This is a genomic window from Brevibacterium sp. LE-L, assembly GCF_050214925.1.
Lineage (GTDB): Bacteria > Actinomycetota > Actinomycetes > Actinomycetales > Brevibacteriaceae > Brevibacterium.
Genome location: NZ_CP189759.1, coordinates 1,951,025 through 2,008,695, shown reverse-complemented (window position 1 = coordinate 2,008,695; position 57,671 = coordinate 1,951,025). Strand labels below are relative to the sequence as shown.

The window sequence follows — 57,671 nt, the reverse complement described above, 5'->3', positions numbered from 1 at the left end:
GCTATGACTGGGTCAACGCCTAATTTTCGCACGTTATTCCCGGCATTGCGAATCGGGGCTGCGCAAGTCCCGGGCACCGTGCCGACGCTCTGTCTGGGCGAACACCGCGCCCGTCGGTTCTGTTCCCTCTTTCCTCCGCGCCGGTCTGTCGTCGGCGCCGGACTTTCCTGTGCGGCGGTCGCTCCTCCGCGCCGGCTTTCCTCCGCGCTGGTCGTTCCTCCGCGCCGGTGCGCCCGTTCACAGGGGTGCGCCCTCGGTGTCCATGAGCCAGCGCGGCAGGAAGCCCCTCTTCACAGCGTTCGCGATGAGCCCGGCCAGCCCGTGCTCGGGTTCGAGGTCGAGGGCGGCCAGAGCGTAGTTCTCTGCCATCGTCGACCCGCCCAGTGCCCATTCGAACCATGCGATGACCGAATATGCCGTGGCTCGCACCTGGGGGTGACCGACCGGCAGGTATTCCTTGAGGAAGGCGATGGACAGCAGCACATCGCGCGGGTGCGGAGCACGTTCGGAGAGCCCGATGAGCTCCCGCGCCGCGTCGGCCCGGCGACTCGAGTCCCAGCAGAGTTCGCGCAGTCGGTCGCCGTCGGCGTCGAGGACGCGAGCGGGCGGGAAGTCCGGGTGGTCGAAGCTGAGGATCATCTCGAGTGCGTCCCTCGACCATTTCTCGGCGAGGAGGGTGTCTAGGGCCATCACTGTCGGCAGCTCCATGAGGGCCTGCAGCCGGGCGATGTCGAGGGGCTCCTCACCGTCGCGCATCGCGTTCAGGCGGGGATAGAGTTCGGCGAAGATCGTGAAGGCCTCCCCCATGCCCATCCATTCCTCTTCGCGTCCGCGCCTGCTGTCGGCGAAGGCTTCGGCCGACAGCGGAGCGATGACGAGCTCTTCGGGGGCGCTGACCGGATTGGATCCGCCGGCCACAAGTTCCGTCGCACACGCCGAGGTGGTCGCTGCGATCAGGGGTGTGCTGTCGTATCCGTCGTGGTCGATGCGCCCGAATCGGTCCCTGCTCACCCACCAGGCGCTGAGTGTGTCGATCCCTCTGGCGTCGAAGGTTAGTGCCAGCTCGTCGATGGCGGCACGGATGAGGCTGCGATGGACCGCGGCGTATTCGTCGTCCCGGCCGGCGGCGCCGAGGTCGCCGGTCGGTCCGCAGCCGCCGGTCGGTTTGCACTCGTCGACCGGTTCGTAGTCGTCATCGTAGAGAACGAAGAAGATGCCGGTCACTGCGCAGGCGCGGGAGACGAGATCCGCATACCAGGTTCCTCCTTCGGAGATGATCCGCGCCGCGGTCTCCCGGTCGAAGTCGGTACGCAGGGTCGTCGAACTCGTCTGGGTCCCACCGGTCTCGGTGCCGACGATGAGCGCCACGAGACTGCGGCGAGGCGTGTAGCCGAGAGTGTGGGGGATGATTCCGATGATGTCTTCTGGTGAGCGGGCTGGTGTTCTCATGATCTGTCCTCGCCTGTTGTGTCCTCGTTGTGGTCTGGCAGTGTGGTCCGAGCTCGATGGTGCGGTCCGAACTCGTTGGTGCGGTCGAGCTTCCACTCCATCCGATCGGCTCTGCCGACGACCAGACCTCTTCCCGTGGCTGTGGACAGCGGGAAGCGATCCACAGGCCCCCGGTGTCCGAGTCGCGGCCTTCGTCCCCACGCGGATTCGGACCGAATTGCCACGCGGGCTCCACTGACATACAAGTGAGGGGTGGCGAAGAGACGGATTTACACAGCACCGGGGTCCCAAGTGGTCGACATCTCGACGGGGACGGCCCGCCTGGAGAAGCTCGACGGGGAGGCCGATTCCTATGTCCTCCACGTCAATGGCGTTCCCTCGTCGTCGATCACCCTCAGTGATCCCACCCGCCTGGACTTCGAGTACCTCGACTGGATGCGCCGCGCGATCGACGTCGTCCTCCCCGCCGGGTCTCTGCGGGCCGCGCATATCGGTGCGGCCGGCTGCGCGCTCGCGCGTGCGCTCGACGCGACGCGGCCGGGATCGAAGCAGACGGCGATCGACATCGACGCGGCGCTGCTCGGCTTCGTACGCGAGTGGTTCGATCTGCCCCGCTCCCCCGCCCTGGCCCTGCGAGCCGGTGACGGGGCCGCGGAGATCGGGACGTTCCGGCCCGACACCCTCGATGTCCTCGTCCGTGACGCCTTCGACCACGATTCGGTGCCCCCGGCCCTGCAGAGCCCAGACTTCTTCGCGTCCTGCGCCGAGGCGGTCAAGGACTCCGGTCTCTATGTCGCCAATGTCCCCGATTCCGGTGACCATGGGGTGCTGAAATCCGAGCTCAATGCTTTGGGGGAGCATTTCGCGCACCTCGCCGCGGCCACGGAACCGGCGATCCTCAAGGGACGTCGGCGCGGCAACGTCGTCGTGCTCGCATCGAACACACCGTTGGATACGGCCGGACTCGACCGCAGTCTGCGGACAGCCGCTTCGGTCGCGACGTTCCTGTCCGGAAAGGGTCTGCGTTCCCGCCTGGGCCTGTGAACTCGTGAGACTCCGACGGCGAACCGGCCCCGTTGCGGTCCTGACCACCCGTCCTGGTGGGGAATGTGAGGTACGCCCCGATCCGAAATGACCCTGCGACTACAGACACCGAGGAAAGTTCGGCATAATTGAATGCCGACCCAAGAAGGTGAGATGACCGAAACTTCAGAAATTCGCGTCGAGCAGGCCAAGCTCGACGAGCTCTATGCCCGACTCGATGAGCTGCGGGAGGAGACGACAGCGCGCCTCGGAACCGTGAGGATCTCCGAGGTCGGAGGCAACCACCAGCACCGCACCGAACGTGATGCCTTCGCCACCCTGTACGAAGATCAGCTCATCCGCCTCGACGGCGCCGAGGAGGGACTGTGCTTCGGTCGCCTCGACCTCGTCGACGAGGACGACCCCACCTACATCGGCCGCATCGGTCTCACCGATGCGCAGCGTCAGCAGATCCTCATCGACTGGAGAGCACCGGCCGCGGAGCGTTTCTACCAGTCGACCGCGGCCACCCCCGAAGGCGTCGCCCGCCGCCGTCACCTCGTGACCGCCAACCGGAAGGTCACCGGGATCGAGGACGATGTGCTCGACATCGAGGCCCTCGACGATGATCAGCGGTCGAACCTGCAGGGCGAAGGAGCCCTGCTGGCGGCTCTGTCCAGTCATCGCACCGGCCGGATGGGCGATATCGTCGCCACCATCCAGGCCGAGCAGGACGCCATCATCCGCCGGCCGCTCTCCGGCCTCCTCGTCGTCCAAGGCGGTCCGGGCACGGGGAAGACCGCGGTCGCCCTCCACCGTGCCGCGTTCCTCCTCTACCGCCACCGAGAGAGGATCGCCAAGTCGGGTGTCCTCCTCGTGGGTCCGTCGACGGTGTTCCTCAAGTACATCGAGAAGGTGCTGCCCAGCCTCGGCGAGACCGGAGCCGTCCTCCTCACCCCCGGTCAGCTCTACCCCGGACTCGACACCGATGCCACCGACGATCCGGCGGTCGCGGAGATCAAGGGCCGCGGCGTCATGGCCACGATCCTGAAGAATCACATCGCGAACTATCAGCGGATGCCCGAGCACGACGAGGAGCTGCGCGTCGGTTCGCACACCATCGTGCTGCGACGCAAGGACGTCCGGTCGGCCCGCGACCGAGCACAGCGCAGCGGAGATGCGCACAACGCGGCTCGCACGGGATTCGTCACCGGTCTGCTGAAGATCCTCGCCGAGGATCTCGCCCGCGAGATGGGCCTCGATGCCGCCGGTGAGCGCCTGCCCGAGCTGTTGGAGGAGCTGAGGTCGAGCGTCGACGTCCGTCGTGCCCTCAATCTCGCCTGGTTCCCCATCGGTCCCGCCGGTGCGCTGCGCGCCCTGCTGGGCAAACCGCACAAGCTGCGTGCCGCCGCCGGCAGGCTCCTCACCCCGGCCGAGCAGTCGACCCTGCTCGAGCACCGTCAGCAGGAATTCACCGTCGAGGATGTCCCGCTGCTCGATGAGCTGGCCGAACTCCTCGGCTCCAGCCCGCAGCAGACCCAGGCCCGCGACGATGCGGCCCGCGACTACGCCGAGGCCGTCGTGGATATGACCGAGACCGGCGGAATGGTCACCGCTGAGATGCTCGCCGAACGGTGGGAGGAGCAGGGTCCGACGATGACCCTGGCCGAACGCGCTCTGGAGGACCGAGAGTGGACGTACGGTCACCTCGTCGTCGATGAGGCCCAGGAGCTCTCCCCCATGCAGTGGCGGGTGCTCTTCCGCAGGGTTCCTTCGAAATCGGCGACCGTCGTCGGTGACCTCGCGCAGTCTTCGCAGGTCGACAACGCCCGCACCTGGTCCTCGATCCTCTCCGAGTTCGTCGGAGACCGCTTCGCTCTCCAGGTGCTCACGGTCTCCTACCGCACCCCGCAGTCGGTGATGGATCTGGCCAACCGATACCTCCACCGTCATTTCCCGCAGCTCGAGCTCGTCGAATCGGTGCGTCAGGGAGGTGTCGACCCCCGCCTGGATACCTTCGCCGACGAAACCGAGGTCCTCGATGCCCTGGTGACCACGACCGCTGAGGAAGTGGCTGCCGCAGAAGGCGGAAAGATCGCCGTCATCGCTCCGTCGGAGCTCATCGACCCCATCGCCGAGGTGCTCGCGGACTTCGACTTCGGACGTTCGGTCACCGGCCTCGACCATCAGATCGCCCTCATCACCCCGCAGCAGGCCAAGGGCCTCGAGTTCGACTCGGTGATCATCGTCGAACCCGGTTCCATCGCTCCTGCCGGCAGCGAAACCGGCATCGGCGGGCTCTATGTGGCACTGACGAGGACCACGGAGCGTCTGCGCGTCCTCGCCTCGGCGACCACGGAACTCGTCGAGCTCTTCGCCGCTGAATCCGTGCGCCGCGCCGGCTGATCAGCACCGAATCGGCTTCGGCCCCGTCCGAGTCGAACAGCCCGGTCTCACACGTGGGCGTTTCGACTCGGACGGGGCCGTTGCTGTACGCGCTCTTCGGCCTCAGACCCGCCGTTTCCGTGAGCGTGAATGTGAAAGGCCGCTTGGGTTCGGCTTCCCCTCCGAACCGCAAGCGGCCGCGCGCCGTAGCGCGCACTGTCAATACTACACAACTATTTATGCACCGCGGTACTCGAGACGAAGATTTCCGCAGGGATTTTTCAACGGTCTCAGGATCCGGTCAGTCCGCGAAATCCTCCGGGGTCGGTTCCCGGGTCTGGCCGGCCTGCAGAAGCGCATCGGCACGCAGCGAATCGATCGCGGCTTCGAAGTCTTCGAGCGAGTCGAACCCCTGATAGACGCTGGCGAAGCGCAGGTAGGCGACCTGGTCGAGCTCGCGCAGCGGATCGAGGATGGACAGTCCCACCTCGTCGGCATCGATCTCGGCGATGCCCTTCGAGCGGATGTTCTCCTCGACCTTCTGCGCCAGCTTCGCAAGATCATCGTCGCTGACCGGTCGGCCCTGGCAGGCCTTGCGCACGCCCGACATGATCTTCTGCCGCGAGAACTCCTCGGTGACCCCGGAGCGTTTGATCACCGACAGACTCGTGGCCTCCATCGTGGTGAAGCGGCGACCGCAGTGGCGGCATTGTCGCCGTCTGCGGATCGCTGCGCCGTCTTCGCTGGTCCTCGAGTCGACGACGCGGGAATCGGACTCACGGCAGAACGGACAACGCATCTCTACTCCTCGAACCTGATATCCACGGCGCGACCATGGGCCGGCAGCTGTTCGCTGGCGGCGAGAACATCGATGTGTTCGGCCACCTCGGACAGCGCCTGGCGATCATAGTCGATGACCTGGCTGACTTTGATGAATGAGTGCACCCCGAGGCCCGAACCATGAGCGGCGGTGCCCATCGTCGGGAGCACGTGGTTCGAACCGGCGCAGTAGTCGCCGAGCGAGACCGGTGCAAAGTCGCCGAGGAACACCGCTCCCCCGCTGGTGATCCGTTCGGCCACCGCGGCGGCATCGGCGGTGTGGACCTCGACGTGTTCACCCGCGTAGCCGTTGACCACGGTGATGCCCGCGTCGAGGTCGTCGACGAGGACGATGGCCGACTGCCGTCCGGACAGGGCCGTGGAGATCCGTTCGGAGTGCATTGCGGCAGGCACCTGCACCTTGAGCTCCGCCACGACCGCTTCGGCGAGGTCCGCAGAATCGGTCACGAGCACCGAGGCGGCCAGTTCGTCGTGTTCGGCCTGGCTGATGAGGTCGGCGGCGACGAATCGCGGATTCGCGCTCGCGTCGGCGAGGATGATGATCTCCGTCGGGCCGGCGACCGCATCGATGCCGACCCGGGACCTCACGAGTGATTTCGCGGCCGCCACATAGGCGTTCCCGGGTCCGGTGATGAGGTCGACGGGTTCGAGTCCCTCCCCGTCGTCGAAGCCGTATGCCAGGGCACCGATCGCCTGGGCGCCGCCCATCGCCCACACCTCATCGACACCGAGGATGTGGGCCGTGGCCAACACCGTCGGGTGCGGCAGTCCGTCGGCCTGCGGCGGGCTGGCGATCGCCAGCGAGTCTGCCCCTGCGGTCTGGGCGGGCACGACGTTCATGATCACCGTCGAGGGGTAGACGGCGAGACCGCCGGGCACATAGAGTCCCACACGCTCGACCGGCAGGTGGCGAGTGGTGACGAAGGCCCCGGAGGCCAACTGGGTGCGGACATCGGCAGGGCGCTGATCGGCCGCGACCTTCCGAGCCCGGTCGATCGACTCGACGAGCGCGGACTTGACCTTCGGGTCGAGTTCGGCCGCGGCGGTGGCCAGGCTCGCTGCGGGCACCCGCAGGGTCTCGGGGCGCACCCCGTCGAAGCGTTCGGTGTAGTCGAGCACGGCGGCCGCTCCGCCTTCGGCCACGGTCTCGAGCAGCTCTGCCACGCGACGTTCGATATCGGCATGCGTATCGGCGGCACGGGGAAGCGCCTGCGCCAGGAATCGCTTGTTCAGGGTCTCGCCACGGTAGTCCAGAATGTTCACCTGCACCATTCTAGTCGCCGTCGCTGCGGGCCAGACGCCCGGTCCGCGGTTCGAGCCGTTCAGCGGGCAGCGGAGACGGCACCTCGCCCACCCGCGGGCCACCGGCCCCGTTTCTGCCGGCCCCCGCGGCTCAACCGCTGAGGCAGCGCGATCCCAGCAGCGCCTTGAGGTCGCCGTAGAGGCTCGGATTCGGATCGACGCGGATCGACCGGTCGAGCCGCATCACGGTCTGACGTCCCGGCTGGGACAAGATCACGTGGACATCGGTCTGGCCCCTGTTCGACTCGAGGATCCGTTTGAGCTTCGTCGCCATCTCCTCGGTGGCCTTCTCCATCGGCATGAGCAGGTTGAGCGGCCGATCCTTGGGGTCGGTGACATCCGGGATCGTCATCGACATCGCCATCAGCGAGGTCGGGCGGTCTTCGGAGGTGCGGATGCGCCCGGTCAGCGAGATCACAAGGTCGGTAGCCAGCAGGCTCGCCACGGGCTCGTAGGTGTCACCGAAGAACATCACTTCGATCTCGGCTTCGAGGTCCTCGAGCGTGACGATCGCGTAGGGGCGTCCGGAGTTCTTCGACACCTTGCGGGTGACCTGCGTGATCATTCCGCAGACCTTGATCTGGGATCCGTCGTGGCGCTGCGATTCGGGGTCGACCACCTCGGCGATGGAGGCCTCGGATTCTGCGGCGAGCACCCCTTCGAGCCCGTTGAGCGGGTGATCGGAGACGTAGAGGCCGATCATGTCGCGTTCGAAGGACAGCTTCTCCTTCTTCTCCCATTCCGGACGGTCCGGGATCGTCACGGAGAAGCCCGGCGAATCGTCTCCCCCGCCGAACCCGGCGAAGAGGTCGAACTGGCCGTTGGCTTCCTGCCGTTTGACGCCGATGACCGAATCCACGGCTTCTTCGTGGATCTCGACGAGGGACCGCCGTGTGTGTTCGAGCGAATCGAAGCCACCGGCCTTGATGAGCGATTCGATGGTGCGCTTGTTGCACACGTGGCTGGGCACTTTGTCGAGGAAGTCCGTGAACGAGGTGTAGGCGCCCTTCTCCCCGCGGGCCTCGACGATGCCTTCGACCACATGGGAGCCGACATTGCGCACAGCGCCCATGCCGAAGCGGATATCGGTGCCGACCGGGGTGAAGTGCAGAGCCGAGTCGTTGACATCGGGGGGCAGCACGGTGATGCCCAGACGACGACACTCGTTGAGGTAGATCGCCAACTTGTCCTTGTTGTCACCGACCGAGGTCAGCAGCGCAGCCATGTACTCGGCGGTGTAGTGGGCCTTGAGGTAGGCGGTCCAATAGGACACGACTCCGTAGGCGGCCGAGTGAGCCTTGTTGAACGCGTAGTCGGAGAACGGCAGCAGGATGTCCCACAGAGCTTGGGCGGCGGCCTCGGAGTAGCCGCGTTCCTTCATGCCGCCGAAGAAGCCGACCTGCTGCTTGTCGAGCTCCGACTTCTTCTTCTTGCCCATCGCACGACGGAGGATGTCGGCCTGACCGAGCGAATATCCGGCGACCTTCTGCGCGATCGCCATCACCTGCTCCTGGTAGATGATGAGGCCGTAGGTCGTGTCGAGGATGTCCTTGAGCGGTTCCTCGAGCTCGGGGTGGATCGGGGTGACGTCCTGCAGTCCGTTCTTGCGCAGGGCGTAGTTCGTATGCGAGTCGGCACCCATCGGGCCGGGGCGATAGAGCGCAAGCGTCGCGGAGATATCCTCGAAGTTGTCGGGCTTCATCATCCGCAGCAGGGCGCGCAGTCCGCCGCCGTCGAGCTGGAAGACGCCGAGGGTGTCGCCGCGGGCCAGCAGCTCGTAGGCGTCGGGGTCGTCGAGGGTCAGGTGCTCGAGGTTGAGGTCGAGGTCCCGGTTGGCCTTGATGTTCTCGACCGCGTCGGAGACGATCGTGAGGTTGCGCAGCCCCAGGAAGTCCATCTTGATGAGCCCGAGACCCTCAGATGTCGGGTAGTCGAACTGGGTGATGACCTGTCCGTCTTGGAACCGCCGCATGATCGGGATGACGTCGATGATCGGATCCGAGGACATGATGACGCCCGCGGCGTGGACGCCCCACTGCCGCTTCAGCCCTTCCAGGCCCTTCGCGGTCTCGAAGGTCTCCCGGGCTTCGGGATCGGTGTCGACGAGTTCGCGGAACTCTCCGGCTTCCTTGTACCGCTTGGAGTCCGGGTCCTCGATGTCCTTGAGCGGGATGTCCTTGGCCATCTCGGCCGGCGGCAGCGCCTTCGTCAGACGTTCACCCATGGAGAAGGGTTTGCCGAGGACACGTGCGGAGTCCTTGAGCGCCATCTTCGTCTTGATCGTGCCGTAGGTCACGATCATCGCGACACGTTCGTCGCCGTACTTCTCCGTCACGTATTCGATGACCTCGCCGCGGCGACGATCATCGAAGTCGACGTCGAAGTCGGGCATGGACACACGGTCCGGGTTGAGGAAGCGCTCGAAGAACAGTCCGTGCTGGAGCGGGTCGAGGTCGGTGATGCGCATGGCATAGGCGACCATGGAGCCGGCACCCGAACCACGGCCGGGCCCCACCCGGATGCCGTGGTCTTTCGACCAGTTGATGAAGTCGGCGACGACGAGGAAGTAGCCGGGGAAGCCCATCGAGATGATGACGTCGAGCTCGTAGTCGGCCTGCCTGCGGACATCGTCGGGCACACCGTCTGGGTACCGGTAGTCGAGTCCCTTCGCGACTTCCTTGATCAGCCACGAGGTCTCGTCCTCGCCGGGCGGGCAGGGGAACTTCGGCATGTAGTTCGCCGAGGTGTCGAAGGAGACTTCGCACTTCTCAGCGATTTCGAGGGTGTTGTCGCACGCCTCGGGGAATTCCTTGAACAGGGAGCGCATCTCGGCCGCGGACTTGAGGTAGTAGCCGGAGCCGGAGAAGGCGAAGCGGGAACCGCCCTGATCGTAGGTCGGTTCGATGAGTTTGGAGCCGGACTGGATGGCCAGCAGCGCTTCGTGCGCCTTCGCATCGGATTCGTGGGTGTAGTGCAGGTCGTTCGTCGCGACCAGCGGAATGTCCATCTCCTTCGACAGACGGATGAGATCCTTCGTCACGCGCTTCTCGATGGACAGCCCATGGTCCATGAGTTCGACGTAGTAGTTCTCCTTGCCGAAGATCTCCCGATACTTGCCGGCGGCGGCCCGGGCCTCTTCGTACTGCCCCAGACGCAGCCGCACCTGGATCTCGCCCGAGGGGCAGCCCGTCGTGGCGATGAGCCCATCGGAGTAGGTCTCGAGCAGTTCCTGGTCCAGCCGGGGCCACTTCGCGGTCACTGAGTCGAGAGAGGCGTACGAGGAGGCTTTGAACAGGTTGCGCATCCCCGTGTTGTTCCGCGACAGCAGGGTCATGTGCGTGTAGAGACCACCGCCGGAGAGGTCGTCGCTCTTCTGCGATTCGTCGGTGCGCCACTTCACTCGCGTCTTGTCCCGCCGGTCGGTTCCCGGGGTGACATAGGCTTCGACGCCGATGATGGGTTTGATGCCGGCCGCCGTGGCTTGGGACCAGAAGTCGAAGGCACCGAAGAGGTAGCCGTGGTCGGTCGTGGCGATCGCGGACATGCCCGAAGCCTTCGTCGCCGCCATGAGGTCGGCGAGGCGGGCCGCACCGTCCAACATGGAGTATTCGGTGTGGACGTGGAGGTGGACGAAGTCCTCGTTCGGCACTGGGCGCCGCCTTCCTGAAGTGGCCGGTATTGCCCATCCAGCTTAGTCCATCAGCTGCGTTTCGACAGAGGCCCACAGGCTGTCATTCGGGCCACGGTCATAGCCCGGCCGACCGTGCTCAGTTCGGTCGGATGCCGTCGAGAGCGACCTGCAGATCCTCGGGGTAGCCGCTTTCGAATTCGACCCACTTCTGCGTGTCGGGATGGTGGAATCCGAGCTTGACCGCGTGCAGCCACTGCCGTTCAAGCCCGAGTTCTTTGGCCAGCACCGGATCGGCACCGTAGGGCACGTCGCCCACGCAGGGATGCTTGGTCGCGGAGAAGTGGACGCGGATCTGGTGCGTGCGCCCGGTTTCGAGGTGGACTTCGACGAGCGCGGCACGGCGGTGGGCCTCGATGACCTCGTAGTGGGTGATCGCGTTCTTGCCTTCCGTGCGCACGGCGTAGAGCCCGTCGTGCTTCGGGTGCCGTGCGATGGGGGCGTCGATGGTTCCGAGCACCGGGTCGGGAAGCCCCTGGACGACCGCATGGTAGGTCTTCTCCACCGTGCGCTCCTTGAACGCACGCTTGAGCATGCTGTAGGCGTATTCGCTCTTCGCCACGACCATGAGACCGGAAGTGCCCACGTCGAGGCGCTGAACGATGCCCTGACGTTCGGGAGCACCGGAGGTCGCGATCCGGAAACCGGCTGCGGCGAGTCCGCCGACGACGGTCCTTCCGGTCCAGCCGATGGCCGGATGGGCCGCGACGCCGACGGGTTTGTCGACGACGACGAACGCATCCTCGTCGTGGACGATCCGCATGCCCGGCACCGGGTCGGCCACGACTTCGAGGGGCCGTTTCGGTTCGGGCATCATGATGTCGAGGCGTTCGCCGGCGATGACCCGGTCGGATTTGATCACGGGACGTCCGGACATCTGCACACCCCCGTCGGCGCAGATGTCTGCGGCGGCGGTGCGGGAGAGTCCGAGAAGCTTCGACATCGCAGCGTCCACGCGCTGGCCTTCGAGCCCCTCAGGGACGAGGATGGAACGTTCGGTCATTGAGAGTCCTCTTTCACACGGGTGGAGTCCGAACCGTCGAGTTCGATGCCTTTGAGGCTGGCGATGATGAGCACCACGGCAGCGGCGGAGATCGCAATATCGGCGACATTGCAGATGAACAGCGACAGATCGATGAAGTCGACGACGGCCCCGTGGAGGAATGCCGGTTCCCGGAACAGCCGATCGACGAGGTTGCCGAAGAGCCCGCCCAGCAGCAGGCCGAGTCCGATCGCCCACGCCCGAGAACCGAGTTTGCGGGAGAGCAGGAGGATCGCGATGAACACGCCGACGGCGATGAGCGGGAACACCCAGGTCACACTCGAACCGAGTCCCAGGGCGGCACCGGGGTTGCGGTAGAAGTTGAACCCGGCCAAGGACCCGATCACGGGCACCGGCGGTTGCCCTTCGAGCAGAGTGACGGCGAGGAATTTTGTGACTTGATCGATGACGAGCACGATCGCCGCGATCGAGAACAGGAGGACCAGCTTGGCGGCACGAGGTCTGTTCACCCGTGGGGCAGGATCGTTCATTCGGTTCATTCTAGTCCACCGTCATCGACGTCGAACGCGCACGACTGAGGTCCGGGACCTCCGCGGAGTTCCCGGACCTCTGCCGTGCGCTGTGGATCAGAGCTTGTGGTTCGACGAACCGCCCAGCGGATTGTTTCCGTCGAGGGTCTCCGGAGCCAGGCTCGTGGAGTTCTCGAGGTCCCGCAGCTGATCGTTGAGGTAGCTCTTCAGACGTGTGCGGTACTGACGTTCGAAGTTCGACAGCTGGTCGATCGACCGCTCCAGCGTGGACTTCTGCGACTCGAGGGTCGACAGGGTCTCATCCCGCTTGGTCTCGGCCTTGCCGACGATATCGGCGGCTTCCTTCTCGGCGCCCTGGATGAGCTCGTCGCGCTTGCGCTCACCTTCGGCAACGTGCTCGTCGTGGACGCGCTGGGCCAGTGCGATGAGGCCGTGGGCATCTCCGTCGCCGCCGACTGCACCGAGGCCCGCGCCCGCTGCTCCACCGGCTGCGCCGGCAGCGACTGCGGGTGCAGCCGAGGACTCCTGCGGAGTCGGTGCGGCTTCCTTGACCACCGGAGCGGAGGTCTGAGCCGGGGCTTCTTCGACCGGTGCCGGAGCGGCAGGTGCTTCCTGGGGTGCCGGCGCCTCGGCCTGCTCCTCGGGAGCCGGAACCGCGGCAGGCATGGCCTGGGTAGCGTCGATGTCCTGCGCCGGAGCGGCGGAGGCGCCGCCGGCTTCGAGTTCCTTCACACGCTGTTCGGCGGTGGAGAGCTTCTGACGCAGTTCGTCGTTCTCCTGGTAGAGACGGCGGATCTCAACGACGACCTCATCAAGGAAATCGTCGACTTCATCCTGGTCGTACCCGTCGCGGAACTTCACATGCTGGAACCGCTTGTTTACTACGTCTTCAGGCGTGAGCGCCATGAGGTCACCTTCGGTCGATCTACAATCATTACGCTGCCGCCCGGAAGGACGGCTTCAACGTCACATTAGCGTAACACCTGCAGTTTTGTCGTGCAGTTAAGGCGTGTCACGCATTCGATGACGAACTTTTACCTATCCGAGGCTAACAAGGTCTCCACACGCTCGGCCAATTTCGGTGAGTATATTCACCATTTATCGCCTATTGGGACAATCGAATCCCGATATTCGCATTGCACTTCGTTGAGGCATTTCACGAGGCACAATCAGCATTTCGGGCTATTCGCCGCAAACACCGGTCTCCGCTCTCCTGTGAGCGTGGGACCCTCCGCGCCAGGGATCAGGCCGTGGTGTGCGAGAGGTTGAAGAACACCGAGGCGATGATCTGGATGCCGATGAGCAGAACGATGAAGCCGAGATCGAGCGAGATCTGCCCCAGCCGCAGTGGTGGGATGACCTTGCGCAGCAGCTTCAGCGGCGGGTCGGTGAGTGTGTAGACGATCTCCGCGAGGACGAGGAAGAAACCGGCCGGCTTCCAGTCACGGGAGAACACCTGGACCAGGTCGAGCACGACTCGGGCCAGGAGCACGTAGACATAGAGGCTCAGCGCAGTGCCGAGGATGTAGAAGATCATGGCCACGGGGGTCCCTCGCGCCTTTCGTTGGTGCTTGAGTGTCGGAGCCCCAGCCTAACGGCTCGAGCTGAAGAGGAGTTGAGAGAAGTTCCCGAACCGCTCAGCTCTGGTTGAAGAAGCTGGCCTGAGTGTCCGAATCGGCTTCGTTCTCGCCTGCGACCTCGATGTTCTCCGGGGTGAGCAGGAAGACCTTGTTCGTCACCCGTTCAATCGAACCGTGCAGACCGAAGATGAGGCCGGCGGAGAAGTCGACGAGCCGCTTGGAGTTGTTCTCGTCCATCTCCGAGAGGTTCATGATCACCGGGGTGCCTTCGCGGAAGGCCGATCCGATGACCATGGCATCGTTGTAGCTGCGCGGGTGGATGGTCCTGATGCGATTCATTGAGGTTCCTGGAGCCGGGGTGTCTACGGGACGAATCGGTGACGGGTGGATCGGCGTCACCGGAGCGGGGCTGCGATCCTCTGCCGTTTCGGGTTCTTCGTGCCGGTCGACGTCGTCGAAGGTTTCGATGACTTCGCGGTCCCGGTATGCGGGTTCGCGACGCTCGGACTCATGGCGCTCGGTGGTCTCGTCCTCTTCTTCGACGAAACCCAGGTATTCCAGCGTCTTCTTGATTGCTGACATGTCTTAAGCTCCTCGGACTTCGGCACTTGCTCACCTGTGGCCCAAACTATCGCACGTGGGCATACGGAAGGGTGAGTCCTACGGGTGTGTCGTGGGGTTTTCTTCCTGCAGCCAGATGATCCCGGCGAACCGGCCCGTCCGCTGGTGCCTGCGATAGGAGAACAGATCTTCGGATTCCTTGGTGCAGGTGCGGGAGAAATGGTCGATGATCACGCCTTCCCGGCGCAGCTGTTCGGCGACTGCTCCGGCGACGTCCAGTGCAGGGGTTCCCGTCACCGACACCGAGGCGGCCGTGGGCTCGATCTCGGCGACTTCGGTGCGCAGTTCGGCTGAGACCTCGTAGCAGCGAGGGCACACCGAGGGCCCGATGACGGCGTGGATCTGACCGGCTCCCGCGTCCCGCATGCGCGCGATCGTGCCGGGCAAGACTCCTGCGGCCATTCCCTGCCGGCCGGCGTGGATACCCGCGATGATCCCGGTGTCGGCATCGGCGAGCATGATCGGGGTGCAGTCGGCGACCATGATCGCCAGTCCGATGCCGCCGAGGTTCGTCATCTGCGCATCGGCTTCGACGGGAGCCTGCCGCAGTTCGGTCTCGGCGGCGATGCTGTGCACCGTGGTGCCATGGACCTGGGAGACGAAGGACAGACGTTCGCCGCTCAGACCCAGAACCTGGGCCAGAGCGGCGCGGTTGGCTGCGACGAGTTCGTCATCATCGCCGACATGGCGGGCGAGGTTGAACGAGGCGAAGTCCCCGCTCGAGTACCCGCCGTGCCGGTCGGTGAAGGCGACGTGGGCGGTGCGCCTGCCGGGGATGACGAACCTCGAGCGCAGCATGTTACTTGAGGAAGTCCGGGATATCGAGGTCGTTGTCGACGTTCGAGCTGCTGCGTTCGTTGGGCAGCGTCGCCGGAATCTGGTGGTCCTCGCTGCGGCGAGCCGGCTGAGTCTCCGTGGCTTCGGCTTCCTCGGCCTCCGGTTCGGAGATCACGGGTGATTCGTTCTCGGTCTCCGCCGGGGCGGCGGCCGGGATGGAGGCCGGGACCGCTTCGGCACCCGCGGTTTCGGCGTTCGGGGAGGTGTTGTCGAAGCCGGCGGCGATGACGGTCACGCGGCATTCGTCGCCGATGTTGTCGTCGATCACGGCGCCGAAGATGATGTTCGCTTCGGGGTGGGCCGCTTCCTGGACCAGTCGCGCTGCCTCGTTGACTTCGAAGAGACCGAGGTCGCCGCCGCCGGTGATGCAGAAGAGCACGCCGTGGGCTCCGTCGATGCTGGCTTCCAGCAGCGGGGAGGCGATGGCGGATTCGGCGGCCTGCACGGCGCGGTCGTCTCCGGTGGCCGCACCGATGCCCATGAGCGCGGTGCCGGCATCCTGCATGACGGACTTCACGTCGGCGAAGTCGAGGTTGATCAGGCCCGGGACCGAGATGAGGTCGGTGATGCCCTGGACACCGGAGCGCAGGACTTCATCGGCCGAGCGGAAGGCTTCGACGACGGAGACGCTGCGATCGGAGATCGACAGCAGTCGGTCGTTGGGAATGACGATGAGGGTGTCGACCTCTTCGCGCAGAGCGGCGATGCCGGCTTCGGCCTGCGCGGAACGACGGCGCCCCTCGAAGGTGAACGGGCGGGTGACGACGCCGATGGTCAGGGCGCCGAGCGAACGGGCCACTCGAGCGACGACGGGGGCCGCACCGGTTCCCGTGCCGCCGCCTTCGCCGGCGGTGACGAAGACCATGTCGGCGCCCTCGAGGGCATCGCGGATGGCCTCTTCGGACGAGTCGGCGGCCTTGCGTCCGATCTCCGGATCGGCTCCGGCGCCGAGGCCGCGGGTCTGGTCACGGCCGATCTCCAGCTTCACATCCGCGTCGGAGAGGACGAGAGCCTGGGCATCGGTGTTGATTGCGATGAACTCCACGCCGCGCAGGCCGACGTCGATCATCCTCTGCACAGCGTTGACACCGCCGCCGCCGGTTCCGGCAACCTTGATATCCGCTCCGGATTGTGGGAATTCAGCCAAGTCGGTTCCTCGTCTCAAGCGCTTCAGTCACGCAGGGTCTGCGTGCGCATTCGGTCTGTGTTCTCTGCCCTGAGGCTATTGGGCGGGGCAACATCACTGCAACCATTCTCCCCGGAGTGTCGGGCTTCGGCCAAACTTCCCACCCGGTGTGTCGGAGCCAAACAGCGGCAATCGTCGGCGATTCGTGCCGCGGCGCAGACGTGGGCGTCTCCCACGCGAGAACTGCCTCAGTTCGTCACGGGCACCGAAGGCACGGAGACGTCGATCTCGGTGCGGCCCTCGGCGGCCAGCTGTGCGGCTGTGCGCACCTTGAGGCTGGCGTTGGAGGAATCGCCGAGGACGACCGTGGCATGGTCGTCGCCGGTGTCGAGTTCGGCTTGGAGACTGTTCGCGTCCTTCGCCTCGATGGTCGTCAGCTGGCCGCGCAGCTCGGGCCGCAGGTGGCCGAGGAAGCGGATGACTGCGGAGACCGTCGACTTGTCGGGTTCGGCTCCGGAGTCTCCGAGCACCGTGAGCTTCTTCGGCGCTTTGTCCACGACGCCGAGGTCGACGGCCGCGGCGTCGTAGAGGCGATAGCCCGAGGAGCCTTCGATCGCAAGCACGGGAGTCCGGTCGGTGATCGTGATCTGCAGCGACCGGGGCCCGGCGTAGCGGACCGCGGCCTCTTGGGCCTTCGGGAACTTCTTGAGCACGGACTTCTCCACCGTCCCGGGACGCACCTGAGGCAGTGGGGTGCCGCCTTCCCCATCGAGGACGAAGGAGCTCACCGAGGCGTGGTCGACGAGTTCGCTGCCTTTCACGTTCACCTTCTGCAGGGCCAGCAGCGGTGAGAACCATGCGATGGCGGCGACGGCGAGCACACCGAGGACGAGGCCGATGGCGATGAGGCGTCTGCGCCACAGCTGCCGGCGGCGGGCCCGGATGACCCCGGTGAGGTCCGCGGTGGAGTTCTCACCGGCGCGGGCTGGGGGAAGCGGCACCATCGGTCTCAGCTCTCCAGTGCGCTCAGCAGCTCGGGCCCGAGGATCGTCACATCCCCGGCGCCGAGAGTGAGCACGAGGTCGCCGGGACGCACGCGCTCGGCGACGAAGGGAACCGCCGCGGCGAAGGACTCTTCGAAGGTGACGTGATCGTGCGGGACCCGATCGGCGATGAGGGCGCCGGTGACACCGGGAACCGGGTCTTCGCGGGCGGGGAAGACGTCGAGCACGACGACTTCGTCGGCCAGGCCCAGAGCTCGACCGAACTCCTCCCGGAACTCCATGGTCCTCGAATACAGGTGGGGTTGGAAGATCGCCCAGACGCGTCCGCCGTCGGTGACGACTCCGCGGGCGGCGTTGAGAACGGCCCGCAGCTCTGTCGGGTGATGGGCGTAGTCGTCGATGACGCGCACTCCGGCGGCGATCCCGCGCTCTTCGAAGCGGCGGCGTGTGCCTCCGTATTCGGCCAGGCCCGTCGCCGCACGTTCGACATCCGCGCCGAGGCAGTGCGCCACGGCGATCGCGGCAGTGGCGTTGAGCGCGTTGTGCAGTCCCGGCTGCCGCAGTTCGACGCTCAGAGGTGTCTCACGTCCGGGCAGGTCGAGGTCGAAGCGTGAGCCGATCCCGGAGTCGAGGTTGTTCAGCAGGACGTCGGCGTCGTCTCCCGTGCCGTAGAACACGACGTCGGCGCCTTGGGCTCGGGCCGCCGTGGCCACGTCGTGGGATCCGGCATCGTCGGCGCAGGCGATGATGGTGCCGCCGCGGGACTGGATGCCGTTGCAGAATTCGATGAACGCCTCGCGGACCTTCTCCGGTGTCCCGTAGTGGTCGAGGTGGTCGGCTTCGACGTTCGTGAGGATGCCGATGGTCGGTTCGTAGAGGAGGAAGGATCCGTCGGATTCGTCCGCCTCGGCGACGAAGACATCACCGGTGCCCAGGTGCGCGTTCGTGCCCGTCGTCGACAGCACTCCCCCGATGACGAACGACGGGTCGATGCCGCAGGCCTGCAGGGCCACGGTCGCCATCGAGGTCGTCGTGGTCTTTCCGTGGGTGCCGGCCACGGCCACGGCGCGTTTGTCGACCATGAGCGAGGCGAGGGCACCGGAGCGGTGGAGGATGCGCAGTCCCCGGCGCTGCGCCTCGACGAGTTCGGGGTTGTCCTTGCGGATGGCGGAGGAGATGACGAGGGTATCGGCGTCGCCGAGGTTGTCCGCCGAATGTCCGATCGTCACGGTGGCGCCGAGGGTTCGCAGAACGTCGACGACGTTGGATTCCTTCGCGTCCGATCCCGAGACGTCGACTCCGTTCATGACCATGATCCGGGCGATTCCGGACATTCCCGATCCGCCGATGCCGATGAAGTGGACGGCACCGAGTTCGGTGACGGGGACGATATTCGCTTGGGACATGTTCAGCCTTCCAACGCGCGGGTGACGATGCCGGCCATTCGGGCTGCGGCGTCGGTGGGATAGTTCAGTGCAGAAGCGGCGCGGCTCATCTCCTCCAGCCGCGGCCGGTCGCCGAGCAGCGGCAGGATGGTCTCGGTGACCGTCGCAGCGGAGAATTCGGCGTTGTCGACCATGAGCGAAGCTCCGGCCTCGACGCTGCCGGCCGCGTTCAGTCGCTGTTCGCCGTTGCCGATGGCCAACGGCACGTAGAGGGCGGGCACGCCGACGACGGTCGTCTCGGAGACGGTGGCGGCTCCGGACCGGGCGACGAGGAGATCGGCCACGGAGTAGGCCCGGTGCATGCCGTCGACATAGTCGACGACATGGTAGTCGGGCAGCTGAGCGGTGGCGGACCGCAGCTCCTCACCTTTTCCGGCTCCGGTGATGTGGAGGACCTGGACGCCTGCCTCCTGGCAGGCATCGGCGGAGGCGAGGAAGGCTGCGTTGATCTTCTGTGCGCCCGAGGACCCGCCGGTGACGACGAGCACGGGAGCGTCGTCACGCAGCCCCAGGTCGGCGCGGTGAGCGGCCCGCTGGTCGGCATCGCTGCGGTCGAGCGCGGTGATCTCCGCGGGCATCGGCATGCCCACGAGCGTCGAGTTGCGCAGCTGCGTGTCCGGGAAGGTGATGCCCACCCGCCCGGCGGTCGTCAGTCGCGCGCCGAGGCGGTTGGCCATTCCGGGTTTCGCATTGGCTTCGTGGACGATGAGCGGAATCTTCGCCTGCTTCGCGGCGAGGAATGCCGGCGGGCAGACGTAGCCGCCGACACCGACGACGGCGGAGACGTTCCGGGAGGTGATGATCTTCCTGACCGCGGAGATGTTTCCGGCGAAGCGCCCGGGGAACCTCAACAGGGACGGACTGATCGATCGGGGCATGGGCACCTTGTCGATGGTGAGCAGTTCGAAGCCGGCGCGGGGCACGAGCTCGGCTTCGAGTCCGTCGGGGGTGCCCAGGGCGATGATGTCCCAGTCCGGGTGCTTCTCACGCAGTTCCCGGCCGATCGCCAGCATCGGCGAGATATGACCGGTGGTGCCTCCACCGGCCAGGAGGATACTCGTCATCTCATTTCCTTCTCTTGCGGGCGAGCACGGCGAACGATGATCGCATGCGATCTCTGTGGACGATGATGGCTTCTTCGGCTCCGGGTTCCGTGCGGGCGAACGACAGGAGCACGCCGATGGCCAGGAGCGAGGCGATGATCGACGAACCTCCGTAGGACACGAAGGGCAGGGGCAGGCCGATGACGGGCAGCAGTCCGGTGACGACACCGATGTTGATCGCGGCCTGTCCGATGATGAGGGCGAAGAAGCCGGCAGTGGCGACCTGGACCATGAGGTTGTCCGAGCGCAGGATCACCCGGACCATCCCGTAGCCGAGGACGGCGAAGACGAAGACGACGACGAGCGAGCCGACGAGGCCGAGCTCCTCGCCGATGATGGCGAAGATGAAGTCGTTGTGGGCTTCGGGCAGCCAGGACCACTTCTCGCGGCTGGCGCCCAGTCCGACGCCGAACCAGCCTCCGGAGGCCAGGGAGAACAGGCCGTGGTTGGACTGCCACGCTTGGCCCATCGTGTCGGCGGCGGTCTGGTCGGCGTGGCCGGTGAGCATCGCCTTGATGCGGTTGAGGCGGTTCTCCGACGTGAGGACGAAGAAGACGACTGCGGCGGCGAGGATGCTGCCGAGCAGAAGGAAGTACTTGATCGGGAAACCGCCGATGAACAGGCACACCACAGCCATGGCAATGAAGACGAGGCCGGTCCCGAGGTCGTTGCCGCCGACGACGAGGCCGACGGCGGCGAGCACACCGGGTACGACGGGGACCATGGCGTGGCCGAAGGTGGTGAGCCTGCCGAACTTCTGGGCGAGCGTGAAACCGAGCCACAGGGCCAAGGCGATCTTGAGGAATTCTGAGGGTTGGATCTGGAATCCGCCGAGGCCGATCCAGTTCGCATTGCCCTTCGCGGACTTGCCGAGGCCGGGCACGTAGACCGCCGCCTGCATGGCGAGGCCGACGAGCATCGCCGGCCAGGCGAGCCTGCGCCATACGCTCAGGGGCATGAAGCTGGCGACGACCATGAGGGCGAGGCCGACGCCGGCGAACAGTGCCTGCTTGTTGAAATAGGCGAAGGAGGAGCCCGCTCCCCCGGCATAGGAGGTGATCGACGAAGCCGAGAGCACCATGACGAGTCCGAGGCCGGTGAGGGCGAGCACGGACACGAGGATGATGTAGTAGGTCGTCAGCGGGTAGGCGGAGAAACGCGAATAGTCCTCACGCAGGGCCGTCCAGACCCTTTTGACCACCGAGGGATTCTTCGCCGATGGCTTCTTCCCAGCGCCTGTCTGTCTGCTCTCAGCGGAGGCGGCGGACTTCTTCGCACCGGTTGCCTTGGCCGAGGGCTGAGCCGAGGTTCTCGCCGAGCCGGCCCGCTTCGTCGATTCCGCGGCCGACTTGGGCGCGGTGGTCTTCCGTCCCGTGGTTGTCCGCCCGGCGGTCTTCCGCCCCGAGGTCTTCGCGGGGGCGGTTCGAGGTGCGGCAGTCTTCGTCGCCGCTGGCGCAGATGCCGACGTGGTCGACCTCGCTGGCGCAGATGCGGACGTGGTCGTCTTCGCGAGCTTCCGGCGACGGCGTTCATCCGCCTTCGCGGTGGTCTGCCGGCCCATCTCAGCGTCCCAGTCGGTTCTGGACGGCTTCGGTGAACAGTTCGCCGCGAGTGTTGTAGTTGAGGAACTGGTCCATGCTCGCAGCAGCTGGAGCCAGCAGCACGGTGTCGCCTTCTTCGGCCAGAGCCGCCGCGGCATTGACGGCGGCTGCCGCGACCGCTTCTCCGCGACGCTTGGGCACGCCGGAGTCGACGGCCAGTGCCGGTTCGATGCGGACGACTTCGAGGTCGGGGACGGTGGCGGCGATGGCTTCGCGGTAGGCGGAGTCATCGGCTCCGATGAGCACGAGCGCCTTGATCCGCTCCTGGTGAGCGGTGAAGAGCTCGGTGAAGTCCGCCCCCTTGGGCAGTCCTCCGGCGATCCACACAATGGAGTCGAAAGCGGCCAGGGAGGCGTTCGCGGCGTGCGTGTTCGTCGCCTTCGAATCATCGACCCAGCGGACTCCGTCGGCGTCGGCGACGGTGACCATTCGGTGGGCGCCGAGCGAATGACTGCGCAGGCCGGCCGAGATCGCCTGTCCCGGCACGTCGATGGCCCGTGCCAGGCAGGCGGCGGCAAGAGCGTTGGAGACCTGATGCGGTGCGGGGTCGCTGCCGTCGACACCGGTGGCGACCGCCACGTCGGCGAGGGAGGCGATCTCCGCGGCCGAGGAATAGCGCTGCGGGATGAATGCGCGGTCGACGAGCAGCTCCTCGACGACGCCGAGCTCACCGGGCCGCGGCACACCGGTGGTGAAGCCGATGGCCTTGGCACCTTCGATGACGTCGGCCTCTTCGACCATGTGCAGGGTCGCCTCGTCGGCGCAGTTGTACACGCACGCGAGCTTCGCATTATGGAAGATCTTCGCCTTGTCGGCGGCATAGGCCTCGGCGCTGCCGTGCCAGTCGAGGTGGTCCGGGGCGATGTTGAGCACGGCCGCGGCGTCAGCGCTCATCGACTCCTGCCAGTGGAGCTGGAAGCTCGAGAGTTCGATCGCGAGGACTTCGAGTCCCGGTTCGAGCACGGCTTCGAGCAGCGGAGTGCCGATGTTTCCGCAGGCCTTGGCCTTGAGTCCGGCGGCGAGGAGCATCGACTCGAGCATCGTCGTGGTCGTCGTCTTGCCGTTGGTGCCGGTGATGGCCAGCCATTTCGCGTCATTGGTCCCACGGATGCGCCACGCGAGCTCGACTTCGCCGATGACGGGGATGCCGGCCGCAGCCGCCGCGGCGAGCACCGGCTGGTCCGGTCGCCAGCCGGGAGAGGTGACGACGAGGTCGATCTGACCCTCGGGCAGGGCCTCCACGTGCTCGGGTCCGCGGCGGATGTCGACGTCGAATACCTCGAGGATCTGCGCCTTCTCACTGACGTCGGCCTGATCATCACCGTCGATGACGATGACATCGGCACCGCGTTCGCCGAGGTGGACCGCCGCGGGGAATCCCGTGACCCCGAGCCCGGTGACGAGGATCCGCAGGCCGGCCAGCGACGAGTTCGGTCCGGTCAGCGCGGCCGGGACCTGCCCGACAGCCACGGTGTCGGAGGCCTGTGCAGCGGACCGGTCGTCTGCGGTCGGGTTCTGCTCATCAGCCAACGCGAGCCACCCAGTCGGCGTAGAAGAGGCAGATTCCGGCGATGACGAAGAGCGCGGCGATGATCCAGAATCTCACCACGATCGTCACTTCTGCCCACCCCTTGAGTTCGAAGTGGTGCTGCAGCGGTGCCATCCGGAACACGCGTTTGCCGGTGGTCTTGAAGGAGGCGACCTGGATGATCACCGAGAGGGTGATGATGACGAAGAGTCCGCCGAGGACGATGAGCAGCAGCTCGGTGCGCGACATGATCGCGAGTCCGGCGAAGGCGCCGCCGATGGCGAGCGAACCGGTGTCTCCCATGAAGATCTTCGCCGGTGAGGTGTTGAACCACAGGAAACCGAAGCAGGCGGCGGCCATGGCTCCGGCGACCATCGCGAGGTCGCGGGGGTCGCGCATGTAGTAGCAGGCGTTCGTGGCCTCGGACATGAGGTTGCAGTTCTGGGTCGACTGCCATGTGCCGATGACGACATAGGCGGCGAACACCACCACCGAGGCGCCGGTGGCCAGGCCGTCGAGCCCGTCGGTGAGGTTGACGGCGTTCGAGACCGCGGTGACGATGAGGTTCGCCCAGATGATGAAGAGGATGAGGCCCAGCACGGCCGAACCGAAGGCGAGGTCGAGGTTCGTGTCCCGAATGAAGGAGATCTTCGTCGACGCGGGGGTCTCTCCGAACGAGTTCGGGAACTGCAGGGCCAGGACGGCGAAGGAGATGCCGACGAAGGCCTGACCGATGAGCTTGGGCACCGGGCGCAGACCCAGTGACCGCTGCTTCTTGATCTTGATGAAGTCGTCGAGGAATCCGACGACGCCGAGTCCCGCGGCCAGCCAGAGCACCAGCAGCCCCGAGGCGGTCGGCACCGAACCGGTGAACAGGTGTCCGAGCAGGTACGCCAGGACCGCGGCGCCGATGATCACGACGCCGCCCATGGTCGGGGTGCCGCGTTTCGTCGCGTGCGAGGTCGGGCCGTCGTCACGGACGAACTGGCCGTAGCCCTGTTTGACGAGCACCCGGATGAACAGCGGAGTGCCGACGAGGGTGAGGATGAGAGCCAGGCAGGCTGCGAGCAGTACGGCAATCATTGGGCCCCCGATACTCCGGCGATTTCGTCCCCGAGGTAGCGCAGACCCGCGTCTCGGGAGGATTTGAACAGGACGATGTCGCCCGGGGCGAGTTCGGAGCTCAGCAGATCCCGCGCCTCCGCGGCGGTGGCCACCCAGATCGCCTCGTTGCCCCAGGAGCCTTCGAGGTTCGCGGCGTTGAAGATCGGCTTCGCGCCTTCACCGACGACGATGGTGCGGGTGATGTTCAGGCGCACGACGAGCTCGCCGATGTCTGAATGCGCGGACACGGACTCCTCGCCGAGTTCGAGCATCTCACCGAGAACGGCGAAGGTGCGGCGGGGCCGGTTCTCCTCATCGCCGCGGCCCATCGAGGCCAGGGTCTTCAAGGAGGCTCGCATGGATTCGGGGTTCGCGTTGTAGGCGTCGTTGAGCACGGTCACGCCCGAGGGCGAGTCGATGAGCTCCATCCGCCAGCGGCTGGCCGCCGAGGAGGTCGACAGTGTGGTCACGATCGACTTCGTGCCGACTCCGCAGGCGTGGGCGATGGCCGCGGCCGCCAGGGCATTGCCGACGTGGTGTTCGCCGATGAGGGCCAGTCGCACCTCAGACGGTTCCTCACCCGGCAGGGTGAGCGTGAACGTCGGGTGCCCGGAGGAGTCGGTGGTCACTGCGGTGCCGCGCACGATCGCATCTTCGGCGCCGACCCATTCGGGCAGGGACTCACGCTGGGAGAACCACAGGGTGGTCACTTCCGGGGTAAGGACTTCGCGCATTCCCGCCACCCGGGAGTCGTCGGCGTTGAGCACCGCGGTCGATCCTGCCGGCAGCGACTCGACGAGCTCGGCCTTGGCACGGGCGGTGTTCTCGATCGATCCGAAGACTCCGGAGTGAGCGGTGCCCACGGCGAGTTCGACGGCGATGTCCGGTCGGATGAGGCTGGTCAGGTAGGCGAGGTTGCCGATCGACCGGGCGCCCATCTCGAGGACGAGGAAGCGGGTGGACTCGCTTGCCCGCAGCGCGGTCAGCGGCACCCCCACCTCGTTGTTGTACGAGTTCGGCGGCCACACCGTCTCGGCAGCACCTGCGAGCAGGTCCGCGGCGAGGTCCTTGACCGTGGTCTTGCCCACGGAGCCGGTGATCGCGATGACGGTGAGCTCACCGTCGGCACGCAGTCCTTCGATGCTGTGCTTGGCCAACAGGCCCAGCGCCTCGGTGGCATCGGCCACGACGACGGTGGGCAGGGGCTGTTCATCGACGGTGGGGACGGATTCGCCGATGATCAGGGCCGCGCCCGCCTCGACGGCGGCTGCGGCGAATTCGATGCCGTCGAAGCTCGCGCCTCGGCGGGCGACGTAGATATCGCCGGGTCCGACTTCTCGCGAGTCGGTCACCACACCGGCGGTCAATGGGGTCTCGGGGTCGATGCCGTACAACTCGCCGTTCAAGGCGGTTGCGATCTCGGCTGCAGTCAGTCGCTTCATATCATCTGTGAACTTTACCTGGTTGTTCGCCGCCCAGTCGCATGGACAGCGCCGAGCGTGTCCGCGCCCGGTCGTCGAATTCAGTCACCGTGGTGCCCACGGTCTGGCCCGTCTCATGCCCCTTGCCCGCAATGAGCACGGTCGTGGACGGGTCTGCGGAGGCGATCGCCTCGTCGATGGCCCGGCCCCGATCGGGGACTTCGATGATCTTTTTCACACGCGCCTGGCCGGCGCTGACGGCGGCATCGACGCCTTCCCTGATGGCGGCGCGGATCGCGGCGGGATCCTCGGTGCGGGGATTGTCGTCGGTGAGAACGATCACATCGGCTTCTCGTGCCGCCGCCTGGCCCATGCCGAAGCGTTTGCCGCGGTCTCGGTCGCCGCCGGCGCCGAAGACGATGACGAGTTCCTCGGAGTCCGCGTGCAGGGTTGCCAGGGCCTTGGCGATCGCGTCGGGGGTGTGCGAGTAGTCGACGATGGCGCGTGGGAGCAGTTCGGGGTGGGATTCCTCGAGCGCCCTGGGCCCGGACACGTCGATGATCTCCATCCGGCCCGGCACCGAGGTCACGAAGCTGCGTCCGATCGCATCGATGTCTTCGGCTGCGACCCCGGATTCGATGAGCATGGCCGCGGCCAGTGCGGTGTTCGTGACGTTGAAATCGCCCGGCAGCGGCGACCGCAGCCGGATCGACCGGAGAGTGTGGGCGCTCTGGCCGTCGGCGCGGTTCGGTCCTGCGGACTCGTCGTCGCCGAGGTGGAGGACGAACTCGGATTCCCCCGGGGTGTGGTCGATGCGCCACTGGCTGCGCTCGTCGCGGCCGAGGGTGCGCACGGGCACCTGTGCGGCGTCGACCATCCGCTCGCCCCATTCGTCTTCGACGACGATGACCGCGCGGTCGGAGAAGGTGCGGGTGAACAGCTGCGCTTTGGCCTCGAAGTACTCCTCCATCGTGTTGTGGAAATCGAGGTGGTCCTGGGAGAGGTTCGTGAATCCGGCCACGGAGAAGTGGGCACCGTCCACGCGGTGCTGGCGCAGGGCGTGGGACGAGACCTCCATCGAGCAGGTGTCGACCTCAGCGGTGCGCATCTTCGCGAACAGGGCGTGCAGCTCCGGGGCTTCCGGGGTCGTGCGCACGCTCGGGACGGTGTCACCGGCGATGAGGATGGCGACGGTGCCGATGACGGCCGTGCGGTGGCCGAGGGCTGCGAGCATTCCGTCGACGAGGTAGGTCGTCGTCGTCTTCCCGTTCGTTCCCGTGACGCCGATGAGTTCGGGCACCGAGGTGGTCCCGTAGACGGCGGCGGAGACGAATCCGAGCACCGCGCGGGGGGCTTCGACGATGAGGGCGGTGACCCCGTCGAGGAGTGCCCGGTCGGACTCGGACCCATCGAGTGCCTCGGTGACCTGCGTCCAGCCGTGCGAGTCGGTGAGGATCGCGTCGACGCCTGAGCGGATGAGCTCGGGGGCGAATTTCGCTCCGTGGACATTGGCTCCCGGCAGCGCGGCGTAGAGCTGGCCGGGTGCGACCGCACGCGAGTCATGGGAGACTCCCGTGACTTCCTTCTCGGGATCGCCGTGGAGGGTGCCGGGGGCGATCGGCAGCAGCTGTGAAAAACGCATCATTTCCATTCTCGGGCAGGCAGCTCGGGTTTCTCGGTCGACGGCGGGATCTTCAGGTGCCGCATCGCGAAGCCTGCGACATCGGAGAAGACTGGGGCAGCGGCCTGACCACCGTAGTAGCCCTTTCGCGGCCGCTGCAATGTCACGGAGATCGCGAGTTCGGGGTCTTCTGCCGGGAGCACACCGACGAAGGACGCGGTGTATCCGTCGTAGCCGCCGCCTTCGGCCGCCGGCGCCTGCGCGGTGCCGGTCTTACCGGCCACCCGGTAGCCCGAGACCTGCGCGGACTGGCCGGTGCCTTCGGCGACGACGCCTTCGAGGATGCGCAGGGTCTCATCCGCGGCCTTCTCGCTCACGACTCGCTGCGTCTTCCCGGGCGGGGTCGACAGGGCCCGGCCCTGCGGGGAGATCATGCCCTCGACGAGGCGGGAGGGCACGTGGACACCGCCGTTGGCGATGGTCGAGATGACGTCGGTGGTCTGCAGCGCGTTCGCGGCCATGCCCTGACCGAACATCACGGTGTACTTCGTGCGGCCGTCCCAGTCCTTGTACGGGTGGAGGATGCCTCCCGTCTCGGCGGGGAAGCCGATCCCCGTGGTCGAGCCGAAGCCGAACCTCTTCATGTATTCGTAGCGCTGCTCCTCGGTGAGCTTCTCGCCGGCGAGGATGGTGCCGGTGTTCGAGGACTGTGCAAGGATTCCGGCGAACGTGAGCTTCTCGTCGGGGTGTTCGTGGGAGTCGCGGAACTCTTCGTTGTTCGGTGCCTTCCATTTGTCTGGAACCGTGAATTCCTGTTCGGGGGTGACCAGTCCTTGGTCGAGCAGGGCGGCGGCCGTGACCATCTTCGCCGTCGAACCGGGTTCGAAGACGTCGGTGAAGATCCGGGAACCGCGGTCCTCGCCGTCGACCTTGCCCGGAGAGTTCGGGTCGACGGTGGGCGCATCGGCGGCGGTGAGGACCCGTCCGGTCTTGACCTCTTTGATGACGATGGACGCGGATTCGGCCTTGTGCTTCTTCCGCTGCTCTTCGATGGCCTGCTGTGCGTAGTACTGCAGGTCCGGATCGATCGTCGTCTGCAGCCCTTCGCCGTCGACGGCGTCCTTGATGTTGTTGTCCCCGAGCGGGATGATCTCTCCGCGCGCACCGCGTTCGTACTGCTGCTGGCCGTCTCTGCCGGACAGCTGATCGTCGTAGGCCATCTCGAGGCCGGCCTGCGCGGTGCCGTCGGAGCTTAAGAATCCGACGAGATTGCCGGCCACCCCGCCGGCGGGATAGGAGCGCACGGCGTACTCCTCGGCGGAGATGCCGAGGACCTCGAGTTTCTGCACGTCCCGCCAGGTCTCCGAGGTCAGTCCTTTGGCCACGGGGTTCCAGCGTTTGTCACCGACGAGTTTCGGGTAGATGAGTCCGGGGTCGGTGTTCAGGGGCTTCGCCAGCGCCTCGGCGGCACCCCACGCGCCGACGAGTTTTCCGTCGACCTTGTATTGGGCGACGTTCTGCTGGTCGACGACGAGCTGGTAGCGGGAGACGCTGTCGGCGAGCACCGTGCCGTCGGAGGCGAGGATCTGTCCCCGATCGGCCGGCAGGGTCTGGGTGACGAGGCGGTTGGACAGGGCCTTCTCCGCAAGCTTCATCGAGTCCATTCCCTGAATGGACACGAGCCGCACGGAGGTGATGAGCAGAGCGAGGATCGACAGCGCGGCGATGAAGCCCATGCGCAGGCGCAGATTGGGTCCTGCGTTCTTGCGCTTCTTCTTCAGTCGGCTCGTGGCTGGGCCCATTGCACTTGTCCTCGGTCCTTGGCATGGTCGGCGAATGGTTCGGTCAGGCCGTTCCCTGGTCCCGGTGAGCTCGGACTACTTCGGTGACTCCTGGCTCGGAGCCGCGATGTCGTTGCTCGGGCTGCCCCCGACGACCGGGAGCTTCTCATCCGATCGTAGATTGGGTCGGAGGTCTTCGCGTGTATCGGCGCGCGGCCCGGGCACGACTGTGGGCTCTTTCTCACCGCTGACGTCGATTCCCGGGGCATCGATGATCTTCCCGGTCTTCGCGTCGAGGAATTCCGGGGAGGAGTCGCGGACGAGGCCGAGCTCTTCGGCGGCGAGGGCGATGTTCTGCGGGGACTCGCGGTAGGAGTTGTCCTCGACGAGGCGGTCCTTCTGCTCGGCCAGCGCTTCCTTCTCCGAGGTCAGCTGGTCGACCTTGTAGGAGGTGTGGGACACGAAGATGTTGAGCAGCAGCACGGCCACGAGTGTGGCCACGAGGATCCCCACGCACAGCAGCGAGAAGGGCAGACGCGATTTCGGCAGCTCGAACTTCAGCAGACGCAGCTTCGCCGCGCTGCCTGCTTCTTCGAGGCGGCGGTGACGTTCGGGGAAGTTGTGCTGGCGGGCTCTTGCCGTGGAGTTGCTCACGATCGTGCCTCCCTGATCTTCTGCACTGCCCGCAGTCGGACGCTGGCCGCCCGCGGGTTGGTCTCTGCTTCTGCTTCGTCCGCCTTCTCTGCGCCCCGAATGATCTCGGTCAGCCAGGGTCGGAGGTCTTCGGGGACCACCGGCAGGTCCGGCGGCGCCGAGGAGGTCGTGGCCTTGCGCAGCGTCTTCTTCACGATGGTGTCTTCGAGCGACTGGTAGGACTCGATGACGGCCACTCCCCCGATGTGCAGGGCTTCCAGTGCCGCTGGCAGCGCAGTGCGCAGCACCCCGAGTTCGTCGTTGACCTCGATGCGCAGGGCCTGGAAGGTGCGTTTGGCGGGGTGGGACTTCTTCTTCGTCTGCGGGATCACCCGGCCGAGCATCGCGGCGAGCTGGTCCGAGGTCTCCCACGGTGTGTGTTCACGGTCGGTGACGATGATCTTCGCGATCCTGCCCGCCAGCTTCTCTTCGCCGTATTCGCGCAGGATCCGTCGCAGCTCGGCTTCGGAGTAGGTGGCGAGCACCTCGGCGGCGGTGAGCTCCTGCGTGCGATCCATGCGCATGTCCAGGGGCGCGGGCCGGGAGTACGAGAATCCGCGATCGTCTTCGTCGAGCTGCAGGGAGGACACTCCGAGGTCGAGCAGGATCGCGCTGATCGCGGCGATGCCGAGGTCGTCGAGGACTTCGGGCAGCTCATCGTCGACGGCGTGGACGATGTCGGTGCGATCGGCGAAGGGGGCCAGGCGTGTGGTGGCGATGTCGATGGCCTGCAGGTCGCGGTCGATGCCGACGAGGTGGACATCGGGAAAAGCCTGGAGGACGGCTTCGGAGTGGCCGCCCATGCCCAGTGTGCCGTCGACGACGACGGGGGTGATTCCGGCTTCGCGAGCGGCCTCGACACCGACGCCGATGAGTTCGACCACGCGTTCGAGGAGCACCGGTACGTGCTGAGCTGTCATGCGTTGGTCCTTCGTCAGTGGGTGGTTCGGGGGTGCGTGCTGCTGGAGCCAGAACCTTGCCCGCCGCGGCCCTGCCACCGGGGAAGTGTGTCAGGACGTCCGAGCTTCGGAAACGGGGAAGTTCCCCGAAACTCGAGCACGGCGGGCAAGGATCAAGCCCGAGCAGAATCAGATCACTCCGGGGATCACCTCCTCTTCGCGTTCGGCGAAGGCCTGCTGAGCGCCGACGAGGTAGTCCTCCCAGGTCGGTGCGTCCCAGATCTCGACTCGGTTGCCCATGCCGATCACTGCGACCTCCCGATCAAGTGATGCGTACTGCCGCAATATGTTCGGGACCGTGATGCGCCCCTGTTTGTCCGGTTGGTCCGCAAAAGCCGCCGACAGGAACACACGCTGGTAATCGCGGGCTTCCTTATTCGTCTTCGGCGCGTTCTGGATTCGCTCGTGCTCGGCTTCGAACTCCGTGGTGGGGAACAGGGTGAGGCAGTTCTCCTGGCCACGAGTGAGGACGAGTCCGGGCGACAGCTCCTCGCGGAACTTTGCGGGCAGGATGAGGCGACCTTTGTCGTCGAGCTTCTGCATATGAGTGCCCAAGAACATGTCGTCTCACCCCTTTCGGAAACCCATTGGCTCCGATAGCAACCACAGTACTCCACTTCCCTCCACGTATTCCAGCCTCCAGTCCGACCAACGTTGAAACTCTTAGTTTTCCCAGGTCAGATAGGTGGAGGAAAGTGGGGAAATTTTCCGTCGGTGCGTCGCCGGCGTGGTCGAAAGCCATGAAACCGTGGTCCCCTGGTGCCGGTTGACCGCTTCGGAGAAAGCCGGTCGAGTGGCCGAGATCCGCGAGTTCTCGCGGATCTCACCGGATCCTCCCGCCGAGGTGGAGCACAGTGGGGAGGAAAGTGGAGGGTCCACGTGGAGGAAAGTGGGGAGAGCAGTGGGGAACGAAGTGGGGAGCGCAGTGGGGAGGCCAATGGGGAGCGCAGTGGGGAGGATGCCGGGGAGTGCGGTGGGGAGGTCGCTGGCGAGTGCGCTGGGGAGGGTTCTGGGGAGCCTGAAAGAAGCTCGTGTGGCTGGGGCCGCGGGCATGAGGAACAATGGAGGGTATGTCGATCAGCCAAGAAGGTACACAGACCAATTCCGTGATCGGTGCCGAACACATCGAATGGGTGCAGCACCTGACCTCGCGGGCGCGCACGGCGATGAACGCGGTGCTCGAAGGCAAGGACGAAGCGGTCGGGCTCTCGCTCATCGCGCTGCTCGCCGGCGGCCATGTCCTCCTCGAAGACGTTCCGGGGGTCGGCAAGACCCTCCTCGCCCGTGCCATGGGCAAGGTTGTCGACGGCTCCGTGCGCCGCATCCAGTTCACTCCGGACCTGCTGCCCACCGACGTCGTCGGCGTCAACCTGTTCAACCAGGAGACCCGGCACTTCGAGTTCCGGCAGGGCCCGGTGTTCGCGAACATCGTCATCGCCGATGAGATCAACCGCGCCTCGCCCAAGACCCAGTCGGCGATGCTCGAGTGCATGGCCGAAGGACAGGCGACGATCGACGGGCAGACCTACCAGATGCCGACGCCGTTCCTCGTCGTCGCCACCCAGAACCCGATCGACATGGAGGGCACCTACGCCCTGCCCGAGGCGCAGCGCGACCGGTTCCTCACCCGGATCTCGCTCGGCTACCCCGCCACGGCCGATGAGGTCGACCTGCTGGACAATCAGATCCAGAACGATCCGCTGGAGTCCGCGACGGCGGTGACGAACCTCGAGCAGATCACGCAGGCACGCACCATCGTCCGGCACGTCTCGGCGAGTCGTCAGCTGCGCGAGTACATCGTGGCGATCCTCCAGGCCACCCGCGATGATCAGGCGATTCTGCTCGGCAGCTCGCCGCGCGGCGGCGTTCATCTGCTGCGTGCTGCCAAGGCCCGGGCGGCACTGTCGGGGCGCACCTTCGCCACCCCCGATGATGTGCAGGCTCTGGCACCGTACATCCTCGCCCACCGCATCATCCCCCGCGATGGCGACGACTCGGATCTGGCCGCGGACCTCATCGGCCGCGTACTGGCCCGCGTGCCCGTCTCGGCGAACCAGTGACGGCATGCGACTGAGCACCTCGGGAATCATCTTCGTCCTTGCCGGGGCGGCCCTCATCATCACGGCCTACCGCTTCGCCCTGCCCGGACTGCTTCCGGCCGGGCTGCTCCTGCTCGGGCTCGTCGTGCTCTCGGCGCTGCTCGTCCTGTGGGGCACCCGACGCGTGTCGATCGCGATGAGCACCAACGTGCATGAGGTCTCCCTGCCGGGCGGCCGGGACCGCTATCCGCTGGCGGCCGAAGGCAAGGAGGTCGAGATCGAGGCGCAGGTGACCAATATCGGTCAGCTCGCGATCCCCTCGGCGACCATCGACTTCGTCGCCGCCGAGGGTTTCGGCGACTCCACCTCCGGTGAGGTGCCGGCCTTGAGCCAGCGGGCTTCGCAGACCGTGCTCACCTCGTTCACACCGCACCGGCGTGGGGTCTCCGGCATCGAGTCGGTGCTCCTGACCGTCTTCGGCCCCTTCGGCCTGGTCAAGATGAAGCGGAAGGTCCATGGGGCCTTCCCCGTCGCCGTGTCCGTTCCGCACCTGGGCGCACGCATTCCGAAGGATTCGTCGATCCGGCCCGCCCGCCTCGACGACGGCAAGATCCGCTCCGGACACACCACCCGCGACTTCCACACGCGTGAGTATGTGCCCGGTGACGATCTGCGGCACGTCCACTGGCCCTCGACCGCGAAGTCCGGTGAACTCATGGTCCGCCACGAGGCCGATGAGGAGACGCTGTACGCGCTCATCCTCGTCGACCTCGCCGCCGATGCCGACGCCGCGGAACCCAGTGACCTCGAGATCGAATTCCTGCTGGCGGCGACAACGGCTGCCGGAACCGCTTTCCTGCGAGCCGACTACGAAGTCAATGTCGTCGCCCCCAGCTACCAGATCAGATTCAAAGGAGCGCGCGACATCGACAAGCTGCGTCTTCTCTCCGCCCTTGTTCGCCCGGGCAGAGTCGAGCTTCCCGCACATGACAACCCGAACCACATCGTCATCTGTTCCGTCGGTGATGAGCGCGGTCAGGAGCTCGCCTCGCACTTCTCGCGTCGCGTGCCCGTGACTCTGCGCACGCTCAGCGAGATCGGCGACATGACGATGATGGGCCTCAGCGAGGACCTGCCGGAGTCATGGACGACGTTCGAGTCGAAGCGCCCGACCGCCAGAGGGCAGGGCAAGGGAACGGGCGGACGCCCAGGTACCACCGGTAGGCCGGGCACGAACTCCGGCGCGCAGGGCGCTGGCTCCGACCCAGCGGGCGCGGCTCCCGGCACGTCCGGGACGAGCTCCGGAACAGAGGGGGTGCGCCGATGAGCCTCGATGCTCCTCCCACGCGTTCGCATGGCGATTCCGCGGCCGAACCACCGTCTCAGTCTGCTTCCGATGCCGTGACGACGAACGATTCGCGTCCGCCGACCGGCTGGCTCGAGGCGATCATCGTATTCGCTGCGATGACGCTGACCGCTGTGGCCGTGTCCGCGGTGTTCAAGGATTTCGCCTGGCTGGCGCCCGTCCTCGTGTCGGTCGGTCTCGTCGTCCTCGTCGGCGCCGTGTTCCGCAGCGTCCCGGTGCTGCGTTCGAGCGGCACCGCGGTCATCGCCCAGTGTGCGGCCGGGCTCGTCGCCGTCTTCGTCGTCTGCGCGAAGGGCACTCTGCTGCTCGGCTTCATCCCCACGGGCAGCTCGTTCGGGAAGGTCATCGACCAGCTCTCGGCCGGTGTCAGCGATCTCTACGCGACCGCTCCCCCGGCCGCGAGCACCCCGGGATTCACCGCGATGCTCACGATCGCCTTCACCCTCATCACGATCCTCATCGACGGCCTCGTCGCCGACCTCCGGGCTCCGAAGGTCGGCGGTGTGCTGCTGCTCGTGCTGTGGATGATCCCCGTGTACTTCGCCTCACAGGAGGTGCGGTGGTGGCATATCGTGGCGATCCTCGCAGCCTTCCTGCTGCTCATGCTCAGCCCGTATCTGCCGGCCACACGCTGGCGCGGCGGGATGACCGCGGTTCTCGCCGGTGCCCTGGCTCTGGCGATCGGCCTCGGTCTGCCTCTGCTGCTGCCGCCGGTGCCGAGTCTGCCCGACCGAGCGTCGAAGGGGCAGGGCGATCTGACGGTGACGAACCCGTTCCTCAATCTGCGGCAGAACCTCGGCGATCGTGACGATGCGACTCTGTTCAGCTATCAGACCACCGGGGAGGACTCCGATCCGGTCCGACTGACCTCGATCGATGACTTCGACGGAGAGAACTGGGCGCCGAGCCCGTTCAGCCTCGATCCCTTCGCGATCGCCACCGACGGGATGCCCTGGCCCGAGGGAATGCCGCGGGATAAGAACTTCAAGGAAGAGACGATCGACGTCGCCATCGGCGATGAGTACGACCAGCAGTATCTTCCTTCGCCCTATGCTCCGCAGCAGCCCGAAGGCGTGGACCGTCGATGGATCTTCGATGAGAAGACACTGACCGTGGTGGGCAATGGCGAGAAGACCGGCGGTCTGCAGTACTCGATGGACTACCTGTCGCCGAATCCCGACGTCAAGGACCTCCAGTCCGCGACGCCCGTGGACAAGAAGGACTTCGACACCGAACTCGAGGTTCCCGATTCCCTGCCTGCCAGCGTGCAGGAGACCGCCGAGCGGGTCACCGCCGATGCGGAGAACCAGTGGGAAGCGGCAGTTCTGCTGCAGGCGTACTTCCGCGGCGGCGACTTCGAGTATTCGATCGACGCCCCGGAGCGGGCCAGCGGAGACGCGATCTCGGACTTCCTCGCAGACAAGAAGGGCTACTGCGTCCAGTTCTCCTCGGCCATGACGATCATGGCGCGGACGATGGGGATTCCGGCGCGCATCGGCGTCGGCTTCGCCGGAGGTGAGAAGGCCGACGGCGGTTTCGATGTGAGCATGCAGGATTCGCATGCCTGGCCGGAGCTCTATTTCGAGGGCGCCGGTTGGGTCCGCTTCGAGCCCACGCCTGGTGGACCAGCCGGTGATCCTCCGAAGTGGACGCTGGCCAGCGGTACCGCTGAGAACGAGGACAGCGACGAATCGGAGTCGGCGAGCCCGAGCGAAGAGCCGACAGAGGAGACCTCCGCCGCCGGGAACGACGAGTCCGAGGAGGCAGGCGATGAGGAGACGAGCACTCAGGCCGCCGAACCGGCCGGGGCAAACCTGACCACCTACGTGTGGGTGGGCGTCATCGTGCTCGCTCTGCTCCTGCTCGCGGCCATTCCCGCCATCTGGCGGTCGATTCTGCGTTCGCGTCGGACGAAGGATCCGCACGACCTTGAGGCGGTCTGGACGGAGGTGCGGGCCCTGGCCACCGACTACGGGCAGAGCCTGGACCCGAGCCGGACGCTGCGTTTCAACGAGCTCGTCCTCGCGGGAACGCTGCCGACCGCCGCCTCCGGGTCGACCGGTACGACAGGTGGCGCTGGCACAGCAGGTAGGGCTGGCACAGCAGGTGGCGCCGGTTCGAGCACGGCAGGTGGCGCCGCATCAGGCGGGGCCGGTCCTGCCGCCGTCGAGGTCGACCCCGAGACCGGTGAACCCCTCCGCAGATCCGCCGCCGAGGTGGCCGCAGGTTCCTCCGGCACCACTGAGGAATCCGATGGTCGTGTGGGGGCCGCTGAACGTTCGGATGAACGGCTGCGTCGTCTGCAACGCCCGGCACCGAACGAACCGGATGATCGGGGCCGGGACGATTCCGCGCTGTCGGCTTTCGTCGACGCTCTCGAGGCGAAGCGCTACGGGGCCGCTGCCGAGTCGCTCGACGACTCCGAGGTGCGCGCGCTCATCGATGAGGTCGGTACAGACCTGTCCGAGCGAGCGACTTCTGGCAATCGGATCTCAGCGAAGATCTGGCCGGCAAGTCTCTTCAACCGTCCGAAATGACGACGCAGAAGCGCTGAGGGCCGAGACGCCCCGACTGCAGAGAAGCGCTGACGAGCCGAAGGAGGCGGTCCCGTTCGGGGCCGCCTCCTTCCATCTGCAGACACACGCTTCCCCGCGTCTGCGGACGGCGACAGTTGCCGCACGCACCCGGGCGTCTACAGCGAGTTCGACCGGTCGAGTTCTCGCAGGGCCAGCAATCCCCTGACCGCGGCGATCGGTTTGACGACAGGCAGTTCACCGAACCGATAGTCGCCTCCCCGCACGAGTCGTCGACCGAGGTCGGGCCTCAGCTGCCAAAGATGGTCGCGCGCCTTCTCGGCGTGATGGGAGTTCGACACGATGCTGATCGTCGATTCGGCTCGCAGCTCCTCGTCGATGAGCGGGATCGCGTTGAGGATGTTCTCCCACGTCGTCGCGCTCTCCGTCTCGAGGCGCATCCTGCCGGTGAATCCCAGCTCCTCACGAGCGAAGCGTTCGAGGATCATCGCTTCGGGCCGCCGTCCGGCGACGGCTCCCCCGCAGAGGATGAGCACGGCCGATCGCGCCCGCGGGTCGACGGTCCGCAGCCCGGCACGGACTCGGAATCGGTTGATCCCATTCGCTCGTTCGCCTCGGTTCCCATAGCCGAGCACCACGATGATCTGATCACCACCAGCCACCCATTCGGCTGTTCCAGCAGCGCAGCTGGCCACACGTTCAGCTGTTCCAGCAGCGTGGCTGGCCACCCGTTCAGCCACTCCGCCGACGGCGCGTCCGGCCCCTGGCCCGGCCGCACCGCGAGCTGCACGCCCGGTCGCACGGCCAGACACGCCACGACCGTCCCCGAGCCGCCGACGACTCGACCTCAGATGAGTCAACTCCCCAAAGGAGAAAACGACTCCCAGGACTGCACCGACGATCCCGGCACAGAACGCGAAACGCGCGAACGCCTTGCGGATGAAGTCGGCGGGCACAGAAAAAGGCACCCTCATTCTGAGAGTGCCTTGATCGTGAGGATCGGGGTCATTCGCCGCGCTGGCGCTTTTCCCACCGGTCTTCGAGTCGGCTCATGAAACCGGCATTGCCCTTCTCGCTGGTCTTCGCTCCGGCGGTCCGGCCCTCCGTCTGCGTCGTGTGGACGTGACCGGGACGGCTGAACGCCCAGTACATGCCCGCGACCATGAGACCGAATCCGACGACGCCGAGGGCGATCCACCAGGTCGAGTCCGACACCAGCGTGATCGCGAGGATCGTCGCTGCGAGTCCGGCCAGAGTGACGAGGATGCCGAGGACGAAGCGCTTAGCGGAGAATCCCGGGCCCGTTGCCGCGGCTTGGGTTTCCGAGATATTGCGTGCAAAACGAGGGTCTTCACTGCGCAGCTGCTTCTCCAGTTGATCCAACAGCTGCTGTTCGTGATCGGAGAGTGGCATCTCGAACCCCCGTTTCCCTACTCAAGTCTTTGACTCAATCATAGTCTCTGAGCACCGAAAAAACATCTCGGGGGCCGCTGATCGCCCGGATTCCCACTGGGTCTTCAGACTATGGTCCAGCTCACCGTCTGTCAGGGCTCCTGCCGCTTGCGCAGAAGTGAGGCCTGAGAGATCGCCTCGGTCCCGAAACGCCGCCTCACCTCGTCCAGGGCCACCTCCGCTTCTCGGCCCGAATGCTCCGGTTCATCCAAGGTGGCCTGCCGTCCCGTGACGGCGAAGTCGATGAGGCCGGCCGCTCGCACCCCGAGCAGTCTGACTCCCTGCGTCCGCTGCTCGCGCAGCTTGCGCATCGCCGGCCGCAGCGCCTCGTACATCTCTCGCGCCAGATCGCTCGGAGCCGAGAGCGTGACCGACCGCGACAGAGTGGTGAAGTCGCCGAGGCGGTATTTCAGCCCCAGGGTCGTCGCGACCTTCCCCTCGGCCCGGACGCGGTAGGCGACCTTGTCAGCCAGTCGCAGCAGCTCATGTTCGAGCACGTCGAGGTCCCAGATGTCCTCACCGAAGGTGTTCTCCGCGCTGATCGAATGCTCTTTGGCCTGCCGGTCGAATCCGCCGGAGTCCTGACCGTGAGCGGCCCGCCACAGCTGATGGCCGTGAGCGCCGAAGACGCGTCCGGCCCACGCCTCGTCGACGGCCGCGAGGTCGCCGATGAGCCGAATACCGTAGCGGGAGAAGCCCTGCTGCGTCTTCTCCCCCACCCCGGGCAGGGCTTCGATGGGCATCGGGTCGAGGAACTCCTGGGTCTTCGCCACCGGAACGAGCAGCTGCCCGTTGGGCTTCGCTCGAGTCGAAGCGAGCTTCGCCACGACCTGGCTGCCGGCGATGCCCACCGAGGCACTCAGGCCCGTGCGCTGCCTGATCTGCTCCCGCAGCCGCGTGGTGATCTCCACGGGCGAGCCGAGGCGGCGCACCGCACCGGAGACGTCGACGTAGGCTTCGTCGACGCTGACCTGTCGGACATCGGGGGTCACCTCGGCAACGAGGTCGAAGACCTGGCGGGAGAAGGAGGAATACAGGCCGTGCGAAGGCGGGATCACCTCGGCGAAGGGGCACAGATTCATCGCCCGGGACATCGGCATCGCCGCGTGAACACCGAACTCGCGGGCCTCATAGCTGGCGGAGACGACGACGCCGCGGCCGCTGCGACCGCCGACGATGACGGGGCGACCGATGAGCTGCGGACGGCTGAGCAGCTCCACGGAGACGAAGAACGAATCCATGTCGAGATGGAGCATCGTGGCACCGACGTCGTCGGTGCCCAGTCGACTGAGGTCACCTCCGGATCGCGCCAGCTGCTTCCGACTCATCGCCTGCCCCTCGCGTCAGTTCCTTTCGGCTCCGCCGAACAGTCCAGGTACTCTTGAATCATGGTATCGCGCACCGCTGTCATGACACTGCCCATCGCCGCCGCTCTTGCCCTTGCGGGCTGTTCCGGAGCCGATGAGGGGACGACCGACTCGACCCCGACGAGCGAACAGACCTCTTCTGCACAGGCGACTCCGTCGGACTCCGAGACGGCATCGGCCGAAGCCTCGGAGGAAGCGACCGGTCAGGATCCCGACACCTCGAACGACGTCAAGGATCTGCCCGACTACGTCAAGCCCTACCCGAAGTCGAAGGTCCTCTCGGCCTCGATCGTCAAGGCGCACAACGACAAGGACACGAAGCAGCCCGAACAGGTCAGCCTCGTCGTCGCTGCGAAGGCCGAGGCCAAGGACATCTTCAAGTTCTACGACGAGGAGCTCGGCAAGGCCGACTTCGAACCGCTCGGCGACGAGGTGAAGACGAAGAGCGCCCGCGTGCAGAATTTCAAGCACAAGGACAACGACAGCGTCCTCGTCGTCACCGTTGCCGACGACTCCGCCGACAAGGCGCAGTCGATCGTCACCGTCGGCGGAAACATCGTTTCATGACCGACGACCAGTCAATGACGCGGGACGAGACCCCTGAGTCGGGTCTGCCTGCGTCGGCAGCTTCCGGCCCGTCGGCATCCACTCGTGCCGGACAGCCGGCACCGACTTCCTCCCGCCCGTCCCCACTCGTCGCCGCGCTCGATTCGCCGCAGAGCATCGCTGCCGCGGTGTCCGCTCAGCTCGAGAGCTTCCTGGCCGAGAAGGCCGCCGAGTTCGAGTCCATCTCCCCCGATGCGGACGCGATCGGCGAATCTCTCATCGCGTTCACCCGCGGCGGCAAACGGATCCGCCCCGTCCTCCTGTGGTGGGGCTTCCAGCTCGCCGGCGGAGCCGTCGGCGACGCTGCTTCGGAAGGCGGCGCCGAGGTGGCCACGGGCTTGGCACAGGCCGCCGGATCGCTCGAGCTGCTGCATGCGGCGGCGCTCATCCACGATGATCTCATCGACAACTCGGACACCCGTCGCGGCGAGCCCGCACTGCACCGACAGTTCGAGGCCCGCCACAGGAAGTCCGGTCTGCACGGCGACGGTGCTTCGTTCGGCGTCTCCGCGTCGATCGTCATCGGCGATATCTGCCTGGCACTGAGCGAAGAGCTGTTCGAACGTGCGCAGGAGACGTTGGGCAGCACCCGGTTGGTCCGGGAGCTGCGCGGAACCGTCCGCCGGGACGTCATGGTCGGTCAGTACCTCGATGTCCTCGCCGAGGTGATCCCCCTCGACGACGCTCGCATCGCCGAACGCGCGTGGGAGGTCCTGAGCTTCAAGTCGGCGAAGTATTCGGTCGAGCAGCCGCTGCTCCTCGGCGCGGCACTGGCCGGGGCCGAAGAGGATCTGCTCGCCGAGATCTCCGATTTCGGCCTGCCTCTCGGTCAGGCGTTCCAGCTGCGCGACGATGTGCTCGGCATCGCCGGTGACCCGCAGGCCACGGGCAAACCCGCCGGTGACGACATCAGGGAGGGCAAGCGGACGGTGCTCATCGCCGAAACCGCGACCCGGATCTCCCCGGCTCAGTTCGAGGTCCTCGCCGCGCGCCTGGGCGATCCAGACCTCTCCGATGCCGACGTCGCCGAATGTGTGGAGATGATCACCGCGTCAGGCGGCCTCGGTGCCGTCGAAGAGTTCATCGCCGCTCAGCACGCGAAGGCCGCAGCGATCGTCGATGCCTGGGCGGCTGCGGGGGAAGCGGACTCGACCGACTCGACCGCCCCGCTTTCTGCGGGGACAGCGGAAGTGTCGGCCGCCTCGGCGAGTATCCGCATCGGTTCTGCCGCGCAGGACCGACTCCGGGAATTCGCGAAGGCGCTGAGCTACCGCACCAGCTGAACTGCCTGAGAACGCGAGGGCATGATCTTGAGAATGCGGGGGTCCGGGCTCTTCAGAAGGCGAGGGCCTGGGCGCGGCGGCGCACTTCCTTGCGGTTGCCCACGCGCAGCAGGTCGATGGGACGACCGGGCAGGGAATCGTCCGGGGTGAAGAGCCACACGATGGCTTCTTCGTCGTCGAATCCGGCGTCGGCGAGGGTGTTCAGAGTGCCCTTGAGCGATTTGACCACCTCACCGTCGATGAAGAAGGCCAGCGGAACCTGCAGCACCTTCGGCTTGCCGATTTTGATTCCGCAGATGGCGCCGTCTTCGAGCAAGCGGCGCACCTGGGAGATGCCGAGTCCGGTGAGTTCTGCGATGTCGGGCAGCGGGGCCCAGTCCTGGACGAGTTCTTCGGTATTCACGTGCCCAAGCGTAGCAATATTCGGCAGAAACACCCCGCCATGCGGAGCCGAATGCTCGGGTCGGCGGCGGCCACTCGTTAGGCTGGGGACCGTAGCTTCCCCATTCAACAGTCAATAGGTGACAGATGACACGACCGCGACGGCATCAGCAGGTGCCCATCACCGCAGCTCCTGACATCCGTGCCGCCTCGAAGGTGAATTCGACCGGGCCGATCCCAGGAGCCGAACGCGTCGACCCCGAAAACGACTCCCCCGCCGAGGCTGCCCCCTCCGCCCAGCCCGCCGACGACGACCCGGCCGCCCCGGCAGATCCCACCGGCGAAGCGGGTACTGCTGCCGACCTGCCTCACCCCACCGGCAACGAAGATTCCGCCTCCGACGAAGAGGCGGGGACCGCCTCGGCGAGTTCCGCGAACTCGAACGCCGATTCGACCACAGCGGATTCGACCGGCACGGGCCCGGCCTCAGGGAATCCCGCCCCGACGATGGGTCCGCAATGGATCTCCGGTACGGCCGGTGCGACCGTTCCGGTCACCCACGGCGGACGCACCTACAAATGCAAGCAGGGCGACACCCTCTACGGTGTCGCGAGCAAGCACGGCGTCTCGGTGCCGGCTCTGGCCGAACTCAATCGCATCTCCCCGCGGCAGAACCTCCACCAGGGCCAGGTGCTGTCCCTGCCGGAGAAGAACGATCTGCCCGATGACGATCCTTCGCACGTCGTCGCCCCCGGCGAGACCCTGCAGGGCATCGCCGCACGGCACGGGATCTCCCCGGCGACCCTGCGCCGTGCCAATGCCATGGGCGATGACTCCTACCTCAAGGTCGGCGAACTGCTTCTGCTGCGGCCCTCGACGGCTCGTCCGCGCCGCACCGCTGCCGAACCCCCGCAGGACATCCCCCGTGTCGCGGCCAGTGCGCAGGTGCAGGGCATCCGCCCGGCGGTTCTGCGGGCGGCGCGACTGAACAAGTACACCCTGCTGCACCGTCGCCATCCTGCGCCGGCGCAGGCGAGGCTCATCGTCGCCTCGATCGCCGAGGAACTCGGTGCCGATCCTGCGCTCATGCTGGCCGTCGCCGCTCAGGAGTCCGGTTTCCAGCACACGACGGTCTCGGCCGGCAACGCCATCGGCATCATGCAGGTCACACCGCGTTCGGGCCGTTGGGCCAGTGACATCGTCGGGCGCGGACTCGATCTGCTCGACATCGAAGACAACATCGTCGCCGGCACCGTCATCCTCGGCTGGCTCATCGAAACCGCCGAATCCGAGAACGAAGCCTTGGCCGGCTACTACCAGGATCTGCGCTCCGTCCGCGCCGACGGGCTGCTCGCGGAGACGAAGGCCTTCGTGCGCACCGTGCAGATGCAGCGTCAGAGAATGCAGGAGGCTCTGTGACCGCCCGCCGAGATCCCCTCATCGGCACGGTCCTCAACGACCGTTACCGCATCGACGCCAAGGTCGCCCGCGGCGGCATGGCGATGGTCTACCGCGGCACCGATCTGCGCCTCGACCGCGAAATCGCGATCAAGGTCATGCACGAGCACCTCATCTCCGATGAGACGTTCGTCGAACGCTTCCGCCGTGAGGCCATCAACGCCGGTCGGCTCACCCACCCGAACCTCGTGGCCATCCACGATCAGGCCCGCGACGGCGACATCGTCTACCTCGTCATGGAGTATCTGCCCTCGGTGACGCTGCGCCGTGAACTCAAGCACCGCGGCACGTTCACACCCCGGCAGGCCATCGTCGTCCTCGACGCGATCCTCGCCGCCCTCGAGGCTGTGCATTCGACCGGCATCATCCACCGTGATCTCAAACCCGACAATGTGCTGTTGGGCACCGACGGTCAGGTCAAACTCGCCGACTTCGGTCTGGCCCGGGCGGTGACGACGGCGACGACGACGAAGACGCTCATCGGCACCGTCGGCTATGTCGCCCCTGAGCTCGTCACGCGTGCCGGAGCCGACTCCCGCACCGACCTGTACACGGTCGGCATCATGTTCTACGAGATGCTCACCGGCGCTCAGCCTTACACCGACGACGTGCCGATCCAGGTCGCGTACCGTCATGTCCACGACACGGTGCCGCCGCCCTCGGAGGTCGTGCCGCGTCTGAGCCCCCGCTTGGATGCGCTCGTGCTGTGGGCGACGTCGAAGGACCCCGAGGATCGTCCCGCCGATGCCGCTCAGTTCCGTCTGGCTCTGGCCGAGGCGCGAGCGGAGATGAGCGAGGCCGAACTCGATCTCGGCGATCCGGAGGTCGCCGCCGGCGAACACTCCCCCGTGCTCACCGCCAGCATCGACCTCGGCGAGGAGGTCCCGAAGGAGAAGCGCTCCCGCACCGACGAGATCCCGTATCTCGAGGGTGAGGATGAGGACGAGAACGACACCGGCGCCGAGGCGGCCGGGGTCGGAATCGCGTCTGCGGCAGCCGGCATCGGCGGCGTCACCGCCGCAGTCGCGTCCGGCTCCGGGGACGAAACGCACGCAGACGAGGCCTCCGAAGACGAGACGCACGAAGACGAACAGTCCCGAGCAGACGACGATCGGTCGCCTGCCGCAGCGCCTGCTGCAGGCAGTGCTGCGACAGGCGCCTCCGGCGGTGCTGCGAGCGGTGCCGCAGTCGCAGCATCCGCGGGAACCGCCGCGACCGCGGCGTCCCCCGGCCGTCGCCGCCGTCGTCGCGTGCTCACCGCGCTCGTCGCCGTCGTCGCGGTGCTCGCGCTCGTGGCATGGCTGGTCATCGCGAACCTTCCGGAACCGACGTCGATCGTGCCCGGTCAGCTGGCTGGCAAGCAGGTGGACGAAGTCACCTCGCAGTTGGAGGACAACGATCTCAAGGCCGAGCCGAAGGAAGTCTTCGACGACACCGTGCCCGCCGGGGTCGTCATCGGCACCGAGCCCGTCAGCGGCTCCGAGCTCGCACCGGACTCGTCCGTCACGGTCGTTGTGTCCAAGGGCGAGGAGATGTTCGCCGTTCCCAAGCTAGAGGGCCTGAGCCGCTCCGACGCCGAGGCGGCGCTGAAGAAGGCGAAGCTCACGGTCGGCAAGGTCGAGGAGAAGTACAGCGACACGGTCGCGAAGGATGCCGTCATCTCTGCGTCGCAGAAGCCCGGGAAGAAGCTGTCGAAGGGCGAGAAGATCGATCTGGTCATCTCCAAGGGCGTTGCTCCGATCCCGGTGCCCAATGTCGAGGGACTGACCTTCGACGCCGCCTATGCCACCTTGGCCAAGCGCGGCTTCCGTGTCGGCAAGGACGAAGTGTTCTCCGATGACGTGCCCAAGGGCAAGGTCGTGTCGCAGTTCCCGAAGAGCACCGAGTCGAAGCCTGCGAACACGCTCATCATCGTCCGTGTCTCCAAGGGCAAGGAGAAGAAGGAAGAGTCCAAGGACGACAAAAAGGACGAGAAGAAGGACGAGAAGAAGGACGAGAAGTCCAAAGACGACAAGAAGGACAGCTCGAAGGACAAGTAGAGCCGGCGCGACGAGTCTGATCGGGCAGCCTCTGTCGGACTCGCTCGGATCTAACCGTGCAGCTCTGGTCTCGGCATCGGGCTCCCGATCACCTCAGCAGAATGCCGGTGGCCCCGCAGATGATCTGCGGGGCCACCGGCATTGTCACTCTTCGACCGGAACGGATCGATCAGTGTCTGCGAGTGAGGTATTCGGCGACCTGGAAGGCCATCTCGAGCGACTGATCGTGATTGAGCCGCGGATCGACGAGGGTTTCGTAGCGGCGGCGAAGACCTTCGTCATCGATCTCGGTGGCGCCGCCCATGATCTCGGTGACGTCGTCGCCTGTGAGCTCGATGTGCAGTCCGCCGGGGATCGTGCCCGCATCGCGGTGCGCATTGAAGAAGCCTTCGACCTCGGCCATGACGTCCTCGAAGCGACGAGTCTTGTACCCCGTGTTCGAGGTGATGGTGTTCCCGTGCATCGGATCGCACACCCAGGTCACGTGCGGCAGCTGGTCACCGATTCCGGCGAGCAGCGCGGGCAGTGATTCGCCGATCTGACCGGCACCCATGCGAGTGACGAAGGTCAGACGACCGGGCTCGGCATCCGGGTCGAGCTTCTCGGCCAGGGCCAGAGCATCATCGGCCGTGGCCGTGGGGCCGAGCTTGACGCCGATGGGGTTGCGGACCTTGGACAGGAAGTCGACGTGTGCGCCGTCGACCTCACGAGTGCGTTCGCCGATCCACAGGAAGTGCCCGGATACGTCGTAGGCTTCGCCCGTCCGGGAGTCGATGCGAGTCAGCGCGCGTTCGTATTCGAGGAGGAGCGCCTCGTGGGCGGCATAGAACTCGGTGGTCTTGAGCGCGTCGAAGTCGGCTCCGCAGGCATCCATGAAGCGAATGGCGCGGTCGATCTCGGCGGCCGTCTGCTCGTAGCGCTGGTAGCCGGGATTCGAGGCGAGGAATCCCCGATTCCAATCGTGGACGAACCGCAGGTCGGCGAATCCGCCCTGCGTGAAGGCGCGAATGAGGTTCAGCGTCGACGCGGACACGTGGTAGGCCTTGAGCAGTCGTTCCGGGTCGTGGCGTCGGGATTCTTCGGTGAATTCGTAGCCGTTGACGATGTCGCCGCGGAACGACGGCAGGGTCACTCCATCTCGGGTCTCCATATCCGCTGAGCGGGGCTTCGCGAACTGGCCGGCCATGCGTCCGATCTTCACCACGGGCATCGATCCGCCATAGGTGAGCACGGCTGCCATCTGCAGCACAGTCTGGACCCGGGCTCGGATCTTGTCCGCTTGGGCTCCGTCGAAGGATTCGGCGCAGTCGCCGCCGGCGAGGACGAAAGCCTCCCCACGCGAAGCCGCGGCGATACGCTGCTTGAGCACATCGGCTTCTCCGGCGAAGACGAGCGGAGGAGAGGTGCGCAGGTCTGTGAGCACCTCGTCGAGCGCGGCACTGTCGAGATAGGTCGGCTGCTGCTTCGGATCCATTTCGCGCCAGTCATCGAGACCGCGCAGATTGTCATTGCCGGCAGCGGCGATTTCTCTGTTGGACAGGACCGGATCGGTGTGGAGGCTCAATGTTTCACTTTCATGGGTTTTCGGAGCCGGTTTCGAAGTCCTCGGCCGAAACGTTGTCGAGGAAGTCTCTGAACTGTGCGACTTCCTCTTCATCGGCTTCGGGGGCTTCGATTCCGGATTCTTCAAGCAATTGGGATTCGACGTAGACGGGGCAATCGGCGGTCAACGCCAGTGTCACCGCGTCCGAGGGACGTGCGGAGATCGACTTCCCGTCATTCGTGTGCAGTTCCGCCAGGAAGATCTGACCGTCTTTGCCGGTGATCGTGACGTCTGTCAGCTCTGCCTCGTACTTGGTGAGCACGTCGAGCAGCAGAGCATGCGCCATCGGACGCGGCGGAGTCAGACCCCGTTGCGCGATCGACAGAGCATTGGCCTCGATCGCACCGACCCAGATCGGCAGATAGTACGCGGGCTCGCTGGCTTTGAGCAGGAGGATCGGTTGATTGGCGGGCATTTCGATGCGGACGCCGACAACCTCGACTTCAACTTTTGACATTATCCCCCGGTCAGGAGCGCGGACGCTGCTGGAAGATCATTCGGAACTTACCGATCTGCACATCGGCTCCGTTCTGCAGTTCGATGGAGTCGATGAGTTGCCGGCCCACATACGTACCGTTGAGCGAACCGGTGTCCCGCAGTGTGAAGCCGCTGGGAGTCCGGATGAACTCGGCATGCTTACGCGAGACGGTGACGTCATCGAGGAAGATGTCCGCGTTCGGACTGCGTCCCACGGTCACCACATCGGTGTCGAGCAGAATCTGTGAGCCCGAGTCCGGTCCCGACACGACGACGAGGAGAGCATCGGCGTCCTGCAGACCTTCGAGGTCGGGCACCGGGTGGATCTCACCGGTATGCGGATCGAGGATGCCCTGGAACTGCTGGCTGCCCGAATCGCTCATCTGGTCGCGTTGTCCTCCGGCCGGAGCCCCCTGAGGCTGGCCAGACTGCGGTTGGCCCGATTGGGGTTGGCCGGACTGCGACTGGCCGTAATTGCCAGGTTGGGGCTGGTTGCCCGGTTGGGGCTGGTTGCCCTGCGGCTGGCTGGGATCGTACTGACCGGCGCCGTTGTAACCGTATTGCTGCTGGCCCTGGCTCCCCTGGGGCTGGCTACCCTGCGGCTGGCCGGACTGCGGCTGTCCATAGCCCTGCTGAGGATACTGGTTCTGCGGCGGCTGATACTGCGGCTGTCCCTGACTGCCCTGGCCGTTGTTCGCATAGGGCTGGTTGGCCGGCTGGGAGGCCCCGAAGTTCTGGGCGTTGCCATAGTTCTGGCCACCCTGCGGGGTGCCGCCGAAGTTCTGACCGCTTTGTGGAGTGCCGCCGTACTGCTGTTGTCCGTTGCTGTACTGCTGGCTGGCCTGTGGAGTGCCCCCGTACTGCTGACCACCTTGTGGGGTGCCGGCGTACTGCTGACCATTGCCGGCCTGCTGGCCGTTGCCGTACTGCGGTGCCTGCGGGGCGCCGTCGGCAGGCTGCTGCCCGAAGGGAGGGGTGTTCGGCTGACCGTTCGGGTCGACCTGCTGATTCACGCGGGTCGCCGAGTCGTCGCCGCTGCCGGCGCCGAACGGAAACTTCTTCGACTGCGGCACCTGACCGTTGTCGTACCAGGGCTGCGAGGGGGTCGGACGATTCTGATCGTTATTCTGCGACATTATGCCTCCTCGCTCTGAATGAGCTCTTTGTATTGCTCGCTGTCCATCAGCGATTCGACCTGCTCAGGTTCGCTGAGTTCGACAAGGTACATCCACCCGTCTTCGAAGGGCGATGAATTGACGATCTCCGGTGAGTCGTCGAGCGACTCGTTGACCTCGGTGACGGTCCCGGAAACTGGGGAGATGAGGTCTGAGACGCTCTTCGTGCTTTCGACTTCGCCGCAGGACTCACCAGCAGTGATCGAATCACCGACGGCAGGCAGATCGACATAGACGACATCGCCCAGCTGCTCCTGTGCGAAATCAGTGATACCCACACGGACAACCGCATTGTCCTCCGTAGTCGCAATCCACTCATGGTCGCGCGAGTACCGCAAAGACACTGGATAATCCAGATCTGCCATGTCGACTCCTCTAGTTTGTCGGTGTACCAAGCATAGCCGCCTGGTCCACTTTCATAACAATCACGAAACGGAAATGTTACCGAGTCACCGAAACTGGCGACGCCAGCCCCTGGTTCTTCGGTATCCACCTGGGATGATACCTGCTTTTCGAAGGTCACGGAACGTGGTTTTGGCAGTTGGCCCCTGATCGGTATAAGCTGGTTCTCGTTGCCCACGAGGGAGTACGGTAACGGGCTATGGCGCAGCTTGGTAGCGCGCTTCACTGGGGGTAAGGTGGCTTAGCCCTGGTTTGCCCGGGAACAAATGAATAGCGGGCTGTGGCGCAGCTTGGTAGCGCACATCACTGGGGGTGATGGGGTCGCAGGTTCAAATCCTGTCAGCCCGACGTAAAAGCCCAGGTCAGAGCATGTTTCTGACCTGGGCTTCGTCATGTCCGGGATCGTCCGCGATCGCCGTTGGCTCCTCTTGAATCTCTCGCCCGCGCCCTCTCCGGAGGGTGTCTGAAGGCGCCCAAGTTGATCACCCGGGACCAAACCGGGACCAGAAGCCCATTTTCGGCCTCACAGGCCACGCTCGTCGGGACCAGGCTTCGCCTTCGCGTGCCTCTTGCCCGAGGGCCGTTCGGGCGCCTCGGTCTGGGCGTCGAGGAATCGGTTGGCCAGCTCCCCCGCCTTGGCGATATGGCCGAGATCGGGGTGGAGGTAGCCCTTGGTCGTGTCGATCGATTTGTGGCCGAGGATCTTCTGGAGCACGTGCAGCGGGATGCCGGCATCGGCCATCCAGGTCGCTCCCGTATGCCGCAGACCATGCCGCGACAGCTGCGGCAGCCCCATCTCGGTCACGAGCGAATCCCACTTCGTGGCCCGGCTGACGTTCGCCGTCGTGATCACTCCTCCGCGCACGCCGATGAGCACCCGGTCGGTCGGCTCCTTCTCGGCCGTCAATCGTTCGAGGACGGGCACGAGCGGGCGCAGAATCGGCACAGGCCGCTCCTCCCTGCCCTTGGTCTGCTTCGTCACGAGCCCGCTCGAGGAAGGGAAGGTCTGCTTGCGGATCGTGACGATGTTCGCGTCCCAGTCGACGTCCTCGACCCAGAGACCCGCGACCTCGGAACTGCGCGCCGACAGCAGCGCACACAGCATCACGTAGTCGGAGTACGGCTGGCCGGCCTCACCGCAGGCCTCGGCGAGCTTGGTCAGCGTCTCCAGGTCCTTGATCGCGTGCGCGCGCGGAGAGGTATCGGCGGGGCTGCTGAAGTCGAACACCGTGCTCTTCCCATAAGAGCGACGGGAACGGTTGCGTGCTGGGTTCTTCTCGATCAGCTCATCCCGAACGGCCTCGTCGAGCACGCGCACGAGTGCGGCGACCGAGGACTTGATCAGCGAGGGCGAGAGCTTCAGCTCCCAGTCGTCGATGGTCCGGTCGATCATGCCGGTGCTGATCCCGGCTACCGGCACATGTCCCATCGCCGGAATCACCCGCAGCCGGAGTCCTGCCCAGTAGCCGGTGGCGGTCGAGGTCGGGTCGAGGCCGCGCTTCCAGCGGTCGCCGATCTGCTCGATGTAATCGCTCAACGTGATCGTCAGGTCCACTCCGACCTTCGCTGAGCGTTGCAGCTGGTCGAAGAAAGCCTCGGCCGCTTCTTCGTCGGGAACGACCAAGGCCCGGGTGATGCGCTTCTTCGTCGCCGGGTCGGTCCACCGTGCCCTGGCGCGGACGCCGGAGGCGCGGTGTTCGATGTCGGTGGAGACCTTCACCCCGATCGGCGGGAACGTCGGCGGTGTCTCAGGTGCGCTCATGGGTCTGTTCCAGGGAAGCCAGCCAGGCCTCGACGGCCTCGTACCGGTAGCGGGCGATCCCGCCCATCTGCATGAACGGTGGCCCCTTCTCATCGACGCGCCAGCGCGACAGCGTCGACTCGGAGACTTTCAGGTAGGCGGCGACCTCCCGGCTGTCCATCAACGGGGAGACGAGGATCTGCCCGGTCGGCTCGGTCACGGCCGCTCGCTCCACTCGGAGTTCACGATCTCCTGGACCTCCGCGTCCTGGGCACGCTGGCGCTCGAGCACCTGTTCTTCGACGAAGGAGACGAAGTCCTCGTTCCGGTTCTCCACCGGGTACTCGGTGCTGTCGGTCGGGGTGAACCCCTCGGCCTCGCCGCCGGGCCAGGGAGTGATGCGGGTGGCCCGATCACGGTCGAGCCGGCTGCCGGAGATGGTGACCCAGTCGCGGAGGCGTTCGCGGGCGGCGGCGAACTCGGCGTGGAAGACGACACCCATGTTGCCCTTGGCCTGCTGGTCGTAGCAGGTCAGCCACTGCTGCCTGAGCGCGGAGAGTTCCCAGATCATCTCCCAGTGTCGATGCCACATCGGCGGAATGATCTGTGGCGGCAGCCCATAGGTATGGCGCAACCAGTCCACGAACTGGTTGAGCTCGAGGAGCTCGTGCTCGAGATCCTCCGGACTCAGGCGGGTCCAGTCGATGGTCCGCGGGACGCTGCCGAGCTGCGCGCGGAGGTCTTTGGCGTACTCGCGCGAGACCATCTGCTTGACCTGCTTGAGCACTTCCGGGGGCAGATCGGAGATGTCAGCAGGTTCGTCGGGGTTCGTCGGTGTCGGCACGATGCCTCCCGGGTCGCAGGGTCACGAAGAAGAAAGGTGCGCGACGGTCAGCGGTGAGGGCGGCGTGGGGTGCCGACCGCCGCGCGGCCTGAGGGGGTCTTACCGAGACATCGCCTCGTGCCCGGGCGGCTCCGCGCGGGCCGGAGCGGGCTCAGCGGCGACCTCGTTCTGTCGCTGCGCGAGCACCTCGGCGACCGGGTCACCTGCCTGCCCGGCCTGGGGCTGCTGCCCGTCCGGCGGGCCCGCATTCGGTGCCGCCGGTGGCGCCTGCGCCGGGGCCGCAGCAGGAGCCTCCTGCTGGGCAGGAGCGTTCTGCGGCGGCGCAACGGGCGGCTGCGGAGCGACCGGCTGCTCGGGCGCCGCCTGTTGCTGTGCGGGCTGCTGGGGAGCCTGCTGCGCGGGCTGGGCAGGCGCCGTCTGGGCCGGCTGCTGCTGGGCCTGTGCCTGCTGGGCAGGAGCAGCCTGCGCGGGTGCCTGTTGGCCGAGCTGCTGCTGCGCGGGTGCCTGCTGGCCGACGGACTGCTGGCCCGTTGCCTGCTGCTGGGCTTTCTCGCGGGCGGCTGCGTCCTGGCGGGCTGCCTCGCGCTGCATCCCGTCGCGCTCGGCCGGGTACCGGTCGGGGCCGCGGTGGACGGTGTAGGTCGTGACGTTGTTGTCGTGGCCGATGTGCGAGGCGAGGAAATACTCCTCCGTGACCTGCTGCCCATCTCGGGTGGCGGTGTATTCCTTGTTGGCGCCGAAGGCGACGATGTCATCCCCTTTGCGGAACTTCTCGTGGGCGCGCTGCGCGGAGGCACCGAACATGACCATCCGGGTCTCGAGGGGCTCGAGTTCCTGCAGGACCCCGTTCTCATCGATCTGGGTCTGCGGGATCCCGACCCACGCGGAGAACCGCGGATCGTTGTTGACGGTCATCGACAGCTGCGGCCTGGACTTGATGAACCCGGAGATGCCGGGGCCGGTGGGAACGGGCATGATGTTTCCTCTCGCTTCGAACCCCGGCGGTCTCACCGGGGCTGCCCACCAGGTATGGGCCTCTCCCGGCACACCGCGACAACGACCATCCGGTCACAGGACAGTCATGCCGCGGATGGCCTCTCCGTGCCCGGCCGGGTGCCCGCGCGCAACAGCTCCTCGATCTCGGCGCGATCGGTACCCAACTGGCCAGCGTCGGCACGGGTGGGCCAGGCGCGGAGTTTCGTGATGATTGGGCGGGTCCAACAATTGTCTTGGAGATCGTCACGGCCGGCGTGTTGCCGTCCAGTGTTGGAGTCAGTGCCCTCATGGATTCCGCATATACTTCTGTCGCAGAAGCGGTCAAGGTCGTCAACTTGACCAGTAACACCGCTGACGTCGGTCACGATATGTCCATGCCCGACCTGACCCGCTTTCCTGCTCCGTGCGTAGCTGGCGCCGCAGAGGCCGTGGCAGCGCGAAGCCACGCAAGCATTCGCTGCCCAACCTTCTGTGTTCGAAAATCAACGACCAGGCTGTCGAGCGCAATAATCTCTATCTTCAGCACCATTAGATGCATGGCCCGCGATCCCGCAAGACGAACGGGCTCCTCAGCCACAAGTGCTCGCCTCACAGAGGCCGGAGCCGATTCGGGGCTGGAACCCGCCGCCGATTGAACAGGCGAGTCAGGTAAGGTTATACTCACTTCACATTTGTGCGCTGTACAGACACACCTACGCAGCACGGTCAGATGCTGTGCAGACTGTTCGATGAGCGGATGCTCGAGGGGAGGGCCCAAACCCGATGAGAGACCCACTGGCCGACGATCGACGACTTGACGACATCCTCAGTGACGGACTGGCCGAGGCCTTGGAGGACTGGTGTGTTTTGTCAACTTTTTTCCGGCCAAAAGAGCGCCGAAAATCCAGCCAGGCGAGCATGGTTTCCAGCCGTGTGAGCTCCGCGTCCGATACGGGGAACGTGCCCACACGTGCAGGGCTGCGGATGGGAAGCTGTCCGCAGCCCTGACCTTCGTGGTTACTACCAGCCTTGATGGTCCGCAATCTGGTCTTTCAGCGTTTCGATCTCCGCCAGCAGGCGCTGGTAGTGAGTTCCGTGGTGATCGGGGCCGAACAGGAATTGGGCGGCTGATGAGATCGCGATCTGGCCGTCGAGACTGCTTCGGCGCAGGATGGTTTCAGCTGCGTAGAGGACGGTTTCGCATCGTTGGAAGAGCTCGTCGGTGCTGACAGAGTTCATGGTTGGTGTCCTTTCGGTGTCTGGTGGTGGGGTCATCTCATGAGTGCGTTCTTGACGCGGTAGGACTGGCCGGTGAAGTGGAGGAGTCTGCCGTGGTGGACGATGCGATCGATGATTGCTGCGGCCATGTTGTCGTCGCCGAACACGGTTCCCCACCGGGCGAACTCGAGGTTCGTGGTCAGGATGAGGCTGCGTTTCTCGTAGGCGTCGGCGATGACCTGGAAGAGGAGCCTGGCGCCTTCGGTATCGATGGGCAGATATCCGAACTCGTCGATGATGAGCAGTTTGTTCTTACCCAGCAGGGCCAGTTCCTTATCGAGTCGTCCTTGATCGGCTGCTCGGCGTAGATGTGTGACGAGGCTGGCGGTGGTGAAGAATCTGGCGGGTATTCCCCGGTGACAGGCGTGAGCGGCTAAAGCGATCGCCAGATGCGTTTTCCCGCATCCGACGTCGCCGTAGAAGACGAGGTCGGAACCAGTGGTCAGGAACTCGAGGTCGGTCAGTCGAGTGCGGCCGTAGTCGGTGGGGAACTTGATGTTTGTCCAGTCATACCCGTCGAGGGTTTTCAGGGTGGGCAGTTTCGCGGCTTTGAGTAGCCGGGTGCGGCGCTGATGGGCTCGGGAGGCGTGTTCGGCGGTGAAGAGGTCGTGGAGGAGTTGTCGTTGTTTCGGAGTTGCTTTGGCGGCGGCTTCGGCGACGACGGTATGGCTGATGCCGGTGTGTCGTCCCGCGTCGATGACGTCTGTGGTCGTGATGGTCATGCTGGTTGTTCCTGCCGAGTAGTGGTGAAACGGTCATAGAGGCTTAAATCGACGTTCGATGCTGGTGGTTCGCTGCCTTGACACAGGCGTCTGGCCAGCATCGGCAGTCCTGGGCCGGTGGGGTCATCGCCGAGTCGGATGAGCCTGTCAGCAGCCTCGACGGCGGTGTTCCAAGACGTGGCTTGGGCACTGGCATCGAGACGGCCGAAGAACTCGGAACGAGCCCGACTATCGGCAGCATCGGCCCAGTCACGGACAGGGTCGGACACCTGGGCACGGACTGGTGAGTTCGACCAGGCTCCGGGTTTGGTCATCAACGCGGCCAGAAGCGTATCGGGAGTGAACACGGTCGGCCCCGGCTGGCCCCAGGCGCGGTCGAAGCCGATGACAGGTTGAGATCGTTCGTTGAGGATGCTGATGGCATCGTGACGGATCGCGACGGTGAGCAGCCTGTTGTGGTAGTCGGGGCCGGCGAGGTAGGAATGACCATCGATGACGATGGTGCCGGTCTTATCGGCCTTACGCGATTCGTAGCGGACCGGGTCGAAGGCGATCCCGGGCAACGCGAGTCCCGCGGCGATGTCGTGGGCGAACAGGTCCTGGATCTTCTGGCCCTTCTTCCAGTGATCCTCGGAGCCGAGTCCGTCGCAGTAGGCCAGCAGGTCCGTGTTGAAACCGGCCAGGGAGACCGCGGTGGGTTCGGGGACCATGAAGTTGCGGCGGATGAATCCGACAGCGTTTTCGACGTTGCCTTTCTCATGCCCCGAATAGGGGCTGCAGTAGCGGGCGGTAGTCCGATAGTGGGCTTTGAACGCGGCGAAGAGTCTGGCTTCGGTGATAATCGTGCCACAGCGTCTGCCAGCACCGGTGGCGTTATCGAGGATGAGTTCGACGGGCACGGTATTGATGTGGTGAAAGATCGTGGCCAGGCCCTGGCCGATGCATTCGCTGGTTTCTCCGCGGAAGGCCTGAGCGAAACGCATATTCGAAAACGGGAACGTAATGACCAGCAGGTGGAGGACTTCACGGATGCCGTCGACGATCGCTTCGGCCTGACCGAAATCGACTTGCGCGTGTCCGGGTGCCCATTCGAGTTCGAAGAAGCCCTGACTGCGGGCCCGGTGCATGGTCTTGTAGTCCTTGATGAAGCGCTGCACGGGTGAGTAGGAGCCTTGATAGTCGTGTTCGGCGACGAGTCTGTCGTAGACCCGTTTGGATGTGTGGCGCTGTTTACGGGGACGGCGGGCATCGTCGGTCAGCCACTGTTCGATGATGTGGGTCAGTCCTGCCAGGACGGCAGCACCGGCCTGACGGGTCGGGGCTGGTGGTTGCGGAGAGAAGTCGTCTTGGTTGAGGTATTTCGCGACGGTTTCACGATCGATGCCCAGATCGGTGGCGATCTGGCGTCCGGATCTTCCTTCGGCGTCGAGGCGCCTGATATTTTCGATGGTAGTCATGGGTGTGGTCATGGTCTTTCTGGTTCCCTTCTGACACCCCGGTTCGATCCTGCTGCAACGGGATCGGGGTGTTCGTTTGGGAACCTAATCGATGAGAGCGGCCACGCCCATGACTTTGTGTTTTCTGGGAGTGGCGCACAGAAGCAGAGACGGGCTGTTATGGCTGGAATCCAGCCGCTGTACTGGCTGGATTCTGGAGCTGAACCGGCCTACTTAAAGTTGATCACACACAACTGGGCTTCGCGAACACCGAAACTCGTGCACGAGGCCGACACTGCGCTGCATTTCGATCCAGCAAGTGCTGCGATCAAGCTCGCACAAGGAGGCGTTGGGGAACAATATCTCGTCTACGAGAGGGCGGGAACGTGGTATTTCGCCGCCGGACCTGCTGCTGAGGTGAGCGTCAGTAGCGACACGCTACACCTGCGGGTCGGCCAATGGCACCGGAGTATCCCCGTAGACGATCCCGTTGAAGCTGTCGCAACGGCATTAGCGTCCGTTCACAGGCATGGACCATCACGGTGCTACGGGTGGGCTTCTTTCGAATTGGCGTTCTTACTGTACGAGGATCGGCCTGGTGCAGGATCGGATACACTCATTCATCTAATGTTGCCTGAGGTCGAAGTGCAGCTCGACGGAAATGCAGCGCGCACCCGAACCTCAATTCCGGGAATTGGGGTGTCATGATTTGAGTAGACAGCAGAACCCGATGAAAGGAAACTGCTGCACATGACTACCAACCAATCCCCGCGGCGGCCCCGCAGAGAGTTCACCTCGGAGTTCAAGGCCGACGCCGTCGCGATGGTCACCGACCTCGGGAAGTCCCGAGCCGAAGTCGCCCGCGACCTCGACATCAACGAGTCGACGCTGGGCCGGTGGGTCGCGAAGGCCACTGGCACTGAAGGAACCGGCTCCGGATCAGCTCGACGCGCTCCCGACGCCAACAGTGATGACCCGGCCGAGATGGCCAAGGAAATCGCTCGTTTGAAGCAGGAGAACGCGTTCTTGAAAAAAGCCGCGGCCTTCTTCGCGAAGGAACAGCCGTGAGCGCGAAGTACGAGCTGATCCACACCGAAGAAGGCGCCTTCCCCGTCACCTTGATGACCCAGATTCTGGGAATTGAGCGCACCGGCTACTATGCGTGGAAGAACCGGCAGGACACCGAACCGGACCCTGAGTCCAGGCGTGGTCGCCGCCAGATCGTCGCCGACCGGGTCTACGCCCTGTGGTTGGCGTCGAACAAGGTCTACGGCATTCGCCGGATCCACAAGGATCTCGCAGCCGAAGGGATCACCGTTTCGCTGGGGTTGGTCGCTGCGATCATGCGCGAGCTCGGGATCGCGGGTGTCCAACCCCGGGCAACGAAGCGAACCACGATCCCTGCCGCCGATGCCCAGGACAGGGCGGATCTGGTGCGGCGGGAGTTCAACCCGCCGGTACCCACGACGCATCTGGTCAGCGACATCACTTATCTGAAGACGGGTGAGGGGTGGTTGTTCCTGGCCACGGTCATCGATCTCACGACCCGGATGGTGGTGGGGTGGGCGACGGCGAAGCATATGCGCACGAGTCTGATCATCGATGCTCTTAAGGTCGCCTACCAGGGCGGATACGTTGCCGAGGGCGCAATAGCGCATTCGGATCGAGGCAGCCAGTACACCTCTGCGGAGTATGCGGAAGTCGCACGATTGATGCAGGTTCGCTTGTCAGTGGGCAGGACTGGGGTGTGTTGGGACAACGCGGTCGCGGAGGCGTTTTTCGCTTCGTTGAAGAATGAGATGTTCCATCGTCAGCGATTCGCTACTCGCGCAAGGGCACGGCTGGCGGTC

48 protein-coding genes and 1 tRNA gene (1 of these 49 cut by a window edge) are annotated in these 57,671 nt (G+C 65.6%); 11 read left to right on the top strand and 38 right to left on the bottom strand.

Annotated features, from left to right (window positions below):
- Nucleotides 1-237: 237 nt before the first annotated feature.
- Nucleotides 238-1,449, bottom strand: coding sequence for a DUF4192 family protein (locus ACQE2J_RS08940; RefSeq protein ID WP_426937465.1), 1,212 nt, complete (start codon nt 1,447-1,449; stop codon nt 238-240).
- 291 nt (nt 1,450-1,740) lie between these two features.
- Between ACQE2J_RS08940 and ACQE2J_RS08935 the strand changes: the two genes are divergently transcribed.
- Together ACQE2J_RS08935 and ACQE2J_RS08930 are read left to right on the top strand one after the other, a co-directional pair.
- The gene (locus ACQE2J_RS08935) at nt 1,741-2,493 is read left to right on the top strand and encodes a spermidine synthase (protein WP_426937464.1); all 753 of its coding nucleotides are present in this window, start codon (nt 1,741-1,743) and stop codon (nt 2,491-2,493) included.
- 153 nt (nt 2,494-2,646) lie between these two features.
- On the top strand, nt 2,647-4,878 hold the full coding sequence (locus ACQE2J_RS08930) for a HelD family protein (protein WP_426937463.1): 2,232 nt from the start codon (nt 2,647-2,649) through the stop codon (nt 4,876-4,878).
- Between the two features lie 280 nt (nt 4,879-5,158).
- On the opposite strand, the gene nrdR is transcribed toward ACQE2J_RS08930, so the two are convergent.
- From nrdR to mraZ, 22 genes are all read right to left on the bottom strand, one after another.
- Nucleotides 5,159-5,656, bottom strand: coding sequence for a transcriptional regulator NrdR (nrdR, locus tag ACQE2J_RS08925; protein ID WP_135541286.1), 498 nt, complete (start codon nt 5,654-5,656; stop codon nt 5,159-5,161).
- A gap of 2 nt (nt 5,657-5,658) precedes the next feature.
- Nucleotides 5,659-6,969, bottom strand: coding sequence for a histidinol dehydrogenase (gene hisD, locus ACQE2J_RS08920; protein WP_135541288.1), 1,311 nt, complete (start codon nt 6,967-6,969; stop codon nt 5,659-5,661).
- A gap of 121 nt (nt 6,970-7,090) precedes the next feature.
- Complete coding sequence (gene dnaE, locus ACQE2J_RS08915; RefSeq protein WP_426937503.1) at nt 7,091-10,600, bottom strand: DNA polymerase III subunit alpha; 3,510 nt, start codon at nt 10,598-10,600, stop codon at nt 7,091-7,093.
- 166 nt (nt 10,601-10,766) lie between these two features.
- Nucleotides 10,767-11,690: an RluA family pseudouridine synthase gene (locus tag ACQE2J_RS08910; protein WP_135541292.1), complete on the bottom strand. Its 924-nt coding sequence runs from the start codon at nt 11,688-11,690 to the stop codon at nt 10,767-10,769.
- The gene (locus ACQE2J_RS08905; protein ID WP_135541294.1) at nt 11,687-12,220 is read right to left on the bottom strand and encodes a signal peptidase II; all 534 of its coding nucleotides are present in this window, start codon (nt 12,218-12,220) and stop codon (nt 11,687-11,689) included. The genes ACQE2J_RS08910 and ACQE2J_RS08905 overlap by 4 nt, the downstream gene beginning before the upstream one ends.
- A 96-nt stretch (nt 12,221-12,316) precedes the next feature.
- A complete protein-coding gene (locus ACQE2J_RS08900) occupies nt 12,317-13,126 on the bottom strand; it encodes a DivIVA domain-containing protein (RefSeq protein ID WP_135541296.1) in 810 nt (269 codons plus the stop codon).
- Nucleotides 13,127-13,463: 337 nt separating this feature from the next.
- A complete protein-coding gene (locus tag ACQE2J_RS08895) occupies nt 13,464-13,763 on the bottom strand; it encodes a YggT family protein (protein WP_135541297.1) in 300 nt (99 codons plus the stop codon).
- Between the two features lie 94 nt (nt 13,764-13,857).
- Nucleotides 13,858-14,382, bottom strand: a complete 525-nt coding sequence (locus tag ACQE2J_RS08890; RefSeq protein WP_135541298.1) for a cell division protein SepF — start codon at nt 14,380-14,382, stop codon at nt 13,858-13,860.
- Nucleotides 14,383-14,460: 78 nt separating this feature from the next.
- Entirely contained in the window at nt 14,461-15,219 is a 759-nt protein-coding gene (gene pgeF, locus ACQE2J_RS08885) for a peptidoglycan editing factor PgeF (protein WP_425119605.1), read from the bottom strand.
- Between the two features lies 1 nt (nt 15,220).
- Entirely contained in the window at nt 15,221-16,405 is a 1,185-nt protein-coding gene (ftsZ, locus tag ACQE2J_RS08880) for a cell division protein FtsZ (RefSeq protein ID WP_135541309.1), read from the bottom strand.
- Nucleotides 16,406-16,632: 227 nt separating this feature from the next.
- Nucleotides 16,633-17,388, bottom strand: coding sequence for a cell division protein FtsQ/DivIB (locus ACQE2J_RS08875; RefSeq protein WP_135541311.1), 756 nt, complete (start codon nt 17,386-17,388; stop codon nt 16,633-16,635).
- 5 nt (nt 17,389-17,393) lie between these two features.
- Nucleotides 17,394-18,794 (bottom strand): UDP-N-acetylmuramate--L-alanine ligase, encoded by a 1,401-nt coding sequence (gene murC, locus ACQE2J_RS08870; protein WP_426937462.1) that lies wholly within the window; start codon nt 18,792-18,794, stop codon nt 17,394-17,396.
- Nucleotides 18,795-18,796: 2 nt separating this feature from the next.
- The gene (locus tag ACQE2J_RS08865; RefSeq protein ID WP_425119609.1) at nt 18,797-19,897 is read right to left on the bottom strand and encodes a UDP-N-acetylglucosamine--N-acetylmuramyl-(pentapeptide) pyrophosphoryl-undecaprenol N-acetylglucosamine transferase; all 1,101 of its coding nucleotides are present in this window, start codon (nt 19,895-19,897) and stop codon (nt 18,797-18,799) included.
- A 1-nt stretch (nt 19,898) separates the two neighbouring features.
- On the bottom strand, nt 19,899-21,497 hold the full coding sequence (gene ftsW / locus ACQE2J_RS08860) for a putative lipid II flippase FtsW (protein WP_426937461.1): 1,599 nt from the start codon (nt 21,495-21,497) through the stop codon (nt 19,899-19,901).
- Nucleotide 21,498: 1 nt separating this feature from the next.
- Nucleotides 21,499-23,007, bottom strand: coding sequence for a UDP-N-acetylmuramoyl-L-alanine--D-glutamate ligase (gene murD / locus ACQE2J_RS08855; RefSeq protein ID WP_426937502.1), 1,509 nt, complete (start codon nt 23,005-23,007; stop codon nt 21,499-21,501).
- A 52-nt stretch (nt 23,008-23,059) separates the two neighbouring features.
- Complete coding sequence (mraY, locus tag ACQE2J_RS08850) at nt 23,060-24,148, bottom strand: phospho-N-acetylmuramoyl-pentapeptide-transferase (protein WP_135541318.1); 1,089 nt, start codon at nt 24,146-24,148, stop codon at nt 23,060-23,062.
- Nucleotides 24,145-25,611, bottom strand: a complete 1,467-nt coding sequence (locus ACQE2J_RS08845) for a UDP-N-acetylmuramoyl-tripeptide--D-alanyl-D-alanine ligase (protein ID WP_135541320.1) — start codon at nt 25,609-25,611, stop codon at nt 24,145-24,147. The genes mraY and ACQE2J_RS08845 overlap by 4 nt, the downstream gene beginning before the upstream one ends.
- A gap of 1 nt (nt 25,612) precedes the next feature.
- Nucleotides 25,613-27,235, bottom strand: a complete 1,623-nt coding sequence (locus ACQE2J_RS08840) for a UDP-N-acetylmuramoyl-L-alanyl-D-glutamate--2,6-diaminopimelate ligase (RefSeq protein ID WP_167854459.1) — start codon at nt 27,233-27,235, stop codon at nt 25,613-25,615.
- Nucleotides 27,232-29,013 (bottom strand): peptidoglycan D,D-transpeptidase FtsI family protein, encoded by a 1,782-nt coding sequence (locus ACQE2J_RS08835; RefSeq protein WP_135541322.1) that lies wholly within the window; start codon nt 29,011-29,013, stop codon nt 27,232-27,234. The genes ACQE2J_RS08840 and ACQE2J_RS08835 overlap by 4 nt, the downstream gene beginning before the upstream one ends.
- A gap of 75 nt (nt 29,014-29,088) precedes the next feature.
- Complete coding sequence (locus ACQE2J_RS08830) at nt 29,089-29,646, bottom strand: hypothetical protein (protein WP_135541324.1); 558 nt, start codon at nt 29,644-29,646, stop codon at nt 29,089-29,091.
- The gene (rsmH, locus tag ACQE2J_RS08825) at nt 29,643-30,605 is read right to left on the bottom strand and encodes a 16S rRNA (cytosine(1402)-N(4))-methyltransferase RsmH (RefSeq protein WP_135541326.1); all 963 of its coding nucleotides are present in this window, start codon (nt 30,603-30,605) and stop codon (nt 29,643-29,645) included. The genes ACQE2J_RS08830 and rsmH overlap by 4 nt, the downstream gene beginning before the upstream one ends.
- Nucleotides 30,606-30,773: 168 nt before the next feature.
- On the bottom strand, nt 30,774-31,205 hold the full coding sequence (mraZ, locus tag ACQE2J_RS08820) for a division/cell wall cluster transcriptional repressor MraZ (RefSeq protein WP_135541328.1): 432 nt from the start codon (nt 31,203-31,205) through the stop codon (nt 30,774-30,776).
- A 509-nt stretch (nt 31,206-31,714) separates the two neighbouring features.
- Between mraZ and ACQE2J_RS08815 the strand changes: the two genes are divergently transcribed.
- The 3 genes from ACQE2J_RS08815 (at nt 31,715) to ACQE2J_RS08805 (ending at nt 36,586) form a co-directional block, all read left to right on the top strand.
- Nucleotides 31,715-32,704 (top strand): AAA family ATPase, encoded by a 990-nt coding sequence (locus ACQE2J_RS08815; RefSeq protein WP_426937460.1) that lies wholly within the window; start codon nt 31,715-31,717, stop codon nt 32,702-32,704.
- A gap of 4 nt (nt 32,705-32,708) precedes the next feature.
- Entirely contained in the window at nt 32,709-34,010 is a 1,302-nt protein-coding gene (locus ACQE2J_RS08810; protein ID WP_135541332.1) for a DUF58 domain-containing protein, read from the top strand.
- A 74-nt stretch (nt 34,011-34,084) separates the two neighbouring features.
- On the top strand, nt 34,085-36,586 hold the full coding sequence (locus ACQE2J_RS08805) for a transglutaminaseTgpA domain-containing protein (protein ID WP_426937459.1): 2,502 nt from the start codon (nt 34,085-34,087) through the stop codon (nt 36,584-36,586).
- A 155-nt stretch (nt 36,587-36,741) separates the two neighbouring features.
- On the opposite strand, the gene ACQE2J_RS08800 is transcribed toward ACQE2J_RS08805, so the two are convergent.
- The 3 genes from ACQE2J_RS08800 to dinB form a co-directional block, all read right to left on the bottom strand.
- Nucleotides 36,742-37,395, bottom strand: a complete 654-nt coding sequence (locus ACQE2J_RS08800; protein ID WP_426937458.1) for a YdcF family protein — start codon at nt 37,393-37,395, stop codon at nt 36,742-36,744.
- 193 nt (nt 37,396-37,588) lie between these two features.
- Complete coding sequence (locus ACQE2J_RS08795; protein ID WP_135541982.1) at nt 37,589-37,996, bottom strand: DUF3040 domain-containing protein; 408 nt, start codon at nt 37,994-37,996, stop codon at nt 37,589-37,591.
- Nucleotides 37,997-38,127: 131 nt separating this feature from the next.
- Nucleotides 38,128-39,363, bottom strand: a complete 1,236-nt coding sequence (dinB, locus tag ACQE2J_RS08790; RefSeq protein ID WP_135541984.1) for a DNA polymerase IV — start codon at nt 39,361-39,363, stop codon at nt 38,128-38,130.
- Between the two features lie 60 nt (nt 39,364-39,423).
- Here dinB and ACQE2J_RS08785 point away from each other — a divergent pair, with 60 nt between their 5' ends.
- Nucleotides 39,424-39,969, top strand: a complete 546-nt coding sequence (locus tag ACQE2J_RS08785) for a hypothetical protein (RefSeq protein ID WP_240690046.1) — start codon at nt 39,424-39,426, stop codon at nt 39,967-39,969.
- Nucleotides 39,966-41,291: a polyprenyl synthetase family protein gene (locus ACQE2J_RS08780; RefSeq protein WP_426937457.1), complete on the top strand. Its 1,326-nt coding sequence runs from the start codon at nt 39,966-39,968 to the stop codon at nt 41,289-41,291. Before ACQE2J_RS08785 ends, ACQE2J_RS08780 begins: the two co-directional genes overlap by 4 nt.
- A gap of 52 nt (nt 41,292-41,343) precedes the next feature.
- Here ACQE2J_RS08780 and ACQE2J_RS08775 read toward each other — a convergent pair whose 3' ends face one another.
- The gene (locus ACQE2J_RS08775; protein ID WP_425119620.1) at nt 41,344-41,694 is read right to left on the bottom strand and encodes an Rv2175c family DNA-binding protein; all 351 of its coding nucleotides are present in this window, start codon (nt 41,692-41,694) and stop codon (nt 41,344-41,346) included.
- Between the two features lie 125 nt (nt 41,695-41,819).
- Between ACQE2J_RS08775 and ACQE2J_RS08770 the strand changes: the two genes are divergently transcribed.
- Together ACQE2J_RS08770 and ACQE2J_RS08765 are read left to right on the top strand one after the other, a co-directional pair.
- On the top strand, nt 41,820-43,091 hold the full coding sequence (locus ACQE2J_RS08770; protein ID WP_426937456.1) for a lytic transglycosylase: 1,272 nt from the start codon (nt 41,820-41,822) through the stop codon (nt 43,089-43,091).
- Nucleotides 43,088-45,169 (top strand): protein kinase domain-containing protein, encoded by a 2,082-nt coding sequence (locus ACQE2J_RS08765; protein WP_426937455.1) that lies wholly within the window; start codon nt 43,088-43,090, stop codon nt 45,167-45,169. The genes ACQE2J_RS08770 and ACQE2J_RS08765 overlap by 4 nt, the downstream gene beginning before the upstream one ends.
- A gap of 169 nt (nt 45,170-45,338) precedes the next feature.
- Here the strand turns inward: ACQE2J_RS08765 and ACQE2J_RS08760 are convergent, their stop codons facing one another.
- From ACQE2J_RS08760 to gcvH, 4 genes are read right to left on the bottom strand one after another with little or no spacing between them, the layout of a single operon-like run.
- Nucleotides 45,339-46,733: a class II 3-deoxy-7-phosphoheptulonate synthase gene (locus ACQE2J_RS08760; protein ID WP_135541992.1), complete on the bottom strand. Its 1,395-nt coding sequence runs from the start codon at nt 46,731-46,733 to the stop codon at nt 45,339-45,341.
- A gap of 10 nt (nt 46,734-46,743) precedes the next feature.
- Entirely contained in the window at nt 46,744-47,229 is a 486-nt protein-coding gene (locus ACQE2J_RS08755) for a bifunctional nuclease family protein (RefSeq protein WP_135541994.1), read from the bottom strand.
- A 10-nt stretch (nt 47,230-47,239) separates the two neighbouring features.
- Complete coding sequence (locus ACQE2J_RS08750; RefSeq protein WP_425119623.1) at nt 47,240-48,385, bottom strand: FHA domain-containing protein; 1,146 nt, start codon at nt 48,383-48,385, stop codon at nt 47,240-47,242.
- Nucleotides 48,385-48,789, bottom strand: coding sequence for a glycine cleavage system protein GcvH (gcvH, locus tag ACQE2J_RS08745; protein ID WP_425119624.1), 405 nt, complete (start codon nt 48,787-48,789; stop codon nt 48,385-48,387). Before gcvH ends, ACQE2J_RS08750 begins: the two co-directional genes overlap by 1 nt.
- Nucleotides 48,790-49,100: 311 nt before the next feature.
- Here gcvH and ACQE2J_RS08740 point away from each other — a divergent pair.
- Nucleotides 49,101-49,174, top strand: a tRNA-Pro gene (locus ACQE2J_RS08740).
- A gap of 175 nt (nt 49,175-49,349) precedes the next feature.
- On the opposite strand, the gene ACQE2J_RS08735 is transcribed toward ACQE2J_RS08740, so the two are convergent.
- The 7 genes from ACQE2J_RS08735 to istA all read right to left on the bottom strand — a co-directional run bounded on the left by ACQE2J_RS08735 (nt 49,350) and on the right by istA (nt 55,842).
- Nucleotides 49,350-50,588, bottom strand: a complete 1,239-nt coding sequence (locus ACQE2J_RS08735) for a site-specific integrase (RefSeq protein ID WP_096158832.1) — start codon at nt 50,586-50,588, stop codon at nt 49,350-49,352.
- Nucleotides 50,575-50,787, bottom strand: coding sequence for a helix-turn-helix transcriptional regulator (locus tag ACQE2J_RS08730; RefSeq protein WP_240516312.1), 213 nt, complete (start codon nt 50,785-50,787; stop codon nt 50,575-50,577). Before ACQE2J_RS08730 ends, ACQE2J_RS08735 begins: the two co-directional genes overlap by 14 nt.
- On the bottom strand, nt 50,784-51,410 hold the full coding sequence (locus ACQE2J_RS08725) for a hypothetical protein (RefSeq protein ID WP_096158833.1): 627 nt from the start codon (nt 51,408-51,410) through the stop codon (nt 50,784-50,786). Before ACQE2J_RS08725 ends, ACQE2J_RS08730 begins: the two co-directional genes overlap by 4 nt.
- 99 nt (nt 51,411-51,509) lie before the next feature.
- Nucleotides 51,510-52,385, bottom strand: a complete 876-nt coding sequence (locus tag ACQE2J_RS08720; RefSeq protein WP_096160802.1) for a single-stranded DNA-binding protein — start codon at nt 52,383-52,385, stop codon at nt 51,510-51,512.
- A 1,020-nt stretch (nt 52,386-53,405) separates the two neighbouring features.
- Entirely contained in the window at nt 53,406-53,624 is a 219-nt protein-coding gene (locus tag ACQE2J_RS08715; RefSeq protein WP_135542787.1) for a hypothetical protein, read from the bottom strand.
- Between the two features lie 32 nt (nt 53,625-53,656).
- A complete protein-coding gene (gene istB, locus ACQE2J_RS08710; RefSeq protein WP_135542789.1) occupies nt 53,657-54,385 on the bottom strand; it encodes an IS21-like element helper ATPase IstB in 729 nt (242 codons plus the stop codon).
- Nucleotides 54,382-55,842, bottom strand: a complete 1,461-nt coding sequence (gene istA, locus ACQE2J_RS08705) for an IS21 family transposase (protein ID WP_135542790.1) — start codon at nt 55,840-55,842, stop codon at nt 54,382-54,384. Before istA ends, istB begins: the two co-directional genes overlap by 4 nt.
- Nucleotides 55,843-56,571: 729 nt before the next feature.
- Between istA and ACQE2J_RS08700 the strand changes: the two genes are divergently transcribed.
- A protein-coding gene (locus tag ACQE2J_RS08700; protein WP_425120641.1) for an IS3 family transposase occupies nt 56,572-57,671 on the top strand; the annotation gives its coding sequence in 2 pieces (ribosomal slippage) (nt 56,572-56,857 and nt 56,857-57,671; 1,236 coding nt in all); it runs 135 nt beyond the window's last position.

Excerpts from the sequence above, each read along its gene's own strand:
- ACQE2J_RS08795 (WP_135541982.1), bottom strand. The coding sequence starts at position 37,996 with ATGCCACTCTCCGATCACGAACAGCAGCTGTTGGATCAACTGGAGAAG.
- ACQE2J_RS08715 (WP_135542787.1), bottom strand. The coding sequence starts at position 53,624 with ATGAACTCTGTCAGCACCGACGAGCTCTTCCAACGATGCGAAACCGTC.
- ACQE2J_RS08780 (WP_426937457.1), top strand. The coding sequence starts at position 39,966 with ATGACCGACGACCAGTCAATGACGCGGGACGAGACCCCTGAGTCGGGT.
- gcvH (WP_425119624.1), bottom strand. The coding sequence starts at position 48,789 with ATGGCAGATCTGGATTATCCAGTGTCTTTGCGGTACTCGCGCGACCAT.
- mraZ (WP_135541328.1), bottom strand. The coding sequence starts at position 31,205 with ATGTTCTTGGGCACTCATATGCAGAAGCTCGACGACAAAGGTCGCCTC.
- rsmH (WP_135541326.1), bottom strand. The coding sequence starts at position 30,605 with ATGACAGCTCAGCACGTACCGGTGCTCCTCGAACGCGTGGTCGAACTC.
- ACQE2J_RS08810 (WP_135541332.1), top strand. The coding sequence starts at position 32,709 with ATGCGACTGAGCACCTCGGGAATCATCTTCGTCCTTGCCGGGGCGGCC.
- nrdR (WP_135541286.1), bottom strand. The coding sequence starts at position 5,656 with ATGCGTTGTCCGTTCTGCCGTGAGTCCGATTCCCGCGTCGTCGACTCG.
- ACQE2J_RS08735 (WP_096158832.1), bottom strand. The coding sequence starts at position 50,588 with ATGAGCGCACCTGAGACACCGCCGACGTTCCCGCCGATCGGGGTGAAG.
- ACQE2J_RS08720 (WP_096160802.1), bottom strand. The coding sequence starts at position 52,385 with ATGCCCGTTCCCACCGGCCCCGGCATCTCCGGGTTCATCAAGTCCAGG.
- ACQE2J_RS08900 (WP_135541296.1), bottom strand. The coding sequence starts at position 13,126 with ATGGCGCTCACGCCTGAAGACGTAGTAAACAAGCGGTTCCAGCATGTG.
- ACQE2J_RS08770 (WP_426937456.1), top strand. The coding sequence starts at position 41,820 with ATGACACGACCGCGACGGCATCAGCAGGTGCCCATCACCGCAGCTCCT.
- mraY (WP_135541318.1), bottom strand. The coding sequence starts at position 24,148 with ATGATTGCCGTACTGCTCGCAGCCTGCCTGGCTCTCATCCTCACCCTC.
- dnaE (WP_426937503.1), bottom strand. The coding sequence starts at position 10,600 with ATGTTGGACGGTGCGGCCCGCCTCGCCGACCTCATGGCGGCGACGAAG.
- murC (WP_426937462.1), bottom strand. The coding sequence starts at position 18,794 with ATGTCCCAAGCGAATATCGTCCCCGTCACCGAACTCGGTGCCGTCCAC.
- ACQE2J_RS08750 (WP_425119623.1), bottom strand. The coding sequence starts at position 48,385 with ATGTCGCAGAATAACGATCAGAATCGTCCGACCCCCTCGCAGCCCTGG.
- ACQE2J_RS08815 (WP_426937460.1), top strand. The coding sequence starts at position 31,715 with ATGTCGATCAGCCAAGAAGGTACACAGACCAATTCCGTGATCGGTGCC.
- ACQE2J_RS08755 (WP_135541994.1), bottom strand. The coding sequence starts at position 47,229 with ATGTCAAAAGTTGAAGTCGAGGTTGTCGGCGTCCGCATCGAAATGCCC.
- ACQE2J_RS08905 (WP_135541294.1), bottom strand. The coding sequence starts at position 12,220 with ATGAACGATCCTGCCCCACGGGTGAACAGACCTCGTGCCGCCAAGCTG.
- istB (WP_135542789.1), bottom strand. The coding sequence starts at position 54,385 with ATGACCATCACGACCACAGACGTCATCGACGCGGGACGACACACCGGC.
- istA (WP_135542790.1), bottom strand. The coding sequence starts at position 55,842 with ATGACTACCATCGAAAATATCAGGCGCCTCGACGCCGAAGGAAGATCC.
- ACQE2J_RS08845 (WP_135541320.1), bottom strand. The coding sequence starts at position 25,611 with ATGAAGCGACTGACTGCAGCCGAGATCGCAACCGCCTTGAACGGCGAG.
- ftsW (WP_426937461.1), bottom strand. The coding sequence starts at position 21,497 with ATGGGCCGGCAGACCACCGCGAAGGCGGATGAACGCCGTCGCCGGAAG.
- ACQE2J_RS08840 (WP_167854459.1), bottom strand. The coding sequence starts at position 27,235 with ATGATGCGTTTTTCACAGCTGCTGCCGATCGCCCCCGGCACCCTCCAC.
- ACQE2J_RS08865 (WP_425119609.1), bottom strand. The coding sequence starts at position 19,897 with ATGACGAGTATCCTCCTGGCCGGTGGAGGCACCACCGGTCATATCTCG.
- ACQE2J_RS08910 (WP_135541292.1), bottom strand. The coding sequence starts at position 11,690 with ATGACCGAACGTTCCATCCTCGTCCCTGAGGGGCTCGAAGGCCAGCGC.
- dinB (WP_135541984.1), bottom strand. The coding sequence starts at position 39,363 with ATGAGTCGGAAGCAGCTGGCGCGATCCGGAGGTGACCTCAGTCGACTG.
- ACQE2J_RS08785 (WP_240690046.1), top strand. The coding sequence starts at position 39,424 with ATGGTATCGCGCACCGCTGTCATGACACTGCCCATCGCCGCCGCTCTT.
- hisD (WP_135541288.1), bottom strand. The coding sequence starts at position 6,969 with ATGGTGCAGGTGAACATTCTGGACTACCGTGGCGAGACCCTGAACAAG.
- ACQE2J_RS08930 (WP_426937463.1), top strand. The coding sequence starts at position 2,647 with ATGACCGAAACTTCAGAAATTCGCGTCGAGCAGGCCAAGCTCGACGAG.
- ACQE2J_RS08875 (WP_135541311.1), bottom strand. The coding sequence starts at position 17,388 with ATGGTGCCGCTTCCCCCAGCCCGCGCCGGTGAGAACTCCACCGCGGAC.
- ACQE2J_RS08940 (WP_426937465.1), bottom strand. The coding sequence starts at position 1,449 with ATGAGAACACCAGCCCGCTCACCAGAAGACATCATCGGAATCATCCCC.
- pgeF (WP_425119605.1), bottom strand. The coding sequence starts at position 15,219 with ATGCTGCGCTCGAGGTTCGTCATCCCCGGCAGGCGCACCGCCCACGTC.
- ACQE2J_RS08890 (WP_135541298.1), bottom strand. The coding sequence starts at position 14,382 with ATGTCAGCAATCAAGAAGACGCTGGAATACCTGGGTTTCGTCGAAGAA.
- ACQE2J_RS08835 (WP_135541322.1), bottom strand. The coding sequence starts at position 29,013 with ATGGGCCCAGCCACGAGCCGACTGAAGAAGAAGCGCAAGAACGCAGGA.